The organism is Haemophilus sp. THUN1692 (genome assembly GCF_059704395.1).
This window is the reverse complement of record NZ_AP046579.1, coordinates 1,091,023-1,148,693: the sequence shown is the minus strand read 5'-3', so window position 1 is coordinate 1,148,693 and position 57,671 is coordinate 1,091,023. Positions and strand designations below refer to the sequence as shown.

The following is a 57,671-nucleotide window of genomic DNA, read 5'->3' as shown; positions in this document are numbered from 1 at the left end:
AAAATCACTTCATCATCGCCCACTTGCTCTTTAATGCGAGCAACGGCATCTTCAATGATGTTTTCAGCTGTCCATTTAGTTTCGCAACCACAGATATTCACGACAAAATTAGTTAATAATTCTAAACCTTTTTTGGTGTGGGTTACTTCTGGATGGAATTGTACACCGTAGAAACGATGATTTTCGTCAGACATTGCTGCAATTGGGCAGGTTGGAGTAGTACCTGTTACTTGGAAATTTTGAGGTAAACGAGTGACTTTATCTCCATGGCTCATCCATACATCTAATTTGCTATCGCCATCATTTAAATAAGCGAAAAGTGCGGTTGGATTATCCATTAAAACAGAAGCATAACCGAATTCACGATGTTCAGAGGTTTCAGTTAAACCCCCAAGTTGTATCGCCATCGTTTGCATGCCGTAGCAAATACCCAATACAGGCACGTCGGCATTAAATACATATTCAGGTGCACGCGGGCTGTTTTCTTCAGTGGTACTTTCTGGCCCCCCAGAAAGAATGATACCGTCTGGATTAAATTCACGGATCTGTTCTTCAGTCACATCCCACGCCCAAAGTTCGCAGTATACACCGATTTCACGCACACGACGTGCAATCAGTTGAGTATATTGTGAACCGAAGTCGAGGATCAGGATTTTGTGATTGTGGATGTTTGTCATTTTTTTCTCTAAATTGTATTAATTTTCTTCAGTGGAAAGATATATACTTTGCGGTTATTTCCATCTTTATCTTTCTGAGCTTTCTTAATAATCGGACCTGCTAATGTGACAATCCCCTCATAAATATATGAATTAGGTGTGTCATTTTCGAATAAGTGTAGAGTAACATTGTTACTATCTGATTCCGATAAAGTTTTATTTTGAGAGCTTAAGGTTTGATCGCCAGTTAATCCCATCCCAGTTAAATATAAAATATCATTTTCCCAGTAATTGATATATGTCTGTTGTCCATAAGTTTTGGTAACTAAAACAAGAGTTTTTGTTTTTAGAGATCTTCTCATGCCACCTTGAGTTGAACATATTAAAAATATCACATAGTTCTTGGTTAGTTATTTTTTGTTTAACATTAGGGAGATGCATATAAAATACCTTTTGTTTTAACCCATACGATAGTTTGGCGCTTCTTTAGTAATCGTTACATCGTGAACATGGCTTTCTTTAATGCCTGCACCACTGATTCGAACGAATTCCGCTTTCGTGCGTAATTCTTCGATGGTTGGGCAGCCAGTTAAGCCCATGCAAGAACGTAAGCCCCCCATTTGTTGGTGGATGATTTCTTTTAAGTAACCTTTGTATGGAATACGACCTTCGATACCTTCTGGTACAAGTTTGTCTGCTGCGTTATCAGATTGGAAATAACGGTCGGATGAGCCTTTAGCCATTGCACCTAATGAGCCCATACCACGGTAAGATTTAAATGCACGACCTTGGTAAAGTTCGATCTCGCCTGGTGCTTCTTCTGTACCCGCAAACATAGAGCCAACCATTACACAGCTTGCGCCCGCAGCGATGGCTTTTGCAATATCACCAGAGAAACGGATACCACCGTCCGCGATAACTGGAATACTACGATCTTTTAATGCCGCAGCGGCATCTGCGATAGCGGTGATTTGTGGAACACCTACACCAGTCACGATACGAGTTGTACAAATTGAACCAGGGCCAATACCTACTTTCACTGCACTTGCGCCAGCGTCTGCTAATGCGATTGCGCCTTCAGCTGTTGCTACGTTTCCCGCAACGATAGGTAAGTTTGGATATTTTGCACGAGTTTCACGAACACGTTGTAATACGCCTTCTGAGTGACCGTGAGAAGAGTCGATTAACAACACATCTACGCCGGCTTTCACTAATGCATCAATACGTTCTTCGTTACCCGGGCCTGCACCTACAGCCGCACCGACACGTAAACGACCGAATTCGTCTTTACATGCATTCGGTTTTTGTTCCGCTTTTTGGAAGTCTTTAACGGTGATCATGCCTTTTAATTTGAAAGCATCATCTACAACAAGTACTTTCTCTACGCGGTTTTGATGCATTAATTCTAAAATTGTTTCACGGCTTGCACCTTCTTTTACGGTGACTAAGTCTTCTTTTTTCGTCATTAATTGTGAAACAGTTTTGCTTAAATCTTTTACGAAACGGGTGTCGCGTCCAGTAATGATACCGATTAGGTTATTTTCACTATCGACAATAGGGTAGCCAGCGAAGCCGTTCTTCTTCACCATTTCAGCAAGTTCGGCAAGCGTTAAATTTGGTGAAACAGTTACTGGTTCAGAAACGATACCACTTTCGAATTTTTTCACTTTACGAACACGATCTGCTTGGCGTTCGATCGTCATATTTTTATGAATAAAGCCAATGCCACCTTCTTGTGCTAAAGAGATCGCTAGTTTGGTTTCAGTTACGGTATCCATTGCTGCTGAAAGCATAGGAATATTCAAATTAATCTCTTTAGTGAGTTTGGTTGAAAGATTGGCTGTATTTGGAAGCACTGTTGAATGTGCTGGGACGAGTAGAACATCGTCAAAAGTAAGGGCTTCTTGTTTAATGCGTAATGACATTGCAATATTCTCGCTAAATTGAAGTTAAAAAATATTGCGACGAGATTATACAGATTTTACTAGATTTTGAAAACGAAATTTTGGGATTTATGCTATGATTTTCGCTCCGTTTGCTACAAGGAATAAATGATGAATTTCGCTTTATTGACATACTTATCTGATTGTCAGCCGAAAGTGCGGTTTGAATTGGAAAAATTTTCTCCGGATATTGAAGAGGACATTAAACAATTACGTGAGCTAGGCTTGGAAATTGTCGTTGATGGCCAAAATTATTGCTTAGTGCCTAGTCTTCCTTTATTAAATCCTCAGCAAATTTCAACCGCACTTTTTCCTTATAGTATCCATTATCAGCCGATTATTTCCTCTACAAATGAATGGATATTACAAAATATTCCTTCCTTAAAAAAAGGCGATCTTTGTGTAGCTGAATATCAAACTGCAGGGCGAGGTCGACGTGGTCGCCAATGGTTATCACCTTTTGCTGGGCAAATCATGTTTAGTTTTTATTGGGCATTTGCTCCTAAAAAATCAATTGAGGGGTTAAGTTTAGTTATCGGTTTGGCGATTGCCGAGGTGCTAAACGTGCAAGTGAAATGGCCAAATGACATTTTGTTTGAAGGAAGAAAGTTAGGTGGCATTTTAGTTGAAATTGCTAACCATAAAAATGGTATGCTCAATTTAGTGATTGGCGTAGGTATTAATGTGTTGTTGCCAAAAAAAACAGAAATTAGTCAGCCTTATGCGGAAGTATGTGAAATTGATCCTGATATAGATAGACAAACCTTATTACCCAAACTTATACAACATTTATACACACATTTAAATACTTTTGAGCAAAATGGTATTAATGAGGAATTTCAACAAGCATGGCAATCATATAATGCGTTTTCAAATAATGAAGTAAATGTGCTGACTGAACAAGGCGTTATTTCAGGTATTGAACAAGGCATAGATGAACACGGTTATTTAAAAGTATTATGTGGCAATAAAATTCAGATGTTTAATGGTGGAGAAGTTTCATTACGTAAGAAATAATAGCAATAAAAGTTTGACTATTCTAACCGCACTTTTTGATAAAATGTTTATATTTCCATCAAAAAATTATTTTTTTAAATATTTTTACAAAAAAGTACTTGCAAGGGTTTTGAAAATCCCTATAATGCACCGCACACAACGACGCACTGTTGTGAAGTATTTAAGTTTACAAGTGCGTCGTTGTTTTTTGCTCTTTAACAATGTATCAGGCAATCTGTGTGGGCACTTGTTGATTGACTTGTTTTAAAAATATTTTTTAATTTTGAAGTCTTAATAGGTGCTTAACTGAAAATTCATAATTACTTTTTAAGTAGTATTTTTATTTATAGCTAAGCAATATATTGAGCGATTGAACTTGAATTGAAGAGTTTGATCATGGCTCAGATTGAACGCTGGCGGCAGGCTTAACACATGCAAGTCGAACGGTAGCAGGAGGAAGCTTGCTTTCTTGCTGACGAGTGGCGGACGGGTGAGTAATGCTTGGGAATCTGGCTTATGGAGGGGGATAACTACGGGAAACTGTAGCTAATACCGCGTAATATCGAAAGATTAAAGTGTGGGACCTTCGGGCCACATGCCATAAGATGAGCCCAAGTGGGATTAGGTAGTTGGTGAGGTAAAGGCTCACCAAGCCTGCGATCTCTAGCTGGTCTGAGAGGATGGCCAGCCACACTGGAACTGAGACACGGTCCAGACTCCTACGGGAGGCAGCAGTGGGGAATATTGCGCAATGGGGGGAACCCTGACGCAGCCATGCCGCGTGAATGAAGAAGGCCTTCGGGTTGTAAAGTTCTTTCGGTATTGAGGAAGGGATGTGTGCTAATAGTACACGTCATTGACGTTAAATACAGAAGAAGCACCGGCTAACTCCGTGCCAGCAGCCGCGGTAATACGGAGGGTGCGAGCGTTAATCGGAATAACTGGGCGTAAAGGGCACGCAGGCGGTTATTTAAGTGAGGTGTGAAAGCCCTGGGCTTAACCTGGGAATTGCATTTCAGACTGGGTAACTAGAGTACTTTAGGGAGGGGTAGAATTCCACGTGTAGCGGTGAAATGCGTAGAGATGTGGAGGAATACCGAAGGCGAAGGCAGCCCCTTGGGAATGTACTGACGCTCATGTGCGAAAGCGTGGGGAGCAAACAGGATTAGATACCCTGGTAGTCCACGCTGTAAACGCTGTCGATTTGGGGATTGGGCTTAGAGCTTGGTGCCCGTAGCTAACGTGATAAATCGACCGCCTGGGGAGTACGGCCGCAAGGTTAAAACTCAAATGAATTGACGGGGGCCCGCACAAGCGGTGGAGCATGTGGTTTAATTCGATGCAACGCGAAGAACCTTACCTACTCTTGACATCCATGGAATCCTGTAGAGATACGGGAGTGCCTTCGGGAACCATGAGACAGGTGCTGCATGGCTGTCGTCAGCTCGTGTTGTGAAATGTTGGGTTAAGTCCCGCAACGAGCGCAACCCTTATCCTTTGTTGCCAGCGATTCGGTCGGGAACTCAAAGGAGACTGCCAGTGATAAACTGGAGGAAGGTGGGGATGACGTCAAGTCATCATGGCCCTTACGAGTAGGGCTACACACGTGCTACAATGGCGTATACAGAGGGTGGCGAAACTGCGAGGTGGAGCGAATCTCAGAAAGTACGTCTAAGTCCGGATTGGAGTCTGCAACTCGACTCCATGAAGTCGGAATCGCTAGTAATCGCGAATCAGAATGTCGCGGTGAATACGTTCCCGGGCCTTGTACACACCGCCCGTCACACCATGGGAGTGGGTTGTACCAGAAGTAGATAGCTTAACCTTCGGGAGGGCGTTTACCACGGTATGATTCATGACTGGGGTGAAGTCGTAACAAGGTAACCGTAGGGGAACCTGCGGTTGGATCACCTCCTTACCCAAGACGAGAGACAGCGAGTGCTCACACAGATTGATTGATATATTGTAGACAATATCGAGCAGAAAGCCGTTATTCCCTTGGGTCTGTAGCTCAGGTGGTTAGAGCGCACCCCTGATAAGGGTGAGGTCGGTGGTTCAAGTCCACTCAGACCCACCACTCAAACTGAGTGAGTGATGAAGGTGAATAAGGTAATAAATAAACGATGACATGGGGATATAGCTCAGCTGGGAGAGCGCCTGCCTTGCACGCAGGAGGTCAGCGGTTCGATCCCGCTTATCTCCACCACTTATCATCGTTAAGTAAATTAAGAGAGAATAGAGAAGAAAGTCATGAGCACTAGTTTAAACTAATATAGTGTTTAAGATTTTATTGATATTCATTTAGTTTATTTAGCGATGATAACTGAAAGGTTTTATCAACTGTTCTTTAAAAAATTGGAAACAAGCTGAAAACAAGAGATTTTCGAGAGAAAGTCTGAGTAGGCAAGGCAGTAAACAGTAAACTGAAAAGAAAACTGAAATAAAACTGTTTTGCATAAAATCTTGATTGAACAAAAGCAATCAAGTGTTTAGTTGAATGAAAATACGCATCAAATTGACCGCACTTTCAAGTGAAAACTTAAAGTGGTTGAAAGCATTTGAGGTTGTATAGTTAAGTGACTAAGCGTACAAGGTGGATGCCTTGGCAATCAGAGGCGAAGAAGGACGTGCTAATCTGCGAAAAGCTTGGATGAGTCGATAAGAGGCGTTTAATCCAAGATATCCGAATGGGGAAACCCAGTAGATGAAGAATCTACTATCACTAACTGAATCCATAGGTAAGTGAGGCAAACCGGGAGAACTGAAACATCTAAGTACCCCGAGGAAAAGAAATCAACCGAGATTTCGTCAGTAGCGGCGAGCGAAAGCGAAAGAGCCAGTTAATGATAGCAGCAGAGATAGAGGAATAAGCTGGGAAGCTTAGCGACACAGGGTGATAGCCCCGTACTCGACATCCAGGCTGTGGTACTAAGTTAACGAGAAGTAGGGCGGGACACGTGATATCCTGTTTGAAGATGGGGGGACCATCCTCCAAGGCTAAATACTCCTGATTGACCGATAGTGAACCAGTACTGTGAAGGAAAGGCGAAAAGAACCCCGGTGAGGGGAGTGAAATAGAACCTGAAACCTTGTACGTACAAGCAGTGGGAGCCTGAAAGGGTGACTGCGTACCTTTTGTATAATGGGTCAGCGACTTATATTTTGTAGCGAGGTTAACCGAATAGGGGAGCCGAAGGGAAACCGAGTCTTAACTGGGCGTCTAGTTGCAAGGTATAGACCCGAAACCCGGTGATCTAGCCATGGGCAGGTTGAAGGTTGGGTAACACTAACTGGAGGACCGAACCGACTAATGTTGAAAAATTAGCGGATGACTTGTGGCTGGGGGTGAAAGGCCAATCAAACCGGGAGATAGCTGGTTCTCCCCGAAATCTATTTAGGTAGAGCCTTGAGCGGACACCTTTGGGGGTAGAGCACTGTTTCGGCTAGGGGTCCATCCCGGATTACCAACCCGATGCAAACTACGAATACCAAAGAGTGATACTCAGGAGACACACGGCGGGTGCTAACGTCCGTCGTGGAGAGGGAAACAACCCAGACCGCCAGCTAAGGTCCCAAAGTCTATATTAAGTGGGAAACGAAGTGGGAAGGCTTAGACAGCTAGGATGTTGGCTTAGAAGCAGCCATCATTTAAAGAAAGCGTAATAGCTCACTAGTCGAGTCGGCCTGCGCGGAAGATGTAACGGGGCTGAAATATAGCACCGAAGCTGCGGCATCAGACGAAAGTCTGTTGGGTAGGGGAGCGTTGTGTAAGCGGAAGAAGGTGTGTTGAGAAGCATGCTGGACGTATCACAAGTGCGAATGCTGACATAAGTAACGATAAAACGGGTGAAAAACCCGTTCGCCGGAAGACCAAGGGTTCCTGTCCAACGTTAATCGGGGCAGGGTGAGTCGGCCCCTAAGGCGAGGCTGAAGAGCGTAGTCGATGGGAAACAGGTTAATATTCCTGTACTTGGTAAAGCTGCGATGTGGGGACGGAGTAGGTTAGGTTATCGCACTGTTGGATATGTGCGTTTAAGTTGGTAGGTGGGAAGTTTAGGCAAATCCGGACTTCCTTAACACTGAGAGATGATGACGAGGCTCTACGGAGCTGAAGTAACTGATACCACACTTCCAGGAAAAGCCACTAAGCGAAAGGCTTTACTAAACCGTACTGAAAACCGACACAGGTGGTCAGGTAGAGAATACTCAGGCGCTTGAGAGAACTCGGGTGAAGGAACTAGGCAAAATAGCACCGTAACTTCGGGAGAAGGTGCGCCGGCGTAGATTGTAGTCCCTCGCGGGCGAAGGTTGAACCGGTCGAAGATACCAGCTGGCTGCAACTGTTTATTAAAAACACAGCACTCTGCAAACACGAAAGTGGACGTATAGGGTGTGATGCCTGCCCGGTGCTGGAAGGTTAATTGATGGTGTAATCGAAAGAGAAGCTCCTGATCGAAGCCCCAGTAAACGGCGGCCGTAACTATAACGGTCCTAAGGTAGCGAAATTCCTTGTCGGGTAAGTTCCGACCTGCACGAATGGCATAATGATGGCCAGGCTGTCTCCACCCGAGACTCAGTGAAATTGAAATCGCCGTGAAGATGCGGTGTACCCGCGGCTAGACGGAAAGACCCCGTGAACCTTTACTATAGCTTGACACTGAACATTGAATTTTGATGTGTAGGATAGGTGGGAGCCTTTGAAGCAGTCACGCCAGTGATTGTGGAGGCGTCCTTGAAATACCACCCTTTAACGTTTGATGTTCTAACGAAGATTACGAAACGTGGTCTCGGACAGTGTCTGGTGGGTAGTTTGACTGGGGCGGTCTCCTCCCAAAGAGTAACGGAGGAGCACGAAGGTTTGCTAATCACGGTCGGACATCGTGAGGTTAGTGCAATGGTATAAGCAAGCTTAACTGCGAGACAGACAAGTCGAGCAGGTACGAAAGTAGGTCATAGTGATCCGGTGGTTCTGAATGGAAGGGCCATCGCTCAACGGATAAAAGGTACTCCGGGGATAACAGGCTGATACCGCCCAAGAGTTCATATCGACGGCGGTGTTTGGCACCTCGATGTCGGCTCATCACATCCTGGGGCTGAAGTAGGTCCCAAGGGTATGGCTGTTCGCCATTTAAAGTGGTACGCGAGCTGGGTTTAGAACGTCGTGAGACAGTTCGGTCCCTATCTGCCGTGGGCGTAGGAGAATTGGTTGGGGCTGCTCCTAGTACGAGAGGACCGGAGTGGACGCACCACTGGTGTTCCGGTTGTGTCGCCAGACGCATTGCCGGGTAGCTAAGTGCGGAAGAGATAAGTGCTGAAAGCATCTAAGCACGAAACTTGCCAAGAGATGAGTTCTCCCAGATTATAAATCTGTAAGGGTTGTTTAAGACTAAGACGTAGATAGGCAGGGTGTGTAAGTGATGTGAGTCATTGAGCTAACCTGTACTAATTGCCCGAGGGACTTAACTATACAACGCTCAAGTGTTTTTGGAAAAGAGCGAAAAAGAGAAGACTAGACAAACAAATTAAATATAGAAGACGTAATAGAAAGAAAATTGAGTTCAGCTTGTGGCCAATAAGAACGAGTGAAAGGTAGAGTAAGAGCTGAGTAGCGAAAGATAAAAGAGAAAAGACGAGTTATCAAAGGATTATCCTGGCGGCGATAGTGCGGTGGAACCACCTGACACCATACCGAACTCAGAAGTGAAACGCTGTAATGCCGATGGTAGTGTGGGGCTTCCCCATGTGAGAGTAGGGCACCGCCAGGTTACCAAATACATAAATAGAATAAAGCAGAGTAGAATAAAAGATAAGAACCCCGTGTCGAAAGATATGGGGTTTTTGTTCTTTATAATCTATTCATGATATTAAAGAAATAAGAGTCTAACTTTAGTTTTAATAAAACTGCTATCTCCATATACGATTTTTTATAAGTTTGTTAAACTAATAAAAATTTATGTTTTTCTAATTTAATGAATTATCAAGATCGCATTTCTAATATTTTCTCTGTTAATGGCGAATTAAGTCAAAGTATCAAAGGTTTTAGACCTCGAACTGAGCAGATTGAAATGGCACATGCAGTTGGCGAGTCAATCCAAAATAAATCTTCCCTTGTTATTGAAGCTGGAACGGGGACAGGAAAGACTTTTGCATATCTGGCTCCTGCTCTAGTATTTGGTAAAAAAACAATTATTTCTACAGGATCTAAAAATCTTCAAGATCAGCTTTTTAATCGAGATCTTCCTGCTATTAAAAAAGCCCTCAATTTCACGGGTAAAATTGCATTGCTAAAAGGTCGAGCAAACTATCTTTGTTTAGAACGTTTAGATCAAGTTATTGCTCAAGGTGTGCTTGGAGATAAGTCCGTTTTAGCTGAATTAAGCAAAGTACGAAAATGGAACAACAGTACTAAAACAGGCGATTTTACAGAATGTATTGAGCTTGCAGAAGATAGCCCAATTATTCCTCAACTGACAAGTACAGCGGAAAGCTGTTTAGGCACCGATTGCCCTAATTATTCAGAATGTTATGTAGCAAGTGCGCGTAAAAAAGCATTAAATGCTGATTTTGTTGTGGTTAATCATCATTTATTTTTTGCTGATATGGCTGTGAAAGAAAGTGGTTTTGGCGAACTTATTCCAAATGCAGAAGTGATTATTTTTGACGAAGCTCATCAGTTACCAGATATTGCCAGTCAATATTTTGGTCAATCTTTAACATCACGCCAGCTTTTTGATTTGTGTAAGGATATTAATATTGTTTACCGCACAGAACTTAAAGATATGCAGCAGCTTGGCACAACATCTGATACCTTACTGAAGGTTGTACAAGATTTTCGTTTATTACTGGGTAATGGGAGTAATGTTCGAGGAAATTGGCGTGAGCTTTACACGCAAAGTGCGGTGAAAAAATCCTTTGAATTATTACAGGAGAAAATAGATTTTTTAGCTGAGGTAATTAAATTAGCGCCTGGTCGCTCCCAAACTTTGGATAGCATTTTTGAGCGCGTTGAATCCATTAAAATTCAGCTCAAGCGTTTATCTGAAACAAATATTGTGGGTTATTGTTATTGGTATGAAGGAAATGGTCGCCAGTTTGGTTTACATATTACGCCATTGACAGTAGCAGATAAATTTGGTGCTCAGCTCGAAGCTAAAGAAGCTGCTTGGATATTCACATCCGCGACATTAGAAGTGGGGGGGACTTTTAATCATTTCTGCCAACGTTTAGGCATTGAAGATGCTACACAAAAAATTTTACCGAGTCCTTTTAATTATTCTGAGCAGTCTTTGCTTTGTGTGCCTCGATATTTGCCGAATACGAATCAGGCTAATACATTAAGCTCACTAGGAGAAATGTTATTGCACGTGATCGAAGCAAATAAGGGGCGTTGCTTTGTTCTTTGTACCTCTTATTCAATGATGCGCGGCTTAGCAGAATACTTCCGTGAAAAAAGTAACCTTTCGATTCTATTACAAGGCGAAACCTCAAAAGGCAAATTACTCGAGCAATTTATAAAAGAAACGCATAGCGTTTTAGTGGCTACCTCTAGCTTTTGGGAAGGTGTAGATGTGCGCGGTGATGCACTTTCTTTAGTCATTATCGATAAGCTTCCCTTTACCGCACCAGATGAGCCTTTATTGAAAGCACGTATTGAGGATTGTCGTTTGCAAAGTGGCGATCCATTCAATGACATTCAAATTCCTGAAGCGGTGATTACGTTGAAACAAGGCGTAGGACGTTTAATTCGCGATGTTACAGATCGTGGCGTTGTGATTATTTGTGATAATCGATTAGTCATGCGAAATTATGGTGAAACTTTTTTGAAAAGTTTACCTAACTCAAGTCGTACCCGTGATCTCAACAAAGTGATACAATTCTTACAAAATAAATAAACGAGAATAATAATGCAAAATTTAACTTTATTGGCGCTAGATGCTTCAACTGAAGCCTGTTCAGTCGCTTTATTTCATCATGGTGAGAAAACACATATTAATGAACTTGCTCAACGCACTCATACCAAACGAATTTTACCCATGATTGATGAAATTTTGGCAAATTCAGGTTTACGTTTAAATCAAGTTGATGCCCTCGCCTTTGGGCGTGGGCCTGGTAGTTTTACTGGAGTTCGTGTTGGTGCTGGGATTGCACAAGGTTTAGCATTTGGTGCTGATTTGCCTGTCATTCCTATTTCAAATTTAACCGCAATGGCACAGGCGGCATTTGAATTACATCAAGCAGAAAATGTCGTTGCCGCGATTGATGCGAGAATGAACGAAGTTTATTTTTCTCAATTAGTGAGAGAAAAAGTGCGGTCTGATGTCGGGGAATTTTTTCAATGGCGAGAAATCATAACTGAACAAGTTTGTTCCCCAGAACAAGTAATTAAACAGTTTCGAGATGATAATGCATTTAGAGTCGGGACTGGTTGGGCAGCATATTCTCAATTTACTGAAAAAAATCTAACGAGCTCAGATATAGCGTTGCCTAATGCATTATATATGCTGGAGCTCGCACGAGTAGAATACTTGCAAAAACGTACAATTTCAGCTTTAGAGATTGAACCGATTTATTTGCGAAACGAGGTTACTTGGAAAAAATTACCAGGACGTGAATAAGTTTAAATAACTGGAGGATAGAAAATGAAAGGCAAAATCACCTTATTTTTTACCGCACTTTGTTTGGGATTGACAGGCTGTATGGCACCACCGAAAGGGTTAGAAGAAGATCGATTCTCTATTAATTCCTATCGCGAGATTTCCCCTCAAGATTTAACCTGCCATTGTAAAACTGTTCGACTTGGAGGGAAAATTGTTCAGGCGACTGTTTTACCAAATCAAACAAAAATTGAAGTGTTAAGTTTACCGGTGTCATCAATTTCAGGTAAACCATTTGTTGAATTTCAATCAGATGGTCGCTTTATCGTGTATTTCAACGGCTTTGTGGACCCTGAAAATTTAAAAGAGCGTTATATTACTGTAGGTGGGCAATTAGTTGGAACAGAAAAAGGCAAGATAGAACAAGCTGATTATATTTATCCTGTTATTCAACCTGATAAATACCGTATTTGGACACTCAGTACCACTTATGATTATCCAACAGATGATTGGGATGAAGATGATGATTGGGGATTTTTTAGATGGAGACATCACCCTTGGTATGTTCAGCCTGAAATTCGCTATTATTTGAATTAAATGATAAAATCTTAAAGATTTTCCAACAAATTAGGATAAAAAATGGAAAAAATTTGGTTTCAAAATTATCCAGAAGGTTCTGAAAAATTTCTGGATACTTCAAAATATGAATCTATTTTGGATATATTCGACAAAGCTGTGCGCGAACATCCAGATCGCCCCGCTTATATTAATATGGGGCAAGTACTTACTTTTCGTAAATTAGAAGAGCGCAGTCGTGCATTTGCCGCGTATTTGCAAAATGAATTTAAACTTCAGCGTGGAGATCGCGTGGCATTAATGATGCCAAATTTATTGCAATATCCCATCGCACTTTTTGGTATTTTGCGTGCTGGCTTAATTGCAGTAAATGTCAATCCTCTTTACACACCGAGAGAATTAGAGCACCAGTTGCAAGATAGTGGTGCGGTAGCGATTGTCGTGGTATCAAATTTTGCTTCTACCTTAGAAAAAGTCGTTTTCAATACCAATGTCAAACACGTTATTCTTACCCGAATGGGTGATCAACTTTCATTTGGTAAACGTACTTTAGTCAATTTTATCGTGAAATATGTGAAAAAACTGGTGCCGAAATATAAATTACCGCATGCAGTGACCTTCCGAGAAGTATTGAGTATTGGTAAATATCGACAATATGTTCGCCCTGAAATGTCGCGCGAGGATTTAGCTTTTTTACAATACACTGGTGGCACAACAGGTGTTGCGAAAGGTGCAATGCTGACGCACGGAAATATTATAACCAATGTATTCCAAGCAAAATGGATTGCAGAGCCATTTATTGGCGATCATTCTCGCACTCGCTCAGCTATTTTAGCTTTGCCTCTTTATCACGTATTTGCCTTAACAGTGAATTGCTTATTATTTTTAGAGTTAGGCGTAACGGCGATCTTAATCACCAATCCGAGAGATATTGAGGGATTTGTGAAAGAGTTGAAAAAATATCGTTTTGAAGCAATCACTGGTGTGAATACCTTATTTAATGCCTTGTTAAATAATGAAAACTTCAAAGAAGTTGATTTTTCTGCTTTGAAACTTTCTGTGGGTGGCGGTATGGCTATTCAACAATCGGTGGCAACACGTTGGCATGAATTGACGGGCTGTAACATTATTGAAGGTTATGGAATGACAGAATGTTCACCATTAATCGCCGCTTGTCCGATTAATGTTGTGAAACATAATGGTACTATTGGTGTGCCGGTGCCAAATACTGATATAAAAATCATTAAGGATGATGGTTCAGACGCAAAAATTGGAGAGCTTGGTGAATTATGGGTGAAAGGTGACCAAGTCATGCAAGGTTATTGGCAACGACCAGAAGCAACTAGCGAAGTTTTAAAAGATGGTTGGATGGCAACTGGCGATATTGTCATTATGGATGAATCATATAGCTTACGCATTGTAGATCGTAAAAAAGATATGATTTTGGTTTCTGGCTTTAATGTCTATCCAAATGAAATTGAAGATGTCGTTATGCTAAATTACAAAGTGGCTGAGGCTGTGGCAATCGGCGTTCCTCATGAAGTTTCTGGTGAAACGATTAAAGTATTTGTGGTGAAAAAGGATGATAGTTTAACCCGAGATGAACTTCGAAACCATTGTCGCCAATATCTCACAGGCTATAAAGTACCAAAAGAAATTGAGTTCCGAGACGAACTGCCAAAAACCAATGTAGGTAAAATTTTACGTCGGGTTTTACGCGATGAAGAGATCGCAAAACGTTCAAAACATTAATATCAAAATGGGATAGCAATATCCCATTTTTGTTCTTTTTAAATAAAAAATCACTATGATAAAAGAATGTCAAAATCCACCGCACTTTACGGTTATTACGGATAATACTTCGCTATTGGAAATTTGCAATTTGGCTCAGCAGCAAAATGCGGTTGCCCTAGATACAGAATTTATGCGTGTTTCCACTTATTTTCCTAAGTTGGGATTAATCCAGCTTTATGATGGCGAGCGCGTCTCTTTAATTGATCCTTTAGCGATTACGGATTTTTCGCCTTTTGTTGCATTGTTATCCAATCCTAAAGTATTAAAAGTCTTACATTCTTGTAGTGAAGATTTATTGGTTTTCTTACAAAAATTTGATCAGCTTCCATGCCCAATGATTGATACGCAAATTATGGCGCGCTTTCTTGGGCTTGGCACATCAGCAGGATTGGCAAAATTAGCACAACAATACTTAAATATAGAAATTGATAAAGGCGCAACACGAACGAATTGGATCAAACGCCCCCTTTCTGATATTCAACTTCAATATGCCGCAGGTGATGTTTGGTATTTGTTACCGCTTTATCATATTCTTGAAAAAGAGTTAGCGAAAACACCTTGGGAACAAGCCGTAATCGATGATTGTGAATTGGCTCTTGCTAAAACGCATAAATTACAAGAACGAGATTCAGAAAAAGCTTATTTGGATATTCCAAATGCTTGGAAATTAAATCTATTAGAATTATCTCGTTTAAGAATTTTGGCGCAGTGGCGACAAAACGTCGGAATAGAACGTGATTTAGCACTTTCTTATATTGTGAAATCAGATAATCTTTGGAAAGTGGCAAAAAATAATCCGCGTAATATATCGGAAATGTTGGAAATGGGATTAACTGAAAATGAAGTGCGTGTACGTGGTAAGAAGATTTTGCAATTACTTGCTCAAGCAAGACGTATTTCTTCTAATGACTATCCAAAACCTATTGAACGTATTTCTGAAGATCCTCGTTATAAAAAAACAATTCGATTGTTGCAAGAAAAAGTGAATAGCTTAACACCAGCAGGTTTAACCTCTGAAATCCTTGCAAGTAAACGCACTTTGGATGAATTAATTAAATGGGTTTGGAAATATGATTGTTCTCAAAATAAACTACCAGAATTGCTGATTGGCTGGCGAAAACCTATTGGTGAGAAGTTAGTTGATGAACTTAAGTAAATATAAAAAAGCGTTGGGCAAATAGCTCAACGCTTTTAGTTTTTACTCGTAGAGTTTTTTCACTTGTTCAGGTGTCATCACTCGTTGGTATTTACTAAATTCTTTTGCCATATAGTAAGCACCAAAATTTGTTAAGTGATCTTGATCTCCATACAAATATTTTCCTTCTTCCATAACGCTATCTTTTGGTAAATACTGTTGAGCATCTACCCAATAAACATTAGGAATATCCTTGACTAAATCGTGAATAATTTTGTTGCTCGCATCAATATCGCCCATTCTACGAATTGGTTCTAAATACTTTTCAAGTCCATATTTCTCTAGTAAATATCCACGAATAGGTGATCTGCTAATAGAACTGTTATTTGCAAAGATATAAACCGATTTTGATTTAGCAAGTAATTTTATTGTTTCCCTAAATCTTATTTTGAAGTTAGGAATAATAGCTGATTCTGCGTTAAATCTTGGAACAGGTTGTCCTCCCATTCTTAAATCATAAAATCCAGAAATAAAAATAGCTTTATATTTAGGTGAATTAATCTCATCAAATAACTCTTGACACTCAGATGTTATTCTATTGCTTTTATCCACTAAAACAAAACAATCCTTCCCATCAGTTATGCTTAAAATAGTTGACTTCCATCCTTCTTGCTTACCAAGATATTTTAACAAATAAGTAAGATGACTAGCATGAGAATCTCCGATTGTTAAAACTGTAGTTGATAAGTTATTCTCTAAATTAACAGATAAAACATCTTGTTCAATATGTTCTTTTTCTTTTCTAATTTGTTTTCTTTCATAGGTGTTATAACCAATAATAAAAAGAGAAGGAATTAGATAAAGATAGATAAATGCCTGCTTAAAGTTTAATTTTGATCTTCTTATAGGTTGTTCAATGAAATAGTAACTTATTATAGAGAAAATAATCGTTAATGCGACAACAATTAACACTGTAATGTCTTGAATTTGTTTACTGCCAGTAATGTAATAAGCAAACGCAATAAAAATCCAATGATATAAATAAAGTGAATAAGAAATTTTTCCAATAAATACTATCACTTTATTGGATAAACATAATTTAATAATGTTATTTTGTGATGTGGTATGAATAATTAATGCTGTAAAAATACAAGGAAGAATTAAAGTAATACCTGGAATATATGCAATATTATTATTCATTAAAAATAAGCAGGAAAATAATAGTAATGTACTTAAGATAGCCAGAATATTATTTACTTGCTTACTCAATTGAACCTTGTTTGAAAGATTATGATAAATTGCCAACAAAGATCCTACAAGTAATTCAGGAAATCTTAGGTTAGAAAGATAATAAATATTAGGCTGGTGCAATACTTCTTTGTAAAAATTAGCTGGAATAAAAGAGGTGGCAAGTAAAATAAAAAACAAGATTAGCGTTATAATAAATAATGCTTTAATTTCTCTAAATTTTTTATAAGCTAAAATTAGGATAAGTGGAAAAATAAGATAGTATTGTTCTTCTACAGCTAATGACCAAATATGTAACACAGGATTTTCATTGGCGCTTAAATCAAAATAACCTTGTGTTAAACCTAAATAGAAATTAGATAAGAAAGCTGTAGCTAATTCAATCGTTTTTCTTAATTGATTAAAATCATTATAAATGAAAATAGCAGACGCAATGAGAGACACTAATGCCATCACTGTAATAAAAGCAGGATAAATTCGTTTAATACGTCGAGTATAAAATTGTTTAAACGAAAAAGAATTCTGTTGAATTTCTGTGATAATAATACCCGTAATCAGAAAACCAGAAATAACAAAGAAAATATCCACCCCAAGAAAACCACCAGATAACCAGTTTTCATTAAGATGATAAATAATGACTGAAATAACAGCAATTGCACGCAGTCCATCAATTTCTGGACGATATTTAATAGATGACATACAAGGTTCCTTGATTAATTCGTAACACCGCACTTAAAAAGTGCGGTTATTTTTTTATATATTTTTATACATTGAATCGGAAGTGCATGACATCGCCATCTTGTACGATGTAATCTTTGCCTTCTAAACGCCATTTACCTGCTTCTTTTGCACCGTTTTCGCCGTTGAATTGGATAAAGTCTTCATAAGCGATAACTTCTGCTCGGATAAAGCCTTTCTCAAAGTCGGTGTGGATTACTGCAGCTGCTTTTGGTGCGGTTGCGCCGACTGAAACAGTCCAAGCGCGTACTTCTTTTACACCCGCGGTAAAGTAAGTTTGGAGGTTTAAAAGTGCGTAACCCGCACGAATTACGCGGTTCAGTCCAGGTTCTTCAATGCCTAAATCTTGTAAAAATTCGACTTTTTCTTCATCATCAAGTTCCGCAATTTCAGATTCAATCGCCGCACATACTGGAACAACAACTGCTCCTTCTTTTGTAGCAATTTCACGAACGCGATCTAAATATGGATTATTTTCAAAACCATCTTCGTTCACATTTGCGATATACATTGTTGGTTTTAAAGTTAAGAAGTTGTAACTCTTGATTGCTTGCAATTCTTCTTTATCTAACCCAACAGAGCGAATCATTCCCGCATTTTTAAGTACAGGAAGGATTTTTTCCATAACGGAAAGTTCAAATTTAGCCTCTTTGTCGCCACCTTTGGCACGTTTTTGTAAACGTTGGATCGCGCGTTCGCAGCTGTCTAAGTCTGCTAAGGCTAATTCGGTATTGATGGTATCAATGTCATCTTGTGGGTCAATTTTCCCAGCAACGTGCACGATATCGTCATTTTCAAAGCAACGAACGACGTGGCCGATCGCATCGGTTTCACGAATATTAGCGAGGAATTTGTTACCTAAGCCTTCGCCTTTACTTGCTCCTGCAACTAAGCCTGCGATGTCTACGAATTCCATCGTGGTAGGTAATACGCGTTCAGGTTTAACGATTTCTGCCAATGCATCTAAACGCTGATCTGGCATTGGCACGACACCAGTATTTGGTTCGATAGTGCAGAATGGATAGTTTGCGGCTTCAATACCAGCTTTAGTGAGCGCGTTAAAAAGAGTAGATTTGCCGACATTTGGCAATCCCACAATACCACATTTGAATCCCATAATTTTTCCCTTATTTTGAGTAAAACGGTTGTAAAACTAACCGCACTTTTAAATTTTAAAACTGTTTAAACGGTTGGTCGCTTTGACCATTCCATCTTTGAAAATCATTTCTACACAATCAGTCGCTTCATCTAGCACTTTTTCAAGTGCATCGCGATCTGCTGGTGATGGTTTATTTAAGACGTAACCCGCCACTAAATCACGATGGCCAGGATGCCCAATGCCAATACGTAAGCGGTAGAAATTATTGTTATTGCCTAGTTGCGCCACAATATCTTTTAAGCCATTATGTCCGCCGTGCCCACCGCCTTGTTTGAGTTTTGCTGTGCCAGGGGGTAAATCCAATTCATCATGAATAACTAAAATTTCTTCAGGTTTAATATGGTAAAAACTTGCCAATGCCCCAACCGATTTACCGCTTAAATTCATAAAAGTTGTCGGCACTAAAAGGCGAACTTCTTTTCCATTCACTAAAGTGCGGGCAGTTTTTCCGAAGAATTTACTTTCTGGATTTAGCGAAACGTTAAAACGACGTGCCAAGCGTTCAATAAGCCATTCTCCCGCATTGTGGCGTGTACTGGTATATTTATCGCCAGGATTGCCTAAACCAACAATGAGTTTTATTTCTGACATTTTTATTTGATGATGTAAAAAATGGTGGCGTATTGTAGCGAAAAAAACCTAAAGTCTCAATCTACATCAGTTATTTCAATTTCACTGCTTCTAATAAAGCACTTAGAAGTGTAATTTCTTTCTCTTTTGGCTCTAAAATAGTTCGAGCCTTATTTAAAATCACGATCTATTGATGACCCTATTAATTATAATGAACTAGCTAATTTAACGGAAAATTTTGTTTCAGGTGATATAAAATTTCTCTTCTGTGATGAAGCTTCAAGAAAGGCTCTAAAAAATAATAGTAAAATATCTCAGTCTATTTTAATTGAAACGACTTCTAATACATCACCTTCATTATCCTTAGATGAACTAAAAGAATATGAGAAAGTAAAAGAGAAGTTTTGAAATAAAAATTCTAAGAACAAACCTATAAAGAATACTATAGGTTTCTTTTAATACATTAGTGTGTAAAGAATAATGTTTACACGCCTACTTAAACTAATCTACTAATAATAAATTTTTAAGCAATATCCCAACTCTAATTCTGTAGTAATCATCACTTAATTGCTTTTTAGCTGTTTCAGCGAAAAGAATTGTCCAAACCGAGTTCACGTTCTACATCCTCAAGTGAATACACTTTTTCCTTTCCAGCTCGAACACGTTCAATAACCGCATTTGCCATATCTTCCAAATCCTCCATATAAGCTTCAAGTGCTGCTTTTACATAATAGGATTTTGCTCAGCCGATTTGTAATGCAAGATGATCAAGACGATGATGAAGTTCGTTAGATTATCTTATTGTAAGCGTCATAATATATCCTTAAAATATTTAAAATGTACTTAATGTAATACAAGTATTATAACGCTAAAACTAATACACCCGATAAAATCAAAATACTGCCTGCGACTAATTTCAGGCTCAACGGCTCGCCTAAGATAACCACGCCTAAAATAATCGCGATGACCACGCTTAATTTATCAATTGGGGCGACCCAAGATGCTCGGGCAAGTTGAAGGGCTCGATAGTAACAAAGCCAAGAAAGCCCAGTGGCGATGCCTGATAAAACTAAAAAAGTGAAAGGTTTGGCGGCGATATGTTGTGGTAGTTGCCATTCGTTGCGGGCGGAAATAATACCAGCGGTGATCAGTAAAATTACGATGGTGCGAATAAAAGTAGCGAGATTGCTATTCATTCCGTCCACACCAAGTTTGCCTAAAATCGCCGTTAAGCCTGCAAAAAATGCCGAGCCAACGGCAAAGAATACCCAATTCATTTTGTTTCCTTATTTATCGTTAATACTGACCGCACTTTTTCGCTATATACGTTATAATAGCCCAAAATTTTTTGATGAAGAAATAAAGATGAGCCAGATTAACATTGAAATCGCTTATGCTTTGCCCGAATGTTATTATTTGAAATCTTTTCACGTTGATGAAGGCATTACCGTGCAAACGGCGATTACGCAATCAGGGATTTTAAGCCAATTTCCAGAGATTGATTTGCAGACAAATAAAATTGGAATTTTCAGTCGTCCAATAAAATTGACTGATGTATTAAAAGAGGGCGATCGTATTGAAATTTATCGTCCATTACTTGCTGATCCGAAAGAAATTCGCCGTAAACGTGCAGCGGAGCAAGCTGCAGCCAAAGAAAAAGGAGCTTAAAAATGACCTCACTTTCATCTGTTGATTTTTGTTTACCTGAACATATCACACCAGAAATTTTTCTACGCGATTATTGGCAGAAAAAGCCACTTGTGATTCGTAAAGGTTTGCCTGAAATTGTTGGGCAGTTTGAGCCACAAGATATTATTGAGCTTGCACAAAATGAAGATGTTACCGCTCGTTTAGTGAAGACATTTTCTGATGATGATTGGAAAGTTTTTTTTAGTCCTTTGAGCGACAAGGATTTCCAAAAATTGCCAGAAAAATGGTCGGTGTTAGTTCAAAATTTAGAGCAATGGTCGCCTGAATTAGGACAACTTTGGAACAAATTTGGCTTTATTCCTCAATGGCAACGTGACGACATTATGGTGTCTTATGCGCCGAAAGGTGGCTCTGTTGGTAAGCATTATGATGAGTATGATGTATTCTTGGTGCAAGGATATGGTCATCGTCGTTGGCAATTAGGTAAATGGTGTGATCCAAGTACCGAATTTAAACCTAATCAGCCAATCCGAATTTTTGATGATATGGGCGAATTGGTGATTGATGAAGTGATGAATCCGGGCGACATCCTCTATATTCCAGCGCGTATGGCACATTATGGCGTAGCTGAAGATGATTGTTTAACCTTTTCTTTTGGCTTGCGTTATCCAAATTTAAGCAATTTAATTGATGGGATAAGCAAAAGTTTTTGTCATCAAGATCCTGATTTGAATTTAAGCGAATTTGATTTACCGCTACGTTTAAGCCAATCAGAACAACGTACAGGTAAACTTGCGGATGAAAATATTCAAGCAATGAAGCAGCTTTTATTAGATAAATTGGCTCATTCAGAAGCTTTTGATGCATTGTTTAAGCAAGCTGTAGCAAGTGCGGTGAGTTCTCGTCGTTACGAGTTATTAGTCTCTGATGAAATGTGTGATCCTGATGAAGTTCGGTCAATTTTAGAAGAGGATGGGGCGTTCCTTTCTCAAGACAACAATTGTAAATTGCTTTACACCGAAAATCCGCTGCGAATTTATGCTAATGGCGAGTGGTTAGATGAGCTTAATGTGATTGAGACCGAAGTGTTGAAATGCTTATCTGATGGTGAAAGTTTGGATTGGGTATTTTTATCTAATTTAGTAAAAGAAACCGAAGATCCCGAAACTTCAATGGATTTACTGTTGTATTCCATTTGTAACTGGGTTGATGATGGTTGGGTAATTATAGAATAATCAAGCTCCCCTCTTTAGAAAAGAGGGGATGGGGGAGATTTGATAACGATGTTTAATTACTTACGAGGTTGATTTTACTTCTGCCAAATCTCCCCTTCCCCCCTCTTTGCTAAAGAGGGGGATTATCTTTAACCTTTAAGATATAACAAACTATGTCAGACAATATTTATTCCGTATCTCAACTGAATTCTGTTGCGCGTCAGATGCTAGAGGGCAATTTTTCCCAAATTTGGTTAACAGGTGAAATTTCCAATTTTACGCAACCCGTGTCTGGGCATTGGTATTTAACTCTGAAAGATGAAAATGCACAGGTCCGTTGCGCGATGTTTCGTATGAAAAATTTGCGTGTAGCTTTTTGTCCGCAAAATGGAATGCAAGTGCTTGTGCGTGCCAATGTGAGTTTATATGAGCCTCGTGGTGATTATCAGCTTATTGTTGACTCCATGCATCCAGCTGGTGAAGGTTTGTTGCAACAGCAATTTGAAGCATTAAAAATGAAGTTGGCTGCGGAAGGATTGTTTGCTCAAAATCTCAAGAAAAATCTACCGCACTTTAGTAAAGCGGTTGGGATTATAACTTCTTCTACAGGTGCGGCATTGCAAGATATTTTGCATATTTTGGCACGCCGCGATCCAAGTTTAAAAGTCGTCATTTATCCCACTGCAGTACAAGGCAAAGAGGCGAGCGCAGAAATTGTGCAAATGATTGAACTTGCCAATGCACGACAAGAGGTGGATGTATTAATTGTGGGGCGTGGTGGAGGTTCATTAGAAGATCTTTGGTGTTTTAATGAAGAAGAAGTGGCGAGAGCAATTTTTCGTTCAACCTTACCCATTATCAGTGCTGTAGGACATGAAACAGATGTGACGATTGCCGATTTTGTTGCAGATCTTCGTGCGCCGACTCCTTCTGCTGCGGCTGAGTTAGTTAGCCGTAATCAAGATGAATTATTGCAACAACTTCGCCATCAACAGCAACGTTTAGATATGGCATTTGATCGTTTATTTACGCGAAAAAGCCAGCGTTTGAAACAGCTAACCTTACGATTGCAAAATCAGCATCCGCAGAATCAGTTACGTGCTCAACAAGCGAAAAATGAACAGCTTACGTATCGTTTGCAACTTGCTATGTTGCGTCAGTTTGAAAATACACAACAAAAATTCACCGCACTTTCTTCTCGTTTGAAACAAAATCCATTGTCATATCGAGTGCAACGTCATCAACAACGCTTAGAGCAGTTACAAGTGCGGTTAAATTTTTGTGTAAATCGCCAAGTGACGGAGCGTCAAAATAAACTGGCAACGTTATGCGGAAAACTGGATGGTTTAAGCCCGTTGAAGGTATTGGCAAGAGGTTATTCCATTGCAGAGAACCCGCAAGGTAAAGCCATTGTTAGCATGAAAGATGTAAAGCAAGGGGACTTAATTACAACTCAAGTGGCTGATGGAAAAATTGTGAGTAAAGTTTTGTAGGATGCCTATTTTATAAAAATGGAGTGAAATACTGTTTCACTTACTTCTAAAAAAGAATGCTGTGATTGTTGAATAAATAATCATGGCATTTTATTTTTTTGTGACTCACTTCAAACTTTCAACAAAAAGTGGAAACCTTCTATTTTTTTTGTAGTCTTTTAAGCGTATGATTTTGCGCGCAGTTTTGGAGAAAAAGATGTCAGAAATTCAACACTTTAGCCAACAAGATATAGAAATATTGGGTGAACAAACTTTGTATGAAGGTTTTTTCACACTCAAACGAATTCAATTTAAACATAAGCTTTTTGCTGGTGGTGAAAGCGGTGTAGTAACGCGTGAATTACTTATTAAAGGCGCTGCCTCTGCCGTCATCGCTTATGATCCAAAAGAAGATTCGGTGATTTTAGTTGAACAAGTTCGTATTGGCGCGGCTTATCATCCAGAATCTCATCGTTCGCCTTGGTTACTCGAATTAATTGCAGGCATGGTGGAAAAAGGTGAAAAGCCGGAAGAGGTTGCTTTGCGTGAGAGTGAAGAAGAAGCGGGAATTCAAGTAAAAAATTTAACGCATTGCTTAAGTGTGTGGGATAGTCCAGGTGGAACGGTAGAGCGAATTCATTTATTTGCTGGTGAGGTTGATAGTTCACAAGCAAAAGGTATTCACGGTTTGGCTGAAGAAAATGAAGACATTCGAGTACACGTAGTAAAACGTGAACAGGCGTATCAATGGATGTGCGAGGGGAAAATTGATAATGGCATTGCAGTGATCGGGCTGCAGTGGCTTCAATTAAATTATGCTCAGTTACAACAAAGTTGGAAATGTAGTTAGGGGGCATTAATGAAAAATACGTTTGTTTATCAGGCGGAAAAGCCTGTTATTAAGTTATTACAAATTACGGATCCCCATTTATTTAAAGATGAAAGTGCGGAATTATTAGGGGTAAATACACAAGCAAGTTTTGCTCAAGTATTAAAGGAAATTCAGCAAGAAAATCATGAGTTTGATGTGATCCTTGCTACAGGCGATCTTGTGCAGGATAGTAGTGATGAAGGTTACACTCGTTTTGTAGAAATGATGAAACCTTTCAATAAACCTGTGTTTTGGATTCCGGGAAATCACGATTTTCAGCCTAAAATGGAGGAATTCTTAAATCAGTTGCCAATGGATGGGGCAAAACATCTTCTACTAGGCGAACATTGGCAAGCTTTATTGTTAGATAGCCAAGTTTATGGTGTGCCGCATGGGCAGCTAAGCCAGCATCAACTCGATTTATTAAAAGAAACCTTAGAAAAAAATCCTGAACGCTATACGTTGGTTGTATTACACCATCATTTATTACCAACTAATTCCGCATGGCTTGATCAACATAACCTTCGTAATTCTCATGAATTGGCAGAAGTGCTTGCGCCTTTCACCAATGTGAAAGCTATTTTATATGGGCATATTCATCAAGAAGTAAACAGTGAATGGAATGGTTATCAAGTGATGGCAACGCCAGCGACTTGTATTCAATTTAAACCTGATTGCCAGTATTTTTCTCTTGATACGTTACAGCCAGGTTGGCGTGAAATTGAGCTACATTCAGATGGTTCAATTTGTACGGAAGTAAAGCGAATTCAGCAAGCGAAATTTTTGCCGAATATGCAAGAAGAAGGGTATTAATGAAAATAAAGTGCGGTGAAAATTCACCGCACTTTTTTCCAGTTAGAAATGGTACGCATCAGTAAATGTGTACCATTTTTTTATGATTTTATTACGCAATCACAACTTGTTCTGCATCGTCTTCAGCGTGTTCAATATGCCCGATTAACCATGCATTCTCACCTGCTTGTTTTAAGATCGCTAATGCAGTCTCGACTTGCTCTTGAGGAAGTGCAATTATCATGCCTACACCACAATTGAAGGCTCGGTACATTTCATATGTGTCGATATTGCCTTTTTCTTGTAACCAATTAAACACGGAAGGCCATTTCCAGCTTTTTTCATCAATTACTGCTTTGGTGTTTTTAGGCAAGACTCTCGGAATGTTTTCCCAGAACCCGCCGCCTGTTAAATGCGCAATCGCATGTACATCGGCTTGCTTAATAAGTGCTAACACGGATTTGACATAGATTTTTGTTGGCGCAAGTACATATTCGCTTAATGGTTTATTATCAAGCAGTTCTGTTGCAGGATTAACGCCCGCGACATCAATCACTTTACGAACTAAAGAATAACCGTTTGAATGTGGGCCACTGGAACCTAAGGCAATTAATGCATCGCCATTTTTTACACGGCTACCATCAATAATTTCAGATTTCTCTACAACGCCTACACAAAATCCGGCTAAATCATAATCGCCTGCATGATACATTCCTGGCATTTCTGCTGTTTCGCCACCCACTAATGCACAACCTGATTGCACACAACCATCAGCAATCCCTTTTACAACATCAGCAGCTACATCAACATCTAGTTTTCCTGTTGCATAATAATCTAAGAAAAACAGTGGTTCAGCACCTTGAACGACTAAATCATTTACACACATAGCAACTAAATCAATGCCAATGGTATCGTGTTTTTTTAAATCAATGGCTAAGCGTAATTTCGTGCCAACTCCATCGGTGCCCGATACTAAAATAGGCTCTTTATATTTGCTTGGTATCGCACATAAGGCGCCAAATCCACCTAATCCCCCGATCACTTCTGCACGAGTGATACGTTTCACTTCAGGTTTAATTCGTTCAACCAAGGCATTGCCAGCATTAATGTCAACTCCAGCATCTTTATAGCTTAATGATTGTTTGCTCACAGTGTTTTCCTATATCGATAAGTATTGAAAAATAAATTGCGATTTATTTTAACAGTTTAAGCAAACGTTTGCGATTTAAATTTTGAGATAAAAAAAGACCGCACTTTAGAAAAAGTGCGGTCGAGTTTGACATTGTTTTTAACGATTCGCCAGCTCAAAAATCATCGCTTCTGCTTGGCAACTAAAAGTGAAAGAGGCATTTAATTGAACGCCGTTTTCAACTGCCACGATTTCGCTTTTAATTTCGCAAGGATCGCTTTCTGTATTGCGTGCTTTCTTCGTTAATCGTTCAAGCGCTGCATTTGCATCAGCTTCAGTGCTATAAAATTGATGTACTTCTACGCTACACTCAGAGCCATCAATAATCGTGCCTACATCAACACAGCTACAAGTTGAGGATTCTTCTGCTTTGCATTTTACGGTCATTTTTTTTCCTTATATGAATATTTTTGCGCATTTTATCATTTTTCTTTTTCTCCATAAATGACAAAAATTGAACAAAAATAGTCCATTAAATGTAAAAAGTTCCCGCTAGCTGGTCGGAGTTCTGGTGAAAATAAGGAAATGGACTTGCGATCAATAACATCGAGTTTTAGAATTGATCAAGTTTTTATTAATAACAAAGGTTCCCAAATGAAAAAATTTAATCAATCTGTTTTAGCAACTGCAATGTTATTGGCTGCAGGTGGCGCAAATGCAGCGGCTTTCCAATTAGCGGAAGTTTCTACTTCTGGGCTTGGTCGCGCGTATGCGGGTGAAGCGGCGATTGCAGATAATGCATCAGTAGTAGCAACTAATCCAGCTTTGATGAGCTTATTTAAAACTGCACAGTTTTCCACAGGTGGCGTTTATGTTGATTCTAGAATTAATATGAATGGTGATGTGAAACTTACAGCGGGTTCAAATACTGCTAGTGATTCAGCTTCAAAGCGTCATGTTGTACCTGGTGCTTTTGTACCTAATTTATATTTTGTTGCGCCTGTGAATGATAAATGGGCCATGGGTGCAGGGATGAATGTGAATTTTGGTTTAAAGAGTGAATATGGTGATAGTTATGCTGCGGGAATGCTAGCTAGCACTACTGATCTTTCTACTCTTAACTTGAATTTAAGTAGTGCTTATCGTGTTACTGAAGGCTTTAGTTTGGGATTTGGGATAAACGCAATTTATGCGAGAGCTAAACTTGATCGTCGAGCAGGAATTTTAAGTACCAATCAACCTGTAGGAGGAGCTTGGCATGCAGTAGGAGTAATAACTCCAGATAAAGAATTTCTACAATTACAAGATAAAGCTACATGGGGATTCGGTTGGAATGCAGGCGTGATGTATCAATTTAATGAACGTAACCGAATTGGTTTAGCCTATCATTCCAAAGTAGATATTGATTTTACTGACCGTACGGCAAGCCGTTTTTCATCTCCTAAGCCTATTGTTAAAAAAGGTAGTTTGGCTCTTAAATTACCAGATTATGTAGAATTTTCAGGTTTCCATCAATTAACCGACAAATTTGCGGTGCATTATAGTTATAAATATACCCATTGGAGTCGCTTAAACCGATTACATGCTAGCTTCGAAGATGGTCAAGTAGCATTTGATAAAGAGTTACAATATAGTAACAATTCACGTATTGCATTAGGGGCAAGTTATAATCTTGATGAAAAATTGACCTTACGTGCGGGTATTGCTTACGATCAAGCCGCATCTCGTCATCACCGTAGTGCTGCAATTCCAGATACCGATCGTATGTGGTATAGCTTAGGGGCAACTTATAAATTCACCCCGAATTTATCTGTTGATCTTGGCTATGCTTACTTAAAAGGCAAAAAGGTTCACTTTAAAGAAGAACAAAAGATTCCTCTTGGGAGCTCAGCTGTATTTACAGAAACCGCAAATTATACTTCTCAAGCACATGCAAATCTTTACGGCTTAAACTTAAATTATAGTTTCTAATCCGTTAAAAAATTTAGCATAATAAAGCACACTCCCACACGAAGTGTGCTTTTCTTTTATAAAAACAAGGCGAAAAATGACCGCACTTTATTACACTTATTACCCCTCGCCAGTCGGACAACTTTTGATTTTATCTGATGGCGAAAATATTACACATATTGATTTTGAAAAAGAGCAATATGAGCCTAATCCCAAATGGCTCAAGCAAGATGAATTGCCTGTTTTTCAAAAAGTGCGGTTGGCTTTTGAACGATATTTTAATGGCGAAGTTGAGCGTTTTTCAGACATTCCCTTAAAGCCAGAAGGCACAGTTTTTCAACAAGCAATTTGGCAAGCCTTGCGTGAAATTGATTATGGCGAGCTTTCAAGTTATGGTGAGCTGGCGTTACGGATTAATAATCCTAAAGCTGTTCGTGCAGTGGGAGGTGCGGTAGGGAGTAATCCGATTAGTATTATTATTCCTTGTCACCGTATTTTAGGCAAAGATTGTACTTTAACTGGTTTTGGTGGTGGCTTAGAGGCAAAACGTTTTTTATTACAGCTAGAGAAAATTCCCTATATTGATAAAGGCACTGAAAACACTAAGCCTCGCTTTTTTAAGAAATATCACGAATGATCCCACAAACCGAACAAGCCTTATTAGAAAAAGCACAATCTATTGCGGGGTTAACCTTTGGCGAACTTGCAGATGAGTTAAATATTCCCGCTCCACCAGATTTAAAACGCGATAAAGGTTGGGTTGGAATGTTGCTTGAAACCGCTCTGGGGGCGACTGCCGGCAGTAAAGCAGAGCAGGACTTTTCCCATTTAGGCATTGAATTAAAAACCTTACCCATCAATGCCGAAGGTTTTCCGTTGGAAACCACGTTTGTGAGCCTTGCGCCCTTGGTGCAAAACTCAGGGGTAAATTGGGAAAATTCACACGTTCGTCATAAATTATCGAAAGTCTTGTGGATTCCCATTGAGGGCAGTCGAGACATTCCTTTGCGTGAGCGCCATATTGGCCAACCTATCTTATGGCAACCTTCGACTGAACAAGAACATCAATTACGCCAAGATTGGGAAGAGTTGATGGATTATATTGTGCTCGGAAAGTTAGATCAGATTACGGCGCGTATTGGTGAAGCCATGCAACTGCGCCCTAAAGGCGCAAACAGTAAAGCTATTACGAAAGGCATTGGTAAAAATGGGGAAGTGATTGATACCTTGCCACTGGGCTTTTATTTACGGAAAGAGTTTACTGCAGGTATTTTGAAGGCGTTTCTAGATAATAAAAATGGGTGAATAATCCCCCATTTTATTTTACGCAACTTGTATGAAGAAATCTTTTAATCCGACTAATATATTATTTACGGCCACTGTTGCCAATATTAATCCCATCACACGGCTAATGATTGCGGCTCCAGCGTTTCCAATAATATGTTGAATGCGATTTGCCGCAAGGAGCAAGAAGTAGGTAATGAGCAGCACGATTAGCATAATGCCACCAGTGATGATTTGCTCGGTAAGATTAAAACGATGATTATCAGTTAAAAGTACGATTGCCATCATTGCACCTGGCGAGGCAATAGAAGGTACTGCGAGGGGATAAACAGCAATTTCAGTAATGTTTGCTTTTATTTTCATTTCTTGTTCAGGCTTACTGTCACCAAAAATCATAGTTAAGGCAAATAAGAAAAGCACCAAACCACCAGCAATTTGGAATGCGGGAAGGGGCACTTGCATAGCTTCAAAAAGAATTTGTCCACCAATTAAAAAGAAAAGCAAAATGCCTGCTGAAATCACAATGGCATTACGCACAATTTTACGGCGCTCTTCTAATGAAAAACCAATAGTTTTCGAAAGGTAAACTGGTATAGAACCGATAGGATCGATAACTGCCCAAAGTACGACAAATTGCACGATAAGAGAATCAAACATAGACTTTTCCGATTAAGATTGTAAATGGTAGCATTTTATCAGATTTGATTATGAAAATGGGATCATTTTTAAATGAATTTTTATACCTCCATTTTTTCATGAAAAATACGGAAAAAACCTACCGCACTTTGTAAAGTCTCACCATAAAAAATGAGTGGAATACGATTTCGTTGCCAAGGTGGAACGCCGAGCTCTTGCCAGATTTTTTTCATGGTTTCGCTAGGGCGATTATGTTGACGTTTAACTTTGCCAGTATAAGCAAATCGTATTTGAATTGGATCTTGTGTATTGGCAAGTTGAACCCGTTTTTCGTTCCAATTGACTAAAATGCCTGTCGCATTGTGGGCCGCACAAATTGTTCCAAGGTTATCAGGCAAGGTAATATGTTGATTTAACGGCATATCAAGACAAGTTTGCGACAAATCAGCAAATTTCCCCGTTAAATAGAGACATTGTTGATAACGGCGAATAATATGTTCCCCAAGTTGAAATTGTGGGGAGGCATCCGCTTTAGCCTGAATAACATCATCAATAATATGCATTAATTGAATCTGCGTTGGCATGGCAATCTGATTTTTAGCCAGCCACATTCGCAAAAGTGCAGTTTGTTTTTGCGATGAATAGTCTAGAAAGTTTAGGAGCGAAAACTGTTTTGGATCCTCAAAAATATGCTGTTTAAAGTAGGTCTGCAATAATTCATTAATCAGTTGCTGTTGCTCAAAACAATGTTGTGCGGCACGCTGAACAGCATGATCAAAATGCCCCCAGCGTTGGCGTAATTCAGGCAAAATTTGGTTGCGTAAGAAATTACGATCATAATGATTATCTTGATTGCTTTCGTCTTCGACCCAAGACAAATTTTCTTGCTGAACGTAATCTTCTAATTCACTTCGGCTAAAAGAAAGGAGTGGACGCAGAATAGGCATCCCGAATAATTGGCTTTCTTTTTGCATAGCACCCAAACCCTGTAATCCTGCGCCTCGTTTTAATGCGAGGAAAAAGGTTTCAGTTTGATCATTCAAATGATGTGCAGTAACCAGATATTCGTCAGGTTGAATATGTGTTGAAATGGTCTGATAACGGGCTTCTCTTGCACCAGCCTCAATACCATCATGCATTTCCACTTTAACTTTTTCAATAATAAGTGGAATCGCAAATTGTTCACAGAGTTGTTGGCAATGAGCCGTCCAAGCATCCGCATTCGGGCTTAATCCGTGATGGATATGAATAGCTCGCAGGCTTAAGTGCGGTCGTTTTTCGCTGAGTTTTTTAACTAAAGAAAGCAGTGCAGTGGAATCCAAACCACCGCTAAAAGCGATGAGAAGCTTATTTGCGGTGGTTGGGATTTGTGCTTGGAATAATGAAAAAAGATCCATTAGACAACTTTAACAGCTTTGTAGTTTGTGCTTGGATTTAAGATCTCAAAACGTGCAGCAATCGGTTGGAGTTCGTAAGATTTCAAATCAAACGTGGTTTTCATCACACCCGCCACCGCATTATTCATTTTTTCAAAAGCTTCAACATCGTTACCACAGTTTAAGTAATGCGCCAAGAAAGTCCCCGCAATTAAATCACCCACACCAACAGGTTCAAAGTTAAATTTATAAAGCGGACGGCTTAAATGCCATACACCTTCAGGTGTCGCCATAATGATTTCAAAGGTATCAGGATCATTCAGTTTACCTGCAACCCCTAGGTGTTTGATCAACACTTTTTTCACACCTTTGGCAACTAACGCATTAGCTGCTTTCAGCACATCGTCAAAGGTGTTGATAGGGAAATCAGAAAGTGTACGAAGCTCTGAAAGGTTTGGTGTCATGATATCTGCGCGCGGAATGGCTTTTTCAATTAAGCGTTCGCGTACACCATCGGCTACTACGCAGACTTTTTCTGCATTTGGCATCACTGGATCGCATAAGTAAAGTGCATTTGGGTTACGAGCTTTGATTTTTTCTAAAGCATAGATAATTTGGTCAACTTGTTCAGCTGAACCTAAATAGCCAGAAAGCAACGCATCACATTCTTGCAGTTTTCCAATGGCATCCAAACCGTTAGCAATTTCACCGATTTGTTCTTGTGGAATCACCATTCCAGTCCATTTGCCATATTGGGTATGGTTAGAGAATTGCACGGTATTTAATGCCCATACATCGATGCCTAACAACTGCATTGGAAAAGTCGCGGATTTGTTACCCGCAAAACCATAGACCACATGGGATTGGATCGAAAGTACATTTTTCATTGTGTTTGCTCCTTTGTTGTTATATTTAGATCAAAAAAGAGCGACAAAAATCACTGCTCTTTTATAATGCCAGTTAGCAATAACCGTAAGACATTAAACGTTCATAACGTCGATTTAATAATTCTTCTTTATTTAGTCCATCGAGCTCTGCTAAATCTTCTTTTAAACGAAGTTTTAAGTTTTCAGCCATTTTCGCATAATTGCGATGTGCGCCGCCTAAAGGTTCTTGTACAATGCTATCGATGAGATTTAATTCTTTCAAACGGCTTGCAGTTAATCCCATTACTTCAGCTGCTGTTGATGCTTTTTCTGCACTTTTCCAAAGAATAGAAGCACAGCCTTCTGGCGAGATAACAGAATAGGTCGAATACTGTAACATATTAACTTTATCGCCCACGCCAATAGCTAATGCACCGCCCGAACCACCTTCACCGATAACAGTACAAATAACGGGAACGGTAAGCTGTGCCATTTCGCGTAAGTTACGAGCAATAGCTTCCGCTTGACCACGTTCTTCTGCGCCGATCCCCGGATAAGCCCCTGGTGTGTCAATAAATGTGATAATTGGCAATTTAAAGCGTTCAGCCATTTCCATTAAACGTAACGCTTTACGATAGCCTTCAGGTGCTGGCATACCAAAATTGCGTTGTACTTTTTCTTTTACAGAACGGCCTTTTTGATGACCAATCACCATAACTGGGCGACCATCTAAACGTGCAAGGCCGCCAACGATCGCTTTATCATTAGCAAATGCGCGATCACCTGCAAGTTCTTCAAATTCAGTAAAAATATGTTCGATATAATCTAATGTATAAGGGCGGTTTGGATGACGCGCCATACGTGAAACTTGCCAAGCATCGAGGTTAGCAAAGGTTTTTTTAGTGAGTTCGTTACTTTTCTTTTGTAAGCGTTTGATTTCATTAGTTAAATCAACTTTATCATCCGATGCTGCGCGTAATGCTTCAATTTTTGCTTCTAATTCTGCAATCGGCAATTCAAAATCTAAATATTCTTGGCTCATTTTCTTATCCTAAAAAGACCGTAAAAATTGACCGCACTTTATCAAGAATTAAACTGTGGCGCAAATGGTTTTCACTGGTTGGGCAAGCTTATAATCGCTCTTTTTTGAAGAGTGATAAGACAAATAAAAATGCGGAACAAATGACAACGGAAGGCCCTGCAGCGGTATCATAAAAGGCTGATAATATTAGCCCAGCTATAATCGATAACATACTGACTACAATTGCCCATCCCACCATAGATTCTGGCGTTCTCGCAAAGCGACGAGCGGTTGCCGCAGGGATTATTAATAACGATGTGATTATTAATGCACCGACAAATTTCATGCTCAAGGCAATAGTTAACGCTGTTAATATCATCAAAATAAAACGCATTTTTTTTATATTAATACCTTCAACTTGCGCAAGTTCTGGCGATACGGTGGTGGAAAGTAAGGATTGCCAAAAGTAAATTAATGTTGAAAGCACAATTATCACGCCAATACCAATATAAATTAAATCGGTATAATTAATTGCGAGCAAATCCCCAAATAAGTAACTCATCAAATCTACTCGTACATTTTGTAGTAATCCCACTGTCACCACTCCGAGAGATAAGCAGCTATGGGCGATAATGCCGAGCAAGGTATCAATAGAAAATTGCGTATTGCTTTCTAACCACACCATTGCGATAGCAAGAATCAAGGTCAGCACGACAATCGCAATGTAAGGATTGACTTGTAAGAAAATGCCTAATGCCACACCGAGTAAGGCAGAATGAGAAAGGGTATCGCCAAAATAAGCCATTTTCCGCCACACCACAAATACGCCAAGTGGCGCGGTAATAAGCGAAAGCAAAATGCCTGTTAAAAGGGCAGGAAATAAAATCTCAAACATTATTTATCCTTATTTTTACAATGCACTGCTGATGAATTACAACCGCATACATCACCGTGTAAAGTGTGGTGATGATTGTGATGATGGGTATAAAAGCCGACATTTTGTGTGAGCTGATTTCCCCATAAACGCATAAATGTAGGATCATTTGAGAGAACATCAGGCGTACCTGCACAGCAAATATGTTGGTTAATACACAATACTTCTTTGCTATCCGCCATCACAATGTGTAAATCGTGTGATACCATCAATACGGCACAATTTAATTTTTGTTGGGTTTGATGAATGAGCTGATAAAGCTCTGCTTGACCAGTAATGTCTACGCCTTGGGTGGGTTCGTCTAGCACAAGTAAATTTGGTTTATTTAAAATTGCGCGCGCCAATAATACGCGTTGCATTTCACCGCCAGAAAGTTTTTGCATATTACTTTTGCGTAAATGTGAAATCGAAAGTTGCTCAAGTGCGGTGGATATTTCTTGTATTTTAAGACCTTTTTTTAGCGAAAGGAATCGCTCAACCGTAATAGGCAAACTATGATCCAAATGGATTTTTTGTGGTACATAACCAATGCGAACATTTTTACTATAAATGACTTCGCCAGAAGTGGGCGTTTGTAGTTTTAATAAGGTTTTTAATAACGTTGATTTGCCGCCACCATTTGGCCCAACAATAGTGATAATAGAATTCGGATAAATATTTAAATTAATATTTTGTAGTGCAGTTTTTTGTGCGAAAACCACATTGATATTTTTTAATTGAATGAGCGGTTGTGGTTTTTGCTCGTTGTGAATGGCTGTGATATTCATAAAATCGCCGTGTTTTCAACAATGGTTGGGGAAAATAACGCATTTTTATAGAATTCTCAAGGTTTTCTACCCAATGTCGAATATTTAAGCGTTTGAATAATGCTTTTCCCGTAGAAATGAATTTTCTTTATAATATGTAGTCTCAATGCTGAAAACTTTTTTATTTTAGGAATCCTTGTGCAACACGTAAAATTAGCTAGAGATAGAAGAAAAAAACGCTCTCGTATTAAAGAGGGAGTGTTTTTTATTGCTATTTTACTGATTTTTTCAGGGATTTTACTCACTCTAAAAGATAATTCAGAACATCATGATTCATCGGAACAAGTCATTCCAGCGGTGGTGGATAATGTTGAATATCAATCATTAAATACTTCAAATAAACAAGAAGAAAAAAATGCACAAACTTCAGTAGAGCATCAGACAACAGAGCATCTCAATGATGAAGATGCAACATCTTATGATGATGAATTACAGGCCAAAGATGATGAAGTTGATGAAGTGAAGCCTTCAGATGAACTGGATAATTTGCCGCAAAATGCACAAGATGCATTAAGTGGTTTATTAGATGCTGCCGATCAAGCAATTCGTATTACTGATCAATTTAGCCATACAGTGACGCGTGGCGATAGCTTAAAAGATGTATTGGAACTTTCTGGTTTGGAAGATGATACCGCACAGCGTTTAATTGCTGTGGACGGTGAGTTGGTAAATTTGAAAGCGAGTCAACAGTTCTATTGGATTTTAGATAAAAATGATGAACTAGAATATTTAAATTGGCTTGTATCTGAAAAAGAAGAACGTATTTATGAACGTATTGAAGGTGGCAAGTTTAAACGTCAAGTTATTGAAAAAACAAGTGTTTGGCGAAAAGAAGTATTAAAAGGTGAAATTAACCGGACGTTTGCGGCTAGCTTAAAAGATCAGGGATTGGATAATCGTCAAATCAACCAATTAACCACTGCACTTCAATGGCAAGTGAGTATTCAGAAATTGAAAAAGGGGACTAAATTTGCAATTTTAGTTTCTCGTGAATATTTAGGAGAGAAACTCACAGGTCAAGGTAATGTCGAAGCATTACATATTTCATCTGGAGGTAAGAGTTATTATGCGGTTCAGGCCGCGAATGGTCGTTACTATAGCCAACAAGGAGAAACCTTAGGTAAAGGTTTCGCGCGTTATCCATTGCAACGCCAAGCGCGCGTTTCTTCACCATTTAATCCAAATCGTCGTCATCCAGTAACTGGGCGTGTACGACCGCATAAAGGTGTGGATTTCTCAGTTTCTCAAGGTACACCGATTATCGCACCAGCAGATGGCGTAGTTGAAAAAGTGGCATATCAGGCTAGAGGGGCTGGACGTTATATTGTTATGCGTCACGGCCGAGAATATGAGACTGTTTACATGCACTTAAGTAAACCGCTTGTTCGCGCAGGACAAGAAATTAAAAAAGGTGAGCGAATTGCACTTTCTGGTAATACCGGAATTTCAACAGGACCACATTTACACTATGAATTCCATATTAATGGACGGGCGGTCAATCCGTTGACGGTTAAATTGCCTGGCACAAGTAGTGGAATGGGAACTGCCGAACGTAAACAATTCCTTGTTCGTGCACGTGAAGCAGAGCGAATGTTAAAGTTATAGTCATATAAAGTGCGGTCAAAATAGACCGCATTTTTATTTCTTTTGATATGTAAAATAATATTTACACTTTTATGTAAACAAATTATCATAATCACATATTATTTCTCTCATATTTTCGATATATGATAACCTTCAAATTTGATCCTCAAAAACCTTTCGATTGTTTTATTGTGCAAAGTGAATCTATGAGAAGTGCGGTTGAAAACGCAAAACGTTTTGCTATGTTTGATGCGCCTTTGTTAATTCAAGGTGAAACTGGGACTGGAAAAGATTTGTTGGCGAAAGCCTGCCATTATCAGAGTTTACGTCGAGATAAAAAATTTATCGCAGTAAACTGCGCGGGTTTGCCTGATGAAGATGCGGAAAGTGAAATGTTTGGTCGAAAAGTCGGAGACAGTGAAACTATTGGTTTCTTTGAGTACGCAAATGAGGGAACTGTATTACTAGATGGTATTGCTGAACTTTCATTGAGTTTGCAGGCTAAATTATTGCGTTTTTTAACAGATGGATCTTTCCGTCGAGTGGGAGAAGAGAAGGAGCATCATGCAAACGTGCGAGTGATTTGCACATCACAGGTTCCACTCCATTTGCTTGTTGAGCAAGGTAAAGTTCGTGCTGATTTGTTTCATCGCTTAAATGTTCTTACTCTTAATGTTCCAGCATTACGCGAACGCATGGCTGATATTGAGCCACTGGCACAAGGTTTTTTAGAGGAAATCAGTGAAGAATTAAAAATTGCAAAACCAACCTTTGATAAAGATTTTCTTCTTTATTTGCAGAAATATGATTGGAAAGGGAATGTTCGTGAGCTTTATAACACTCTTTATCGTGCTTGCTCTCTGGTACAAGATAATCATTTAACTATCGAAAGTTTAAATCTTGCTCCGACACAAAGTGTGGTGATTTCTTTGAATGAATTTGAAAATAAAACCTTAGATGAAATCATCGGTTCTTATGAGTCGCAAGTCCTAAAATTATTTTATGCAGAATATCCAAGCACGAGAAAATTAGCTCAACGTTTAGGCGTTTCCCATACTGCGATTGCGAATAAATTGAAACAATATGGAATTGGAAAATAATTTTCTATAAATTAGGTATTATCAGAGTGTATTTTAATATCAGCTAATCTAGAAAACTGCTTACATAACTTTAACCACATAATTTTATCAATCTGTACGTCTAACAAGAATTCTCCTTGTTCAGAAATTTGTTCATAGCGTACACAATCAAGTTGATAAAAAGCATGGCGAAGTTTGCCTTCGTATGGTTGTAAAATTAAAGAAAGAGAAAGTATTTCGTTTTTTAACCGCACTTTAATGGCTTCAAACAATAAATGAATACCCAGATCATCTTGCGCGGAGAGATAGACTGCAACAGGCTGGTTTTCATCATTGTATTCGATATGCGGTACAGCATTTTTCAACAAATCAATTTTGTTATATACCAATAGAACAGGCACTTCTCCTGCACCAATTTCCTCTAGTACATCATTGACTGCATCAATATTTTCTTGTTTTCGCGAGTCAGACACATCAATCACATGGAGTAATAAGCTGGCTTCTACCGTTTCTTGTAAAGTCGATTTAAAGGCTGAAACAAGATCATGCAGAAGATGTCGAACAAATCCTACCGTATCCGCTAAAATTGCCGTGCCTACATCTTGAATCTGTAATTTTCGTAAAGTTGGATCTAAGGTTGCAAAAAGCTGATCTGCGGTATAAACCTCTGCATTGGTTAAACGATTAAATAAGGTTGATTTTCCTGCATTGGTATATCCAACAAGTGAAATCGTCGGGATATCTGCTTTTTGGCGTGTTTGGCGATTTTGATTGCGCTGTTTCTCCACTTTTGCCAATCGATTTTGTAATTGAGAAATGCACACTTTAATCAAACGACGATCCGTTTCTAATTGAGTTTCACCGGGTCCACGTAATCCTACCGCGCCTTTTTGTTGATCTAAGCCTGTTTTTCGACGAACTAATCGAGTGGATAAGTGTTTTAGTTGCGCAAGTTCAACCTGTAATTTCCCCTCATGAGAACGCGCTCGTTGGGCAAAAATATCTAAAATGACGCCAGTGCGATCGACTACTCGACAATGACATAAACTTTCTAAGTTACGTGTTTGTGCTGGGGTTAATTGATGGTTAAAAAGCACAACATCAGCATTATGTGATTGCACTGCATCTGCAATTTCTTGAGCTTTTCCCTCACCTACAAAATATTTAGCTTGAGGAGTGCTACGACTGGTGGTGATAGTATCCAGGACATCTACATTGGCTGAATCAGTGAGCAGTAAGAACTCTTGTAGATCGTCAGTATTTTTATCTTGTGCAAAGAAAACGTGAACCACGATGGCGGTGTCACGAGTATTTTCAGATTGTTGAGATGAAGAAAGTGCGGTTGAAATTTCCTGAGAATTTTCAACCGCACTTAATAAATATTGATTATCCATTGATGGAGCTGTGATTATTCTGCTTGAGTTTCCACGCTTTCAACGGCTTCAGGTGTTGCTACATGATGGCTGCTATTGTGATGAGAAACAGAGCGAGCAGGCACAACGGTTGAAATTGCGTGTTTATATACCATTTGGTTCACAGTGTTTTTTAATAAAATCACGAATTGATCGAATGATTCAATTTGACCTTGAAGTTTGATCCCGTTTACAAGGTAGATTGATACAGGAATGCGTTCGCGACGAAGCGCATTTAAATAAGGATCTTGTAAAGATTGTCCTTTTGCCATTTTGCTATCCTTTGTTGTCGTTATTATGAAATTTTGGTGATAGAAACGAGTTGTCTCTGCTCGCAAGTGTAGCAATAAACACAAATATTGTCTATTTGCTTTCCCGTAACTTTTGCAAAATTGCTTTCATTTTATGATCTAGTGGTGCATTGAAGCGTAGTGTTTCACCATTTTTAGGGTGCTCAAATCGAATTGAAAAAGCATGTAAGAACAAACGGTTCAATCCCAATTCACTCATTTGTTTATCAAAATCTTTATCACCGTATTTATCATCTAATGCAATGGGATGTCCGGCATATTGTGTATGTACACGAATTTGATGTGTTCGCCCTGTTACTGGTGAGGCCTTCACGAGCGTAGCATTTGTATAGCGTTCTTCAATGCTAAATCGGGTTTCAGATGGTTTGCCTTGCTCGCTGACACGCACAATGCGTTCTCCGCTGGATAATTCATTTTTCAAAAGAGGTGCTTGAACAACTTTTACATGGGATTGCCATTGCCCACGTACTAACGCTAAATAATCTTTTTGAACGGTTTTGACGCGAAGTTGTTCATGCAAATTACGTAATGCTGAACGTTTTTTAGCAATTAATAAAATGCCTGATGTATCGCGATCCAAACGATGAACCAGTTCTAAAAACCGTGCTTCTGGACGCAATGCTCGCAGGGCTTCAATCACACCAAAATTTAAACCACTCCCGCCATGCACAGCGATTCCTGAAGGTTTATTTAAAACAATCAAACAATCATCTTCAAACAAAATTTGATTTTCAAGTACGGTGACTTTATTGAGATTTTTTGAAATCGACGCATCGTTTTTTTCAGCCACACGCACTGGCGGAACGCGAACAATATCACCTGTTTGCAGTTTATATTCTGGCTTAATCCGGCCTTTATTTACCCGCACTTCGCCTTTACGCACAATGCGATAAATTAAACTTTTAGGCACACCTTTGAGTTTTACTAATAAATAATTATCGATACGTTGACCGCTTTCATCTTCACTAATTGTCAGCATTTTTACTGATGAATTAATGATTTTTTCGTTTTGTTCTGTCATCTTTTTTCCTTTTGAAAATTGGCGCGAATCATATCACAAAGGCACTATTAACGTAACTCTATGAACGTAATATTCACCTTGCTAATTAATCGTTTTCTATGGATAATAGAGCGTCTTTTTGCGCCTAAGAATTTGCGTAAAAAAGGATAAGTTTTGTTGGTGAAAACTCAATGCGGCAATCGGCATAAGACATTGATAATCAACATTTTTCTTAAAATAAATTAGCCGCTTACAACGCGTGCGGAATATCGCATTGTTTTATAAAGCAAACGTTTATGCTTAATAACGTTATCAATGCACCCAGCAACATACAGTCGTGAGATTGACTGGCGCGAGAAACACGAGGTCGATAACGAAGCAAAGTGCGGTTTATTTTGAGGTTTTTTAAAATATTTAATAAGAGAATTGACAATGAAAAGAATGTTAATCAATGCGACTCAAAAAGAAGAGTTGCGTGTAGCGCTTGTTGATGGACAGCGCTTATTTGACCTGGATATTGAAAGCCCAGGACATGAGCAAAAAAAAGCGAATATCTACAAAGGGAAAATTACTCGCGTTGAGCCAAGCTTAGAAGCGGCTTTTGTAGATTATGGTGCAGAACGTCACGGTTTTTTACCATTAAAAGAAATTGCTCGTGAATATTTTCCCGATGATTATGTTTTCCAAGGTCGTCCGAATATTCGCGATATCTTGAGCGAAGGCCAAGAAGTTATCGTTCAAGTTAATAAAGAAGAACGCGGAAACAAAGGTGCAGCCTTAACCACTTTCGTTTCTCTTGCGGGGAGTTATTTGGTCATTATGCCAAATAATCCGCGTGCAGGTGGGATCTCTCGTCGTATCGAAGGGGATGAGCGCACTGAATTAAAAGAGGCATTAAGTTCATTAGATGTGCCTGAAGGCGTTGGGTTAATTGTTCGTACTGCAGGTGTAGGTAAATCTCCAGAAGAGTTGCAGTGGGACTTAAAAGTTTTACTTCACCATTGGGAAGCGATTAAACAAGCATCTCAAAATCGTCCAGCGCCTTTCTTGATTCATCAAGAAAGTGATGTAATTGTACGTGCTATTCGTGATTATTTGCGCCGTGATATTGGTGAGATTCTTATTGATAGCCCGAAAGTATTTGAAAAAGCAAAAGAGCATATCAAACTTGTTCGCCCAGATTTCATCAATCGCGTGAAACTTTATCAAGGCGAAGTACCTCTTTTCAGCCACTATCAGATCGAATCTCAAATCGAGTCGGCATTCCAACGTGAAGTGCGTTTACCTTCTGGCGGTTCAATCGTTATTGATGTAACTGAAGCCTTAACTGCTATTGATATTAACTCCGCGCGTTCTACTCGTGGTGGCGATATTGAAGAAACGGCATTAAATACTAACCTTGAAGCGGCAGATGAAATTGCTCGCCAATTACGCTTACGTGACCTAGGTGGTTTAGTTGTTATCGATTTCATTGATATGACGCCAGTTCGTCACCAACGTGAAGTGGAAAATCGTATTCGTGATGCCGTTCGCCAAGATCGTGCTCGCATTCAAATTAGCCGCATTTCTCGTTTTGGTTTGTTAGAAATGTCGCGTCAGCGTTTAAGTCCTTCATTAGGTGAGTCTTCACATCACATTTGTCCTCGTTGTCAAGGAACAGGTAAAGTGCGTGATAACGAATCTCTTTCCTTGTCTATCTTGCGTTTAATCGAGGAAGAAGCGTTAAAAGAAAACACCAAGCAAGTGCATACGATTGTGCCTGTACAAATTGCCTCTTATCTTCTTAACGAAAAACGTAAAGCGATAAGCAATATTGAAAAACGTCACAATGTAGATGTCATTGTTGCGCCAAATGAAGCAATGGAAACACCGCACTTTAGCGTTTTCCGCTTACGCGATGGCGAAGAGGTGAATGAATTGAGCTATAACTTAGCGAAAATTCACTGTGAGAAAGATGAAAGTACCGAGGAATCTCTTATTTCTCGTAACGTGGAAACAACCGTTATTGCTGAACAACCCGCAGTTGAAAGTGCGGCAGTGGCGCTTTCTATTTCTGAAGCAGCTCCGACTCCAGTTGAGCGTAAATCGAATGAACCGTCTTTGTTAGCGAAAATTATCGCGAAGATTAAAGGCTTGTTTGCTTCTGAATCCGAAGAAAATAAACCGAAAAATAACCGCACTTCGCTCAATTCTAATCGTAATCCACGCCGTTCACAGGAGCGTCGTACTTCTCGTCGACCACGTTCTGAAAATAACGAAACGGAAAGAACCGAAGAACAAATTCGTAATGTCCGTGAGCGTAATCAACGCCGTCCGCGCCGTAACTTAGTGGAAGAAAGTATCACTGAAAGTGCGGTAAATTCTACACCGGTTTTTGAGGCTCAGGATGAAAAAACTGAGCAAGTGACTCAACGCCGTCAACGTCGTGATTTACGTAAACGCGTGCGCGTTGAAGATAATGATGTGGCTGTTGAAAATAACGAAAGCATTGCTGAACAAATACCAGAAGTGGATGTTGTCGAAGTTCAGACCGTTCAAGATGATGAAAAACCAGTTCGTCAAAACCAAGAACGTTCTGAACGTCAAGATCGTCAACGCCGTACTCCACGTCATTTGCGTGCAGCGAATAATCAACGTCGTCGCCGTAATCAAGAGCCAAAATCGCCAATGCCATTATTTGCTGCAGTGGCTTCACCTGAATTGGCAAGTGGAAAAGCTTGGGTGGACTATTCAACAGTGAACGCTCAGAAAGAAAATAATTTCTTATCTGTGGATGAATTGCTTGAGCAAGAAAAAACTAAAAAAGGTTTTATCACGCCAGCAATGGGGATTGTTGTTGAAGAAAAATCTCTTGAAGTAAAACCAGCATTAGATTTTATTACTCAGCCAGCTAATGAATCTGTACAGAAAAAAGTACAAGAATCTTTAGAGCGTTTAAATTCTCATAAACCTCAAGAAACTGTTGAGTCTATTGAGTCAACGATTACCGTAAATGAGCCTGAAATTGTAAATGAGCCAACCTTTGTTCGTACTTATGAGTTTAATGGGCGTTTAGGTACCATTTCTTCAGTGACTCATACAAAAGCGGAGATGACTTTGGCGAAAGCGAGCGATGAAATGCCTCAGCCATTCCCAATTATTGAATGGCAAGATTCTCGCTATTATTTTTACGGTAAAGGGGCGGCAGGACACCACTGTGCGATTAGCCATGTATATTCTGAGCCTACCAGAGCAAAATCAGAGTAATTTAAAATAAAAAATTAGAATTGGCGTGATTTTTATTACGTCAATTCTTTTTATTTTGGACTGCAGTAAAAATAATCACTTGATAAAAACGAGATGATTTCTGCTTGACGGTCTTTCTCAAAAAACGTATTATGCGTGCGCATTAAATCACGGAGGAATGGTCGAGTGGTTGAAGGCACCGGTCTTGAAAACCGGCGAGGGTTTACGCCCTCCTAGGGTTCGAATCCCTATTCCTCCGCCATCAACTTTTAAAAGTTAACTAATTCGAGAGAATTAGTTTTTTATTTCTCATCATCTATTTTCCGTGTTTTCACGGTTTTCTAATTCTTCCTTAAACACCAAATATTCTTCTAAAAGATCGATTGCATCTTGGCATTTCTGTTGACGTTTTTTATAACCTTCTGCAAGTTGAGCATAACGTATTTTTTCATCATTATTTTTTTCTGCCTGTGCTAAATCTTTATATTGTTGATAAAGCTTATTCAAGCGTTCTAATGCTTCATAGTATTTTTCCAACCGTTCTCTTGGCGGTAATTTATGAATGCTATGTTGAGATTTTTGAATAGGTCGTTTAGTTGTTGTTTGGGATTCCGTTAGATGAGTATTCTTGCGAGCTAAAGCTTCCGAAAGAACGGAACATTGAGCGAGTAAACGCTCTGCCAGAAAATTATAGTGATTAAGATCGTTAGATTCTAATGCCTTTATTCTATCTAGTGTTTGATTGATTTCCTTTAGATAAAAGGAAGCATTCTGTCCATTTTCACTGAACAAAGTGCGGTCAAATTTGGCGAAGATTTTTTCTTCTCGTTTGGATAAATGAGCTTGATAAAGTCGCTGAACTTTTTGATCTAAGATCTGGATAAGTTGTTGAATGGCCATAAAAAATCCCCCAAGTCGGGGGATTATAATCGTTAAAGGTACATTGCTGCAATCCAACCAAACGCTAATAATGGAATATTGTAGTGTAGGAAGGTGGGTACAACAGAGTCCCAAATGTGGTCGTGTTTACCATCCATATTTAAACCTGATGTTGGGCCTAAGGTTGAGTCAGATGCTGGGGAGCCAGCGTCTCCTAATGCAGCCGCCACACCAACGATAGAAACGGTGGCTAATGGTGAGAAACCAAAAGATAAACAAAGTGGTACGTAGATAGAGGCAATGATTGGTACCGTTGAGAATGATGACCCAATTCCCATTGTAATCAACAATCCGACAAGTAACATTAAGAATGCGGCCAAACCTTTACTTTGAATCGCACCATTACTTAAGCTTTGAACTAAATCTGTTACACCCGTTGTTGCATTAATCACATTAGCAAAACCAGATGCCGCAATCATAACAAATCCAATCATTGCCATTAAACGTAAACCTTGTTGGAAGATATCGTTACTTTCTTTCAATTTGAAAATGCCAAATATTGCGAAAATGACTATCCCAACTAACCCACCAATAATGGTTGAACTTGTCACCAACTGTGTTGCGAAGGTCGCTACAATGGCGATTAAACTTGCAGTGATTTGTTTTGGTTTTATGTTTGCGATGTGTGCTTCAATTTCTTTTGTGGTTGGCTCTTGAATAGTCACATCATATTCTCTTGGTTTGCGATAAGTGATGAATATTGCGGTGAGTAATCCTAAAATCATGCCAATTACGGGTAATAACATTGCAAGGGATACTTGAGCTACATTTGTTTGTAAACCAAGAGACACACCTGCTTGATTGATATTTTTTACCAAAATACTTTCGATAAAGATTTTACCAAAGCCAACAGGAAGTAACATATAAGTTGCGGTTAAGCCAAATGTAAGTACACAGGTTACAGCGCGACGGTCTATTTTTAGACGATTAAAAATAGAAAGTAACGGCGGCACGACAATCGGAATAAAAGCAATGTGTACAGGAAGTAGGTTCTGTGAAGAAATGGCGAATAATACCAATACACCAAAAATTAAATATTTAAACCAAGTTAAGTTGCTAGAGCTTGGTGTTTTATTCATTTTAGTGATGATCTTATAGGCAATTAAATCGGTAATACCTGATTTAGAAATCGCAATCGCGAATGCACCAAGCATCGCATAGTTCATTGCGACTTCTGCGCCGCCACCTAAACCTCTGGTGAAGGTTTCAATTGTTTTGCTTAAACCTAGACCGCCACAGAGTCCAGCAGTGAGTGCGGCAATAACTAACACAATAATCACGTTAATACGTAGCAAACTTAGTGCGAGTAAAACGATAATCGAAATAACAACGGGATTTGTTAACATTGTATTTTTCCTTGTGAATTAAATGGTGAATACTTTACTTTAAAATTTTTGATTGTCGAATAAATAATGATGTCGTTGCATGATGACTCCTGTGTTGTAATAAAACAAAACCCCTCGAAAGTTGCCTTCCGAGGGGTAAGATTTTTATTATCCTGTCAGCTCGGAAGAAATCTTCCAAGCACACCAAAAACCTGAAAGATTATTCAGTTGAATGGTGATGATGGTGACGACGGATAATGTTCATTTTTTATCTCCAAATAAGAATTGCTTTTAAACTACTGGAAAAATAAAACTATTGCAACCACTTTTTTATTTTTCTTAAAGTGCGGTCTCTTTTTCAGTTGTTTTTTCCTGTTCTAGTTCAGAAGCAATATGCGGGAATCCCTCGAGATCTTTTAAATGATTCACCATATAGCAAAATAATTCTGCTGTACGTTCAGTATCATAGAGCGCAGAGTGTGCTTGTTTGCCATCAAAAGGAATTTTTGCCGCTTGGCACGCTTTGACGAGTACCGTTTGGCCAAACATAAAACCGGCAAGCGTTGCGGTATCAAACATCCCAAAAGGGTGGAATGGATTGCGTTTTACACCCGTACGTTCAGCCACCGCCATCACGAAGCTTTGGTCAAAAGCCGCATTATGTGCCACGATGATAGAACGCTGACATTCTGCATCCTTTTGTCCTCGACGCACCATTTGGAACAATCCCGTGATCGCATCTAATTCAGATACGGCACCACGCAATGGATTGTGAATATCAATTCCATTAAATTTGAGTGATTCGGGATTAATATTCGCTCCTTCAAATGGTTCAATATGAAAATGGCATTTTTGATCAGGTTGTAAATTGCCATTTTCATCCATTTTTAAGGTGATTGCCGCAAGTTCTAAAAGTGCATCTTTTTTTGCATCAAATCCTGCTGTTTCCACATCAATAATAACGGGAAAATAGCCACGAAAACGGTTTTTTAATTGATAGTGATAAGGAATTTCTGATGAATTGGACATATTTTATCCTTTAAAATAAATAACGCAGGTAACCTTGCGTTATAAAAGAGCGAAAAAATCAAGCGCACTTTTAATTAATTGCCTAGACCAGATTTTGAACTTTTATTTTCGATAAATTCAATTTTATAGCCATCTGGATCTTCAACGAAGGCAATAACGGTTGTACCACCTTTAACTGGGCCTGGTTCGCGAGTCACTTTACCACCACTTGCACGAACTGCTTCACAAATAGCATAAATATCATCAACGCCGATAGCAATATGTCCATATGCTGTACCTTGTTCATATTTATCTACTCCCCAGTTGTATGTTAATTCAATTTCAGCTGCACTTTCGCCATCTTCGTAACCTAAAAATGCAAGCGTATATTTATATTCCGGGTTTTCACTCGTACGTAATAAACGCATACCCAAAACATCTTGATAAAATTTAATAGAACGCTCTAAATCACCTACTCGAAGCATTGTGTGTAAAATTTGCATCTTGTTTTCCTCTTTAGTTATTGGAAGGGGTATTATAGCATAGAAATTTTTAAATAAACTTATAACCTAATCGATCATAAAAGTTGGAACGCTTCAGATAATTTAAATGAACTAATCATTTGGAGTAATTTGAGTTTTGTTTGAGATGAAACTATGCTAGTATTCTTTGTGTTGTCATAGCATAGTATAGCTATTTCAACGATATAATTAATTGTAAATTATTATAGGAGAACAATGATGTTTTCATTTTTAAAAGCCTCTCCTCCAGTGCCAAGAATTGAAAGTTCTAGAACTGATGCCGAGTATAAAAAATTACGTTGGCAGGTCTTTTCTGGGGTATTTATCGGGTATGCGGCTTATTATCTTATCCGTAAAAACTTTTCTTTAGCGATTCCTTATCTTATTGATGAATATAGCTTTACTAAGGCTGATTTAGGTACAGTAGGTGTAGCGTTATCACTGACTTACGGTTTTAGTAAGTTCATTATGGGAAATATTTCTGACCGAAGTAATCCTAAATATTTTATTACTATTGGTTTATTAGGTTCTGCATTAGTGAGCTTAATTTTCGGTTTAGTGCCAGGTGTATTGTCCTCTATTCCACTGATGATTGTTTTAGCTGCATTAAATGGCTGGTTCCAAGGAATGGGATACCCGCCAGGTGCAAAAACAATGACTAACTGGTTCTCAGTTTCTGAACGTGGTGTGTGGTGGAGTTGGTGGAACGTATCGCATAATTTAGGTGGTGGTTTAATTGGGCCATTAGCTTTACTCGGTTTGTCGATTTTCGGCGTATGGCAATCTTTATTCTATTTACCGGCCTTAATCGCCATGGTATTGGCATTTATCATGTTCTATTTAATGCGTGATACACCAGAATCGCAAGGGTTACCACCAGTAGATGAATGGAAAGGTGAAAAAATCGTAGAGAAAGTTGAATCAGCTCACACGCTTTCTTCTAAAGATATTTTTATGAAATACATCATTAATAATAAGTTCTTATGGGCGATTGCACTGGCGAACGTATTTGTGTATTTCATTCGTTACGGCATTATTGACTGGGCGCCAACGTATCTAAAAGAAGTGAAACATTTCTCTGTAGACAAACAAAGTTGGGCGTATTTCCTTTACGAATATGCAGGTATCTTTGGTATGCTTGCTAGCGGTTATTTAAGTGATAAAGTGTTTAAAGGCCACCGTGCACCACCTATGTTATTATTCCTAACTGGTGTATTAATCGCGATTATTGTTTATTGGAAAAATCCAGAAGGCAATCCACTCGTAGATAATATTTGTCTTGTTGCTATCGGTTTCTTAATTTATGGTCCAGTAATGATGATCGGGCTTCAAGCAGCAGACCTTGTGCCACGAGTGGCAACAGGTACAGCGACAGGCTTAACGGGATTATTCGGTTACTTATTAGGTTCTGCGAGTGCGGGCTATGTGATGGGTAAACTGGTAGACTTATTTGGCTGGGACGGCGGTTTTTATGCTTTGATCGTTTCTTGCTTCTTAGGATTTGGTTTTATTGCCTTTACCTTACTTCATAAGCCGAATGCGGCGTAATTAAGATTAATTACATACAAAAAGTGCAGTCAAAAAACATAATTGTTTTTTTGACTGCACTTTATTTTTGTTTATTTTACTGCAATCATTGAACCAAAATTAAAGCATTGGAACCACAATTCTACATGTGAAAATCCGATATTTTTTAACCGCTCTTTGTGGATATTAATTGAGTCAGTACGCATGACATTTTCAAGTGCGGTGCGTTTCTGACTCACTTCAAGTTCGCTATAACCATTGGCACGTTTGAATTGGTAGTGCAAGTCAATGAGTAAATGATCAACTTTAGTATCTTCAAAACGGAATTTTTCTGATAACACGAGCACGCCATTTGGATTTAAACCTTCATAGATTTTGGTAAGCAATGCGATGCGATCTTCAGGCGGTAAAAATTGCAAGGTGAAGTTCAGAATGACCATTGAGGCATTCTTAATCTCAATGTGGCGAATATCGTCACAGAGAATTTCTACAGGTACCTCACTATGATACGCCGCAATATGTTGGCGACAACGTTCAACCATAGGTTGAGAATTATCGATGCCAATAATTTTTACATTTGGTTGATGAATATTTCGACGTGCCGAAAGTGTGGCCGCACCTCGTGAGCACCCAAGATCATAAACATTACTATCAGCCGTGACGAAACGTTCTGCCAGCATACCGATTGCAGTGATAATGTTGGAATAGCCTGGTACGGAGCGTTGGATCATATCTGGAAAGACTTCGGCAACGTTTTCATCAAAGATGAAATCTCCCAATTTAGCAATAGGCGTAGAAAATAGAGTATCTTTTACCATAATGTGTTAAAGGCAGAGAGAAAAGTTGTTATTTTAGAAGAAATTTAATAAATTATGATTTAGGTAATAAATGCGACATGGCACTCTCTTCTTGTTTAATACGCACAGTCAAGATAAGTAAATAAATAGGTAATCCAATCAATGCGGTATATTTAGCTTGGCAGAAAAGCGATAAACCAATTAATTCGGGAATAATGTTTAAGAAATAATTTGGATGACGTACGTATTTAAACAAGAAAGAGTGATTCATTTGATGTTCTGGTAAAACATAAATTTTTACTGTCCAAATCTCTTTTAGCTCATAAATCACATAAAATAGCATTGCAATAGCAAAAATTAAAATCGCCAACCCTATTTGTGAAGTGCCATTAAATGACAGGTTTTGGTTATTAGCCTCAATGATCGCCGCAAAATAAAATACAACATGGGCAATGGACAACAGTGTGGAATTGCGTTTACCATACTGTATTGCACCCTTTGCAATGAGTGCTTTTTCATGACGAATTGAAATAGACAGACTGTAAAAACGGATCGCTAAAATACAGGCAAAAGTGATATTAATAAATAACATGTAATTATCCTTAATGTAATTTAATCTCAATAAGCCACATAATATAACAAAAAATCTGATGATATGGCACAAAAAAGCCTTTATTTTGAACATTTATTACTTTTCTTTGCTTTTTTGATTGATTTATCAGCATAAATAACCTTTTTATCTTTCTTGGTTTTCCGCTATAATTGTGGCAGATTTTTGAGCATAATTAAAAGAGTACAAAGGATTTTGAAATGATGCGTACACATTATTGCGGAGCATTAAACCGCAACCATATTGGACAAGAAGTAACATTAAGTGGTTGGGTTCATCGTCGTCGTGATTTAGGTGGATTAATTTTTATCGATATGCGTGATCGTGATGGCATTGTGCAAGTTTGTTTTGATCCGAAATATCAAGATGTATTGACAGCGGCTGCGGGTTTACGTAACGAATTTTGTATCCAAATTAAGGGTGAAGTGATCGCGCGTCCTGAAAACCAAATCAATAAGAATATGGCAACGGGCGAAGTGGAAGTGTTAGCGAAAGAATTGCATGTTTACAATGCTTCTGATGTGTTACCTCTCGACTTTAACCAAAACAATACGGAAGAACAACGTTTAAAATATCGTTATTTAGATTTACGTCGCCCTGAAATGGCTCAACGTTTGAAAACCCGTGCGAAAATTACCAGTTTTGTACGTCGTTTCATGGATGATAATGGTTTCCTTGATATTGAAACCCCAATGCTTACCAAAGCAACGCCAGAAGGTGCGCGTGATTATTTAGTGCCAAGCCGTGTACATAAAGGTAAATTCTATGCGTTGCCACAGTCTCCACAGCTTTTCAAACAGCTTTTAATGATGTCTGGTTTTGACCGTTATTATCAAATTGTGAAATGTTTCCGTGATGAAGATTTACGTGCAGACCGCCAGCCTGAATTTACTCAAATCGATGTGGAAACTTCTTTCTTAACTGCTCCAGAAGTACGTGAAATTATGGAGCGAATGGTGCACGGCTTATGGCTTGATACCATTGGTGTAGATTTAGGTAAGTTCCCACTGATGACTTGGCAAGAAGTAATGACTCGTTTTGGTTCAGATAAACCAGACTTGCGTAACCCATTAGAAATGGTCGATGTGGCAGATATCGTAAAAGACGTTGATTTTAAAGTATTTAATGAGCCAGCAAACAATCCAAATGGTCGTGTTGCAGTGATTCGTGTACCAAATGGAGCAGAAATTACTCGTAAACAAATTGATGAATATACACAATTTGTGGGTATTTACGGTGCAAAAGGTTTGGCTTGGGCGAAAGTAAATGAAATTAATGCAGGCCTTGAAGGCGTACAAAGCCCGATTGCGAAATTCTTAAATGAAGAGGTATGGAAAGCCCTAGCTGAACGTGTGAAAGCCCAAACTGGCGATATCTTATTCTTCGGTGCAGACAAATGGCAAACCACGACGGATGCAATGGGGGCATTACGTTTGAAATTAGGTCGTGATCTTGGCTTAACTCGTTTAGACGAATGGCAACCGCTTTGGGTGATTGATTTCCCAATGTTTGAACGTGATGAAGAGGGTAATCTTGCCGCAATGCACCACCCATTCACTTCACCAAAAGATTTCAGCCCTGAGCAATTAGAGGCAGATCCGACAAGTGCGGTAGCAAATGCTTACGATATGGTTATTAACGGCTATGAAGTAGGTGGTGGTTCCGTGCGTATTTTCGATCCGAAAATGCAACAAACCGTCTTCCGCATTCTTGGTATCAATGAACAAGAACAACGTGAAAAATTTGGTTTCTTATTAGATGCATTAAAATTTGGTACACCGCCACATGCAGGTTTAGCATTTGGTTTAGACCGTTTAACCATGCTTTTAACTGGCACTGAAAATATCCGTGATGTGATTGCATTCCCGAAAACAACAGCAGCAGCTTGTTTAATGACAGAAGCGCCAAGTTTTGCGAATCCGCAAGCGTTGGAAGAGTTGGCAATTTCTGTCGTTAAAGCAGAATAAGTTTGAAATATTAGAAATGAAGTGCGGTCAGATTTGACCGCATTTTTAATGATGCAATATAAAAATAATCAATCTGTTCTCGTTGTAATTTACGCTAAAGATACAAACCGAGTTTTAATGCTCCAACGCCAAGATGATCCAGATTTTTGGCAGTCTGTTACTGGCACCATTGAAAGTGGTGAAACACCAAAAAACACAGCAATTCGTGAGCTTTGGGAAGAAGTGCGGTTAGAAATTTCGGAAAATTCCACCGCACTTTTTGATTGCAAAGAGAGCATAGAATTTGAAATTTTTCCACATTTCCGATATAAATACGCACCGAATGTGATGCATTGCCGTGAACATTGGTTTTTATTGGTAATGGAGCAAGAATTCGAACCAGTATTAAGTGAGCATTTGGCGTATCAATGGGTTTCACCTGAACAAGCGATCCAAATGACAAAATCTTCCAATAATGCGGAAGCAATTAGAAAATATATTCTTAAAGATAAATAGAAGGAAAACAACATGGCAGGCCATAGTAAGTGGGCTAATATTAAACACCGCAAAGCAGCACAAGATGCACAACGCGGTAAAATTTTTACTAAATTAATTCGTGAGCTTGTTACTGCAGCTAAAATTGGTGGTGGCGATGTGAGTGCTAACCCGCGTTTACGTGCAGCAGTAGATAAAGCACTTAGCAACAATATGACGCGCGATACTATCAACCGCGCTATTGATCGTGGTGTAGGCGGTGGCGATGACACCAATATGGAAACCAAAATCTATGAAGGTTATGGTCCAGGCGGTACTGCGGTTATGGTTGAATGTTTAAGTGATAATGCAAACCGTACGATCTCACAAGTGCGCCCAAGTTTTACTAAGTGTGGTGGTAACTTGGGAACAGAAGGTTCTGTTGGTTATTTATTTAGCAAAAAAGGCTTAATTTTAATTGAACAAGCAGATGAAGATGCATTAACTGAAGCGGCTATCGAAGCGGGTGCTGATGATATTCAACCACAAGATGATGGTTCATTTGAAATCTATACTGCTTGGGAATACTTAGGTTCAGTGCGTGATGGCATTGAAGCTGCGGGCTTTAAAGTACAAGAAGCTGAAGTAACGATGATTCCATCAACAACCGTTGATCTTGATATTGAAACTGCACCAAAATTACTTCGTTTAATTGATATGTTGGAAGATTGTGATGACGTACAAAACGTATATCACAATGGTGAAATCAGTGACGAAGTGGCATCTCAACTTTAATAATGCAATAAATGGGTAATTTAATTACCCATTTTTTATAGAAATTATGAGCATTATTTTAGGTATTGACCCAGGCTCTCGCGTAACTGGCTACGGTGTGATTCGTCAAACAGGAAAACATTTAGAATATCTTGGCAGTGGCGCAATTCGTACTCAAGTTGAAGATTTACCAACCCGCTTGAAACGCATTTATGCTGGAGTAACTGAAATCATCACGCAATTTCAACCTGATATGTTTGCAATTGAGCAAGTGTTTATGGCGAAGAATGCGGATTCAGCCTTGAAACTCGGGCAGGCTCGCGGTACTGCGATTGTTGCAGCGGTAAATCATGATCTACCTGTTTTTGAATATGCCGCACGTTTAGCAAAACAAACAGTGGTGGGCATTGGTTCCGCTGATAAAGTGCAAGTGCAAGAAATGGTGACTCGTATTTTGAAGTTGTCAGATAAACCTCAAGCCGATGCTGCGGATGCGTTAGCTATCGCGATTACACACGCTCATTCTATTCAACATTCTTTACATATTGCCAATTCTGTGAAAATGACAGAAACGCAAGAAAAAATGACCGCACTTTTAAAGACCAGATATAGCCGAGGACGCTTTAGATTAAAAATTTAACTGGATGTTCGTCCAGTTTTATTTTATTCTATGCGTTAAGTTTTTTATCATTCGGAAGAATTATGATCGGTCGCTTACAAGGCATTCTTTTAGAAAAACAACCTCCAGAAATTTTACTTAATGTGCAAGGCGTAGGCTATGAATTGCTTTTGCCTATGACGAGTTTCTATGATTTACCAGAAATTGGTCAAGAAACTACTTTATTCACCCATCTTGTTGTTCGTGAAGATGCTCATTTACTTTTTGGATTTGCCCAGAAAACAGACCGCACTTTATTTCGTGAATTAATTAAAACAAATGGGGTGGGGCCTAAATTAGCCTTAGCGATTTTATCCGCCATGTCGGTCGAACAATTTGCTTATGCGATAGAGAGAGAAGAGCTTTCTAAACTCACCAAAATTCCTGGTGTTGGTAAAAAAACAGCTGAGCGTTTGTTAGTTGAACTCAAAGGTAAATTCAAAGGCGTAAAACAAAGCGATTTCTTTGTAGAAAGTACCCATATTCCGTCAATTCCATCCATTGAATCCCATTCAGAAAGTTCATCTGATGAAGCTATTTCAGCATTGATTGCCTTAGGTTATAAACCTTCAGAAGCAGAAAAAATGGTGAAACGAGTTGCTAAGTCAGAATTAACCAGTGAACAAGTTATTCGCGAAGCGTTAAAAGCCGCACTGTAGGTGAGACATGATTGAAGCAGATAGAATTATTAGCGGGCAAGCTAAGCTTGATGAAGATGTTATCGACCGCGCTATTCGTCCGAAATTATTAGCGGATTATGTTGGGCAGCTGCAAGTGCGTGAGCAGATGGATATTTTCATTAAGGCAGCCAAACTACGTCAAGATGCCTTAGATCATTTATTGATTTTTGGTCCTCCAGGTTTGGGAAAAACAACCCTTGCTAATATTGTGGCAAATGAAATGGGAGTGAATATTCGTACGACATCAGGGCCAGTTTTAGAAAAAGCGGGAGATTTAGCCGCAATGCTAACCAATCTTGAACCGCATGATGTGTTATTTATTGATGAAATTCATCGACTTTCCCCTGCTATTGAAGAAGTCCTTTATCCAGCAATGGAAGACTATCAATTGGATATTATGATTGGTGAGGGGCCTGCTGCTCGTTCTATTAAATTAGATTTGCCGCCTTTTACTTTGGTTGGCGCAACGACTAGAGCGGGTTCTTTGACTTCGCCATTGCGTGATCGTTTTGGTATTGTGCAACGTTTGGAATTCTATTCTGTAGAAGATTTAACATCTATCGTTGCAAGAAGTGCGGGGTGTTTGAATCTCGAATTAGAACAGCAAGCTGCTTTTGAGGTGGCGCGCCGTTCACGAGGTACACCTCGAATTGCAAACCGTTTATTACGACGTGTGCGTGATTATGCAGATGTACGTAATGGCGGTATCATTTCTGTAGATGTGGCAAAACAAGCGCTTTCAATGCTGGATGTCGATGATGCTGGATTTGATTATTTAGATAGAAAATTATTGTCTGCAGTTATTGAACGTTTTGACGGCGGACCAGTAGGACTGGATAATCTTGCTGCTGCAATAGGTGAAGAACGCGATACTATTGAGGATGTTTTAGAGCCTTATTTGATTCAACAGGGGTTTTTACAAAGAACGCCGCGTGGCCGTATCGCAACATCTCAAACTTATCGCCATTTCGGGCTACAGAAATTATCAGACTAGATAAATTTAACCACTAAAAAAGCCTTATTGTACTCAATAAGGCTTTTTTAATTACTCACTATAACTTTTCAAGTTACTTAATTTTGCTAAACCCACTTCACAACTTTTTAACTGCGTCGCTAATTCCATTTGAAGAATTTGTTGTTTGCCTTGGTTTAACTTATTTTTAAGTTTTCCTACCTGTGTATGTGTGCCAGGTTGTTTTTCTGCTTGCGCAATCAAATTCTCTGTTTCTTTAAATAGTTGTTCGCATTGTTGTGGCAGAATATTTGATGCAAAAGTAGAGGTTGATACAGCAGAGAAAAGTGCGGTTAAAATAAGGAATGTTTTTTTCATTTTAAGTCCTTGTTTCTCTTTATTATGAAATCTAAAAATTAAACTAGGCGGGAAAATAGCAAAATATACTTAGTATGTCTAGCTTTTGAAGTCATTTATTGTTGTAAATTGTGATAAGGATCACGTGTAACATATATTTTTGTACAAAAAATAGCAAAATTGATTTATATCAATTAAATTATTTTTAATAAATAATAGGTATTTTATATTTTATGTCAAAAATGTGATCTAGATATCGTTTTTACTGTTTTTTATCCTTATGTTTAGTAGTAGAATACCCGCCAATTTGGCTTATCTCTATAATAATTAGTGTTTTTTAACCATTTGAGAATGATTATGTAGATAAACCAATTTAAACTTAGCTAATTGGAGTTGAGTGATTAGGGATTATTTAAGGCTTTGCCTTTTTAATCATTGTTGGAACTAATGTTGTTTATACAGAGGAGTTGAGAATGTTGGACGTTGTTGACCTTTCTCGCTTGCAGTTTGCTTTAACTGCGTTGTATCACTTCATTTTCGTGCCGCTGACATTAGGTTTGTCATTCGTCCTTGTGATTATGGAAACCATTTATGTTGCGACAGGCAAAGAAGTTTATAAAGATATGACAAGATTCTGGGGTAAGTTATTTGGTATTAACTTCGCCCTTGGGGTGACCACAGGTATCATTATGGAATTCCAATTCGGTACTAACTGGTCTTATTATTCTCATTATGTAGGTGATATTTTTGGTGCGCCATTAGCAATTGAAGCGTTACTAGCCTTTTTCTTAGAATCAACTTTTGTGGGGTTATTCTTCTTTGGTTGGGATCGTTTAACTAAAGGTAAACACTTACTTGCTACATATTGCGTAGCTTTCGGTTCGAACTTATCTGCAATGTGGATTTTAGTTGCTAATGGTTGGATGCAGTTTCCTGCTGGCTCAGAATTTAATTTTGAGACAGTACGTATGGAAATGACGAGCTTCTTAGACCTTTGGCTAAATCCAGTTGCCCAAAGTAAATTCTTGCACACGTTAACAGCAGGTTATTCGACTGGTGCAATGTTTGTATTAGGTATTAGT

Annotated in this window: 50 protein-coding genes, 3 tRNA genes, 3 rRNA genes, 1 pseudogene and 1 other annotated feature (2 of these 58 only partly in view); of the genes and pseudogenes, 31 read left to right on the top strand and 26 right to left on the bottom strand. The window is 39.0% G+C overall.

All coding sequences use genetic code 11. The annotated features are described in order from the left end of the window. The 3 genes from guaA to guaB form a co-directional block, all read right to left on the bottom strand. A protein-coding gene (gene guaA / locus AC6H0A_RS05690) for a glutamine-hydrolyzing GMP synthase (protein WP_005642231.1) crosses the window boundary here: on the bottom strand, window positions 1-677 show its 5' end (the start). The gene continues 883 nt to the left of window position 1, outside the view; only the first 677 of its 1,560 coding nucleotides appear in the window; the start codon lies at window positions 675-677; its stop codon lies beyond the left edge, outside the window. A gap of 8 nt (window positions 678-685) precedes the next feature. Then, window positions 686-1,018, bottom strand: a complete 333-nt coding sequence (locus AC6H0A_RS05685) for an SRA domain-containing endonuclease (protein WP_052299319.1) — start codon at window positions 1,016-1,018, stop codon at window positions 686-688. 96 nt (window positions 1,019-1,114) lie between these two features. Next, a complete protein-coding gene (gene guaB, locus AC6H0A_RS05680; RefSeq protein WP_005642233.1) occupies window positions 1,115-2,581 on the bottom strand; it encodes an IMP dehydrogenase in 1,467 nt (488 codons plus the stop codon). 129 nt (window positions 2,582-2,710) lie between these two features. On the opposite strand from guaB, the gene birA reads away from it, so the two are divergent. The 11 genes from birA (at window position 2,711) to rnd (ending at window position 15,715) form a co-directional block, all read left to right on the top strand. After that, window positions 2,711-3,616, top strand: a complete 906-nt coding sequence (gene birA, locus AC6H0A_RS05675) for a bifunctional biotin--[acetyl-CoA-carboxylase] ligase/biotin operon repressor BirA (protein ID WP_005642235.1) — start codon at window positions 2,711-2,713, stop codon at window positions 3,614-3,616. Window positions 3,617-3,973: 357 nt separating this feature from the next. Next, a 16S ribosomal RNA gene (locus AC6H0A_RS05670) occupies window positions 3,974-5,513 on the top strand. Window positions 5,514-5,595: 82 nt separating this feature from the next. After that, window positions 5,596-5,672 (top strand) — tRNA-Ile (locus AC6H0A_RS05665). Between the two features lie 53 nt (window positions 5,673-5,725). Beyond that, window positions 5,726-5,801: transfer RNA gene (locus AC6H0A_RS05660), tRNA-Ala, on the top strand. 364 nt (window positions 5,802-6,165) lie between these two features. Continuing rightward, a 23S ribosomal RNA gene (locus AC6H0A_RS05655) occupies window positions 6,166-9,062 on the top strand. A gap of 182 nt (window positions 9,063-9,244) precedes the next feature. Beyond that, window positions 9,245-9,360: ribosomal RNA gene (gene rrf, locus AC6H0A_RS05650) — 5S ribosomal RNA — on the top strand. Together the 16S, 23S and 5S rRNA genes with 2 tRNA genes alongside form the textbook arrangement of a ribosomal RNA operon. Before the next feature lie 204 nt (window positions 9,361-9,564). Beyond that, entirely contained in the window at window positions 9,565-11,487 is a 1,923-nt protein-coding gene (gene yoaA, locus AC6H0A_RS05645; RefSeq protein ID WP_179230887.1) for a DNA repair helicase YoaA, read from the top strand. Window positions 11,488-11,499: 12 nt separating this feature from the next. Continuing rightward, complete coding sequence (gene tsaB / locus AC6H0A_RS05640) at window positions 11,500-12,210, top strand: tRNA (adenosine(37)-N6)-threonylcarbamoyltransferase complex dimerization subunit type 1 TsaB (RefSeq protein WP_179230888.1); 711 nt, start codon at window positions 11,500-11,502, stop codon at window positions 12,208-12,210. Between the two features lie 24 nt (window positions 12,211-12,234). After that, the gene (locus tag AC6H0A_RS05635) at window positions 12,235-12,786 is read left to right on the top strand and encodes a Slp family lipoprotein (RefSeq protein ID WP_179230889.1); all 552 of its coding nucleotides are present in this window, start codon (window positions 12,235-12,237) and stop codon (window positions 12,784-12,786) included. Window positions 12,787-12,828: 42 nt separating this feature from the next. Further along, entirely contained in the window at window positions 12,829-14,517 is a 1,689-nt protein-coding gene (gene fadD, locus AC6H0A_RS05630) for a long-chain-fatty-acid--CoA ligase FadD (protein ID WP_179230890.1), read from the top strand. A gap of 55 nt (window positions 14,518-14,572) precedes the next feature. Next, complete coding sequence (gene rnd / locus AC6H0A_RS05625; protein WP_179230891.1) at window positions 14,573-15,715, top strand: ribonuclease D; 1,143 nt, start codon at window positions 14,573-14,575, stop codon at window positions 15,713-15,715. A 42-nt stretch (window positions 15,716-15,757) separates the two neighbouring features. Here the strand turns inward: rnd and AC6H0A_RS05620 are convergent, their stop codons facing one another. The 5 genes and pseudogenes from AC6H0A_RS05620 to AC6H0A_RS05600 all read right to left on the bottom strand — a co-directional run bounded on the left by AC6H0A_RS05620 (window position 15,758) and on the right by AC6H0A_RS05600 (window position 20,686). Further along, a complete protein-coding gene (locus tag AC6H0A_RS05620; protein WP_179230892.1) occupies window positions 15,758-17,641 on the bottom strand; it encodes an acyltransferase family protein in 1,884 nt (627 codons plus the stop codon). Between the two features lie 64 nt (window positions 17,642-17,705). Further along, window positions 17,706-18,797, bottom strand: coding sequence for a redox-regulated ATPase YchF (gene ychF / locus AC6H0A_RS05615; protein WP_179230893.1), 1,092 nt, complete (start codon window positions 18,795-18,797; stop codon window positions 17,706-17,708). 48 nt (window positions 18,798-18,845) lie between these two features. After that, window positions 18,846-19,430, bottom strand: a complete 585-nt coding sequence (gene pth, locus AC6H0A_RS05610) for an aminoacyl-tRNA hydrolase (protein ID WP_179230894.1) — start codon at window positions 19,428-19,430, stop codon at window positions 18,846-18,848. Between the two features lie 562 nt (window positions 19,431-19,992). After that, window positions 19,993-20,136, bottom strand: a pseudogene (locus tag AC6H0A_RS05605) (type II toxin-antitoxin system RelB family antitoxin); the annotation flags it as partial. A 133-nt stretch (window positions 20,137-20,269) separates the two neighbouring features. After that, a complete protein-coding gene (locus AC6H0A_RS05600; RefSeq protein ID WP_179230895.1) occupies window positions 20,270-20,686 on the bottom strand; it encodes an EamA family transporter in 417 nt (138 codons plus the stop codon). An 88-nt stretch (window positions 20,687-20,774) separates the two neighbouring features. Here AC6H0A_RS05600 and AC6H0A_RS05595 point away from each other — a divergent pair, with 88 nt between their 5' ends. From AC6H0A_RS05595 to cpdA, 5 genes are all read left to right on the top strand, one after another. Continuing rightward, on the top strand, window positions 20,775-21,077 hold the full coding sequence (locus AC6H0A_RS05595) for an RnfH family protein (RefSeq protein WP_179230896.1): 303 nt from the start codon (window positions 20,775-20,777) through the stop codon (window positions 21,075-21,077). 2 nt (window positions 21,078-21,079) lie between these two features. After that, the gene (locus tag AC6H0A_RS05590) at window positions 21,080-22,294 is read left to right on the top strand and encodes a ribosomal protein uL16 3-hydroxylase (protein ID WP_179230897.1); all 1,215 of its coding nucleotides are present in this window, start codon (window positions 21,080-21,082) and stop codon (window positions 22,292-22,294) included. A gap of 152 nt (window positions 22,295-22,446) precedes the next feature. Then, window positions 22,447-23,766, top strand: coding sequence for an exodeoxyribonuclease VII large subunit (gene xseA, locus AC6H0A_RS05585; RefSeq protein ID WP_005641660.1), 1,320 nt, complete (start codon window positions 22,447-22,449; stop codon window positions 23,764-23,766). A gap of 196 nt (window positions 23,767-23,962) precedes the next feature. Beyond that, complete coding sequence (gene nudF / locus AC6H0A_RS05580; protein WP_044232803.1) at window positions 23,963-24,595, top strand: ADP-ribose diphosphatase; 633 nt, start codon at window positions 23,963-23,965, stop codon at window positions 24,593-24,595. Between the two features lie 9 nt (window positions 24,596-24,604). Then, on the top strand, window positions 24,605-25,429 hold the full coding sequence (cpdA, locus tag AC6H0A_RS05575) for a 3',5'-cyclic-AMP phosphodiesterase (protein ID WP_005641658.1): 825 nt from the start codon (window positions 24,605-24,607) through the stop codon (window positions 25,427-25,429). Window positions 25,430-25,520: 91 nt separating this feature from the next. Here cpdA and purM read toward each other — a convergent pair whose 3' ends face one another. Together purM and AC6H0A_RS05565 are read right to left on the bottom strand one after the other, a co-directional pair. After that, a complete protein-coding gene (gene purM, locus AC6H0A_RS05570; protein WP_005641655.1) occupies window positions 25,521-26,558 on the bottom strand; it encodes a phosphoribosylformylglycinamidine cyclo-ligase in 1,038 nt (345 codons plus the stop codon). 138 nt (window positions 26,559-26,696) lie between these two features. Further along, the gene (locus AC6H0A_RS05565; RefSeq protein ID WP_005641653.1) at window positions 26,697-26,984 is read right to left on the bottom strand and encodes a YfcZ/YiiS family protein; all 288 of its coding nucleotides are present in this window, start codon (window positions 26,982-26,984) and stop codon (window positions 26,697-26,699) included. A 207-nt stretch (window positions 26,985-27,191) separates the two neighbouring features. Here AC6H0A_RS05565 and AC6H0A_RS05560 point away from each other — a divergent pair, with 207 nt between their 5' ends. The 3 genes from AC6H0A_RS05560 (at window position 27,192) to mutH (ending at window position 29,792) form a co-directional block, all read left to right on the top strand. Then, entirely contained in the window at window positions 27,192-28,508 is a 1,317-nt protein-coding gene (locus tag AC6H0A_RS05560) for a porin (protein ID WP_044232801.1), read from the top strand. Between the two features lie 76 nt (window positions 28,509-28,584). Then, on the top strand, window positions 28,585-29,124 hold the full coding sequence (locus tag AC6H0A_RS05555; protein ID WP_005641651.1) for a methylated-DNA--[protein]-cysteine S-methyltransferase: 540 nt from the start codon (window positions 28,585-28,587) through the stop codon (window positions 29,122-29,124). Further along, window positions 29,121-29,792: a DNA mismatch repair endonuclease MutH gene (gene mutH / locus AC6H0A_RS05550; protein ID WP_005641650.1), complete on the top strand. Its 672-nt coding sequence runs from the start codon at window positions 29,121-29,123 to the stop codon at window positions 29,790-29,792. The genes AC6H0A_RS05555 and mutH overlap by 4 nt, the downstream gene beginning before the upstream one ends. Window positions 29,793-29,810: 18 nt before the next feature. Here mutH and AC6H0A_RS05545 read toward each other — a convergent pair whose 3' ends face one another. The 6 genes from AC6H0A_RS05545 to znuC all read right to left on the bottom strand — a co-directional run bounded on the left by AC6H0A_RS05545 (window position 29,811) and on the right by znuC (window position 35,371). Then, window positions 29,811-30,428 (bottom strand): MarC family protein, encoded by a 618-nt coding sequence (locus AC6H0A_RS05545; protein ID WP_005641649.1) that lies wholly within the window; start codon window positions 30,426-30,428, stop codon window positions 29,811-29,813. An 80-nt stretch (window positions 30,429-30,508) separates the two neighbouring features. Next, entirely contained in the window at window positions 30,509-31,804 is a 1,296-nt protein-coding gene (tilS, locus tag AC6H0A_RS05540; protein ID WP_005641648.1) for a tRNA lysidine(34) synthetase TilS, read from the bottom strand. Continuing rightward, on the bottom strand, window positions 31,804-32,670 hold the full coding sequence (gene pdxY, locus AC6H0A_RS05535) for a pyridoxal kinase (protein ID WP_005641647.1): 867 nt from the start codon (window positions 32,668-32,670) through the stop codon (window positions 31,804-31,806). Before pdxY ends, tilS begins: the two co-directional genes overlap by 1 nt. Window positions 32,671-32,743: 73 nt before the next feature. Beyond that, window positions 32,744-33,691, bottom strand: a complete 948-nt coding sequence (gene accA / locus AC6H0A_RS05530; protein ID WP_005641646.1) for an acetyl-CoA carboxylase carboxyl transferase subunit alpha — start codon at window positions 33,689-33,691, stop codon at window positions 32,744-32,746. A gap of 88 nt (window positions 33,692-33,779) precedes the next feature. Next, window positions 33,780-34,565 carry a zinc ABC transporter permease subunit ZnuB gene (gene znuB / locus AC6H0A_RS05525; protein WP_005633994.1) on the bottom strand — a complete coding sequence of 262 codons (786 nt, stop codon included), beginning with the start codon at window positions 34,563-34,565 and terminating at the stop codon, window positions 33,780-33,782. Continuing rightward, window positions 34,565-35,371, bottom strand: coding sequence for a zinc ABC transporter ATP-binding protein ZnuC (znuC, locus tag AC6H0A_RS05520; RefSeq protein WP_005641645.1), 807 nt, complete (start codon window positions 35,369-35,371; stop codon window positions 34,565-34,567). Before znuC ends, znuB begins: the two co-directional genes overlap by 1 nt. Window positions 35,372-35,548: 177 nt before the next feature. Between znuC and mepM the strand changes: the two genes are divergently transcribed. After that, the gene (mepM, locus tag AC6H0A_RS05515) at window positions 35,549-37,015 is read left to right on the top strand and encodes a murein DD-endopeptidase MepM (protein ID WP_005641644.1); all 1,467 of its coding nucleotides are present in this window, start codon (window positions 35,549-35,551) and stop codon (window positions 37,013-37,015) included. A gap of 122 nt (window positions 37,016-37,137) precedes the next feature. Continuing rightward, entirely contained in the window at window positions 37,138-38,094 is a 957-nt protein-coding gene (locus tag AC6H0A_RS05510) for a sigma 54-interacting transcriptional regulator (RefSeq protein ID WP_005641643.1), read from the top strand. A gap of 11 nt (window positions 38,095-38,105) precedes the next feature. Here the strand turns inward: AC6H0A_RS05510 and hflX are convergent, their stop codons facing one another. The 3 genes from hflX to rluC form a co-directional block, all read right to left on the bottom strand. Further along, complete coding sequence (gene hflX / locus AC6H0A_RS05505) at window positions 38,106-39,467, bottom strand: ribosome rescue GTPase HflX (RefSeq protein WP_005641642.1); 1,362 nt, start codon at window positions 39,465-39,467, stop codon at window positions 38,106-38,108. A 14-nt stretch (window positions 39,468-39,481) separates the two neighbouring features. Continuing rightward, complete coding sequence (hfq, locus tag AC6H0A_RS05500; RefSeq protein WP_005641641.1) at window positions 39,482-39,757, bottom strand: RNA chaperone Hfq; 276 nt, start codon at window positions 39,755-39,757, stop codon at window positions 39,482-39,484. 91 nt (window positions 39,758-39,848) lie between these two features. Beyond that, on the bottom strand, window positions 39,849-40,817 hold the full coding sequence (gene rluC, locus AC6H0A_RS05495) for a 23S rRNA pseudouridine(955/2504/2580) synthase RluC (RefSeq protein ID WP_179230898.1): 969 nt from the start codon (window positions 40,815-40,817) through the stop codon (window positions 39,849-39,851). 411 nt (window positions 40,818-41,228) lie between these two features. Here rluC and rne point away from each other — a divergent pair, with 411 nt between their 5' ends. Both rne and AC6H0A_RS05485 read left to right on the top strand, forming a co-directional pair. Then, window positions 41,229-44,042 (top strand): ribonuclease E, encoded by a 2,814-nt coding sequence (gene rne, locus AC6H0A_RS05490; protein WP_070046993.1) that lies wholly within the window; start codon window positions 41,229-41,231, stop codon window positions 44,040-44,042. Between the two features lie 151 nt (window positions 44,043-44,193). Continuing rightward, a tRNA-Ser gene (locus AC6H0A_RS05485) sits at window positions 44,194-44,283 on the top strand. A 50-nt stretch (window positions 44,284-44,333) separates the two neighbouring features. Here the strand turns inward: AC6H0A_RS05485 and priC are convergent. The 4 genes from priC to gloA all read right to left on the bottom strand — a co-directional run bounded on the left by priC (window position 44,334) and on the right by gloA (window position 47,796). After that, a complete protein-coding gene (gene priC / locus AC6H0A_RS05480) occupies window positions 44,334-44,921 on the bottom strand; it encodes a primosomal replication protein PriC (RefSeq protein ID WP_044232791.1) in 588 nt (195 codons plus the stop codon). A 32-nt stretch (window positions 44,922-44,953) separates the two neighbouring features. After that, window positions 44,954-46,306 carry a Na+/H+ antiporter family protein gene (locus AC6H0A_RS05475; protein ID WP_005641636.1) on the bottom strand — a complete coding sequence of 451 codons (1,353 nt, stop codon included), beginning with the start codon at window positions 46,304-46,306 and terminating at the stop codon, window positions 44,954-44,956. A 102-nt stretch (window positions 46,307-46,408) separates the two neighbouring features. After that, window positions 46,409-46,530: a sequence feature (His leader region), on the bottom strand. A gap of 94 nt (window positions 46,531-46,624) precedes the next feature. Beyond that, window positions 46,625-47,314, bottom strand: coding sequence for a ribonuclease T (gene rnt, locus AC6H0A_RS05470; RefSeq protein ID WP_005641635.1), 690 nt, complete (start codon window positions 47,312-47,314; stop codon window positions 46,625-46,627). Window positions 47,315-47,388: 74 nt separating this feature from the next. Further along, window positions 47,389-47,796: a lactoylglutathione lyase gene (gene gloA / locus AC6H0A_RS05465; protein ID WP_005641634.1), complete on the bottom strand. Its 408-nt coding sequence runs from the start codon at window positions 47,794-47,796 to the stop codon at window positions 47,389-47,391. Between the two features lie 237 nt (window positions 47,797-48,033). On the opposite strand from gloA, the gene pgtP reads away from it, so the two are divergent. Further along, entirely contained in the window at window positions 48,034-49,362 is a 1,329-nt protein-coding gene (gene pgtP / locus AC6H0A_RS05460; protein WP_044232788.1) for a phosphoglycerate transporter protein PgtP, read from the top strand. A gap of 71 nt (window positions 49,363-49,433) precedes the next feature. Here pgtP and cmoA read toward each other — a convergent pair whose 3' ends face one another. Together cmoA and AC6H0A_RS05450 are read right to left on the bottom strand one after the other, a co-directional pair. After that, window positions 49,434-50,159 (bottom strand): carboxy-S-adenosyl-L-methionine synthase CmoA, encoded by a 726-nt coding sequence (cmoA, locus tag AC6H0A_RS05455; protein WP_005641632.1) that lies wholly within the window; start codon window positions 50,157-50,159, stop codon window positions 49,434-49,436. Between the two features lie 52 nt (window positions 50,160-50,211). Next, complete coding sequence (locus AC6H0A_RS05450) at window positions 50,212-50,730, bottom strand: isoprenylcysteine carboxyl methyltransferase family protein (protein ID WP_005641631.1); 519 nt, start codon at window positions 50,728-50,730, stop codon at window positions 50,212-50,214. Between the two features lie 218 nt (window positions 50,731-50,948). Here AC6H0A_RS05450 and aspS point away from each other — a divergent pair, with 218 nt between their 5' ends. From aspS to ruvB, 6 genes are all read left to right on the top strand, one after another. Continuing rightward, window positions 50,949-52,715 carry an aspartate--tRNA ligase gene (gene aspS, locus AC6H0A_RS05445; protein ID WP_005641629.1) on the top strand — a complete coding sequence of 589 codons (1,767 nt, stop codon included), beginning with the start codon at window positions 50,949-50,951 and terminating at the stop codon, window positions 52,713-52,715. Between the two features lie 21 nt (window positions 52,716-52,736). After that, window positions 52,737-53,210, top strand: coding sequence for a dihydroneopterin triphosphate diphosphatase (nudB, locus tag AC6H0A_RS05440; RefSeq protein ID WP_179230899.1), 474 nt, complete (start codon window positions 52,737-52,739; stop codon window positions 53,208-53,210). 12 nt (window positions 53,211-53,222) lie between these two features. Further along, a complete protein-coding gene (locus tag AC6H0A_RS05435) occupies window positions 53,223-53,963 on the top strand; it encodes a YebC/PmpR family DNA-binding transcriptional regulator (protein ID WP_005641625.1) in 741 nt (246 codons plus the stop codon). Between the two features lie 46 nt (window positions 53,964-54,009). Further along, window positions 54,010-54,582, top strand: a complete 573-nt coding sequence (gene ruvC / locus AC6H0A_RS05430) for a crossover junction endodeoxyribonuclease RuvC (RefSeq protein WP_005641624.1) — start codon at window positions 54,010-54,012, stop codon at window positions 54,580-54,582. Window positions 54,583-54,644: 62 nt separating this feature from the next. Beyond that, window positions 54,645-55,259 carry a Holliday junction branch migration protein RuvA gene (ruvA, locus tag AC6H0A_RS05425; RefSeq protein ID WP_005641621.1) on the top strand — a complete coding sequence of 205 codons (615 nt, stop codon included), beginning with the start codon at window positions 54,645-54,647 and terminating at the stop codon, window positions 55,257-55,259. Between the two features lie 7 nt (window positions 55,260-55,266). Next, window positions 55,267-56,274: a Holliday junction branch migration DNA helicase RuvB gene (ruvB, locus tag AC6H0A_RS05420; protein WP_005641619.1), complete on the top strand. Its 1,008-nt coding sequence runs from the start codon at window positions 55,267-55,269 to the stop codon at window positions 56,272-56,274. Between the two features lie 51 nt (window positions 56,275-56,325). Here ruvB and AC6H0A_RS05415 read toward each other — a convergent pair whose 3' ends face one another. Continuing rightward, a complete protein-coding gene (locus AC6H0A_RS05415; protein ID WP_005641617.1) occupies window positions 56,326-56,610 on the bottom strand; it encodes a DUF5339 domain-containing protein in 285 nt (94 codons plus the stop codon). A 452-nt stretch (window positions 56,611-57,062) separates the two neighbouring features. Between AC6H0A_RS05415 and AC6H0A_RS05410 the strand changes: the two genes are divergently transcribed. Beyond that, a protein-coding gene (locus AC6H0A_RS05410; protein WP_005641615.1) for a cytochrome ubiquinol oxidase subunit I crosses the window boundary here: on the top strand, window positions 57,063-57,671 show its 5' end (the start). The gene runs 957 nt beyond the window's last position; the window shows 609 of its 1,566 coding nt (coding positions 1-609); it begins with the start codon at window positions 57,063-57,065; the stop codon falls past the right edge of the window.

Excerpts from the sequence above, each read along its gene's own strand:
- rne (WP_070046993.1), top strand. The coding sequence starts at position 41,229 with ATGAAAAGAATGTTAATCAATGCGACTCAAAAAGAAGAGTTGCGTGTA.
- AC6H0A_RS05555 (WP_005641651.1), top strand. The coding sequence starts at position 28,585 with ATGACCGCACTTTATTACACTTATTACCCCTCGCCAGTCGGACAACTT.
- birA (WP_005642235.1), top strand. The coding sequence starts at position 2,711 with ATGAATTTCGCTTTATTGACATACTTATCTGATTGTCAGCCGAAAGTG.
- znuB (WP_005633994.1), bottom strand. The coding sequence starts at position 34,565 with ATGTTTGAGATTTTATTTCCTGCCCTTTTAACAGGCATTTTGCTTTCG.
- aspS (WP_005641629.1), top strand. The coding sequence starts at position 50,949 with ATGATGCGTACACATTATTGCGGAGCATTAAACCGCAACCATATTGGA.
- accA (WP_005641646.1), bottom strand. The coding sequence starts at position 33,691 with ATGAGCCAAGAATATTTAGATTTTGAATTGCCGATTGCAGAATTAGAA.
- AC6H0A_RS05600 (WP_179230895.1), bottom strand. The coding sequence starts at position 20,686 with ATGAATTGGGTATTCTTTGCCGTTGGCTCGGCATTTTTTGCAGGCTTA.
- pdxY (WP_005641647.1), bottom strand. The coding sequence starts at position 32,670 with ATGAAAAATGTACTTTCGATCCAATCCCATGTGGTCTATGGTTTTGCG.
- AC6H0A_RS05510 (WP_005641643.1), top strand. The coding sequence starts at position 37,138 with ATGATAACCTTCAAATTTGATCCTCAAAAACCTTTCGATTGTTTTATT.
- tilS (WP_005641648.1), bottom strand. The coding sequence starts at position 31,804 with ATGGATCTTTTTTCATTATTCCAAGCACAAATCCCAACCACCGCAAAT.
- guaB (WP_005642233.1), bottom strand. The coding sequence starts at position 2,581 with ATGTCATTACGCATTAAACAAGAAGCCCTTACTTTTGACGATGTTCTA.
- mutH (WP_005641650.1), top strand. The coding sequence starts at position 29,121 with ATGATCCCACAAACCGAACAAGCCTTATTAGAAAAAGCACAATCTATT.
- AC6H0A_RS05475 (WP_005641636.1), bottom strand. The coding sequence starts at position 46,306 with ATGTTAACAAATCCCGTTGTTATTTCGATTATCGTTTTACTCGCACTA.
- ychF (WP_179230893.1), bottom strand. The coding sequence starts at position 18,797 with ATGGGATTCAAATGTGGTATTGTGGGATTGCCAAATGTCGGCAAATCT.
- AC6H0A_RS05590 (WP_179230897.1), top strand. The coding sequence starts at position 21,080 with ATGACCTCACTTTCATCTGTTGATTTTTGTTTACCTGAACATATCACA.
- cmoA (WP_005641632.1), bottom strand. The coding sequence starts at position 50,159 with ATGGTAAAAGATACTCTATTTTCTACGCCTATTGCTAAATTGGGAGAT.
- AC6H0A_RS05450 (WP_005641631.1), bottom strand. The coding sequence starts at position 50,730 with ATGTTATTTATTAATATCACTTTTGCCTGTATTTTAGCGATCCGTTTT.
- AC6H0A_RS05415 (WP_005641617.1), bottom strand. The coding sequence starts at position 56,610 with ATGAAAAAAACATTCCTTATTTTAACCGCACTTTTCTCTGCTGTATCA.
- ruvB (WP_005641619.1), top strand. The coding sequence starts at position 55,267 with ATGATTGAAGCAGATAGAATTATTAGCGGGCAAGCTAAGCTTGATGAA.
- znuC (WP_005641645.1), bottom strand. The coding sequence starts at position 35,371 with ATGAATATCACAGCCATTCACAACGAGCAAAAACCACAACCGCTCATT.
- tsaB (WP_179230888.1), top strand. The coding sequence starts at position 11,500 with ATGCAAAATTTAACTTTATTGGCGCTAGATGCTTCAACTGAAGCCTGT.
- priC (WP_044232791.1), bottom strand. The coding sequence starts at position 44,921 with ATGGCCATTCAACAACTTATCCAGATCTTAGATCAAAAAGTTCAGCGA.
- yoaA (WP_179230887.1), top strand. The coding sequence starts at position 9,565 with ATGAATTATCAAGATCGCATTTCTAATATTTTCTCTGTTAATGGCGAA.
- rnt (WP_005641635.1), bottom strand. The coding sequence starts at position 47,314 with ATGTCCAATTCATCAGAAATTCCTTATCACTATCAATTAAAAAACCGT.
- rluC (WP_179230898.1), bottom strand. The coding sequence starts at position 40,817 with ATGACAGAACAAAACGAAAAAATCATTAATTCATCAGTAAAAATGCTG.
- AC6H0A_RS05560 (WP_044232801.1), top strand. The coding sequence starts at position 27,192 with ATGAAAAAATTTAATCAATCTGTTTTAGCAACTGCAATGTTATTGGCT.
- gloA (WP_005641634.1), bottom strand. The coding sequence starts at position 47,796 with ATGCAAATTTTACACACAATGCTTCGAGTAGGTGATTTAGAGCGTTCT.
- cpdA (WP_005641658.1), top strand. The coding sequence starts at position 24,605 with ATGAAAAATACGTTTGTTTATCAGGCGGAAAAGCCTGTTATTAAGTTA.
- pgtP (WP_044232788.1), top strand. The coding sequence starts at position 48,034 with ATGTTTTCATTTTTAAAAGCCTCTCCTCCAGTGCCAAGAATTGAAAGT.
- xseA (WP_005641660.1), top strand. The coding sequence starts at position 22,447 with ATGTCAGACAATATTTATTCCGTATCTCAACTGAATTCTGTTGCGCGT.
- AC6H0A_RS05595 (WP_179230896.1), top strand. The coding sequence starts at position 20,775 with ATGAGCCAGATTAACATTGAAATCGCTTATGCTTTGCCCGAATGTTAT.
- AC6H0A_RS05545 (WP_005641649.1), bottom strand. The coding sequence starts at position 30,428 with ATGTTTGATTCTCTTATCGTGCAATTTGTCGTACTTTGGGCAGTTATC.
- nudF (WP_044232803.1), top strand. The coding sequence starts at position 23,963 with ATGTCAGAAATTCAACACTTTAGCCAACAAGATATAGAAATATTGGGT.
- ruvA (WP_005641621.1), top strand. The coding sequence starts at position 54,645 with ATGATCGGTCGCTTACAAGGCATTCTTTTAGAAAAACAACCTCCAGAA.
- hfq (WP_005641641.1), bottom strand. The coding sequence starts at position 39,757 with ATGGCAAAAGGACAATCTTTACAAGATCCTTATTTAAATGCGCTTCGT.
- hflX (WP_005641642.1), bottom strand. The coding sequence starts at position 39,467 with ATGGATAATCAATATTTATTAAGTGCGGTTGAAAATTCTCAGGAAATT.
- pth (WP_179230894.1), bottom strand. The coding sequence starts at position 19,430 with ATGTCAGAAATAAAACTCATTGTTGGTTTAGGCAATCCTGGCGATAAA.
- AC6H0A_RS05435 (WP_005641625.1), top strand. The coding sequence starts at position 53,223 with ATGGCAGGCCATAGTAAGTGGGCTAATATTAAACACCGCAAAGCAGCA.
- AC6H0A_RS05685 (WP_052299319.1), bottom strand. The coding sequence starts at position 1,018 with ATGAGAAGATCTCTAAAAACAAAAACTCTTGTTTTAGTTACCAAAACT.
- rnd (WP_179230891.1), top strand. The coding sequence starts at position 14,573 with ATGATAAAAGAATGTCAAAATCCACCGCACTTTACGGTTATTACGGAT.
- AC6H0A_RS05635 (WP_179230889.1), top strand. The coding sequence starts at position 12,235 with ATGAAAGGCAAAATCACCTTATTTTTTACCGCACTTTGTTTGGGATTG.
- AC6H0A_RS05620 (WP_179230892.1), bottom strand. The coding sequence starts at position 17,641 with ATGTCATCTATTAAATATCGTCCAGAAATTGATGGACTGCGTGCAATT.
- ruvC (WP_005641624.1), top strand. The coding sequence starts at position 54,010 with ATGAGCATTATTTTAGGTATTGACCCAGGCTCTCGCGTAACTGGCTAC.
- fadD (WP_179230890.1), top strand. The coding sequence starts at position 12,829 with ATGGAAAAAATTTGGTTTCAAAATTATCCAGAAGGTTCTGAAAAATTT.
- AC6H0A_RS05565 (WP_005641653.1), bottom strand. The coding sequence starts at position 26,984 with ATGACCGTAAAATGCAAAGCAGAAGAATCCTCAACTTGTAGCTGTGTT.